This is a genomic window from Bradyrhizobium archetypum (assembly GCF_013114835.1).
In the GTDB taxonomy this organism is placed as follows: Bacteria; Pseudomonadota; Alphaproteobacteria; order Rhizobiales; family Xanthobacteraceae; genus Bradyrhizobium; species Bradyrhizobium archetypum.
The window spans coordinates 444,229-499,196 of the sequence record NZ_JAAVLW010000005.1 but is presented as its reverse complement, the minus strand read 5'-3'; the positions used below and the strand labels follow the sequence as shown (position 1 = coordinate 499,196).

The 54,968-nt window shown below is 62.3% G+C and carries 58 protein-coding genes and 2 pseudogenes (1 of these 60 running past the window's edge); 29 read left to right on the top strand and 31 right to left on the bottom strand.

Translation table 11 applies throughout. From position 1 onward, the window contains the following. Positions 1-190: 190 nt before the first annotated feature. Positions 191-1,087, bottom strand: coding sequence for a prohibitin family protein (locus HCN50_RS18805; RefSeq protein WP_171711139.1), 897 nt, complete (start codon positions 1,085-1,087; stop codon positions 191-193). Between the two features lie 134 nt (positions 1,088-1,221). Then, positions 1,222-1,941 (bottom strand): annotated as a pseudogene (locus HCN50_RS18800) (sulfite exporter TauE/SafE family protein); the annotation flags it as partial. Between the two features lie 88 nt (positions 1,942-2,029). Between HCN50_RS18800 and HCN50_RS18795 the strand changes: the two are divergent. Continuing rightward, positions 2,030-2,398 (top strand): GFA family protein, encoded by a 369-nt coding sequence (locus HCN50_RS18795; RefSeq protein ID WP_171711138.1) that lies wholly within the window; start codon positions 2,030-2,032, stop codon positions 2,396-2,398. A gap of 21 nt (positions 2,399-2,419) precedes the next feature. On the opposite strand, the gene HCN50_RS18790 is transcribed toward HCN50_RS18795, so the two are convergent. Continuing rightward, entirely contained in the window at positions 2,420-3,148 is a 729-nt protein-coding gene (locus HCN50_RS18790) for an adenylate/guanylate cyclase domain-containing protein (protein WP_171711443.1), read from the bottom strand. A gap of 156 nt (positions 3,149-3,304) precedes the next feature. Here HCN50_RS18790 and HCN50_RS18785 point away from each other — a divergent pair, with 156 nt between their 5' ends. Further along, complete coding sequence (locus tag HCN50_RS18785) at positions 3,305-3,754, top strand: cupin domain-containing protein (protein WP_171711137.1); 450 nt, start codon at positions 3,305-3,307, stop codon at positions 3,752-3,754. Positions 3,755-3,889: 135 nt separating this feature from the next. Beyond that, positions 3,890-6,157: a fused MFS/spermidine synthase gene (locus HCN50_RS18780; protein ID WP_171711136.1), complete on the top strand. Its 2,268-nt coding sequence runs from the start codon at positions 3,890-3,892 to the stop codon at positions 6,155-6,157. Positions 6,158-6,174: 17 nt separating this feature from the next. Here HCN50_RS18780 and HCN50_RS18775 read toward each other — a convergent pair whose 3' ends face one another. After that, complete coding sequence (locus tag HCN50_RS18775) at positions 6,175-6,945, bottom strand: exodeoxyribonuclease III (protein WP_171711135.1); 771 nt, start codon at positions 6,943-6,945, stop codon at positions 6,175-6,177. Between the two features lie 46 nt (positions 6,946-6,991). On the opposite strand from HCN50_RS18775, the gene HCN50_RS18770 reads away from it, so the two are divergent. Continuing rightward, entirely contained in the window at positions 6,992-7,213 is a 222-nt protein-coding gene (locus HCN50_RS18770; protein WP_171711134.1) for a cysteine rich repeat-containing protein, read from the top strand. A 132-nt stretch (positions 7,214-7,345) separates the two neighbouring features. Here the strand turns inward: HCN50_RS18770 and alr are convergent, their stop codons facing one another. The 3 genes from alr to HCN50_RS18755 form a co-directional block, all read right to left on the bottom strand. Next, complete coding sequence (alr, locus tag HCN50_RS18765; RefSeq protein WP_171711133.1) at positions 7,346-8,569, bottom strand: alanine racemase; 1,224 nt, start codon at positions 8,567-8,569, stop codon at positions 7,346-7,348. A 48-nt stretch (positions 8,570-8,617) separates the two neighbouring features. Continuing rightward, positions 8,618-10,114 (bottom strand): replicative DNA helicase, encoded by a 1,497-nt coding sequence (locus HCN50_RS18760; protein WP_171711132.1) that lies wholly within the window; start codon positions 10,112-10,114, stop codon positions 8,618-8,620. 336 nt (positions 10,115-10,450) lie between these two features. Next, positions 10,451-10,636, bottom strand: coding sequence for a hypothetical protein (locus HCN50_RS18755; protein WP_171710697.1), 186 nt, complete (start codon positions 10,634-10,636; stop codon positions 10,451-10,453). Between the two features lie 82 nt (positions 10,637-10,718). Between HCN50_RS18755 and HCN50_RS18750 the strand changes: the two genes are divergently transcribed. Then, a complete protein-coding gene (locus tag HCN50_RS18750) occupies positions 10,719-10,925 on the top strand; it encodes a transcriptional regulator (RefSeq protein WP_171711131.1) in 207 nt (68 codons plus the stop codon). Positions 10,926-10,938: 13 nt separating this feature from the next. Here the strand turns inward: HCN50_RS18750 and HCN50_RS18745 are convergent, their stop codons facing one another. Together HCN50_RS18745 and HCN50_RS34805 are read right to left on the bottom strand one after the other, a co-directional pair. Further along, a complete protein-coding gene (locus HCN50_RS18745; RefSeq protein ID WP_171711130.1) occupies positions 10,939-12,189 on the bottom strand; it encodes a cyclopropane fatty acid synthase in 1,251 nt (416 codons plus the stop codon). Between the two features lie 536 nt (positions 12,190-12,725). Continuing rightward, positions 12,726-13,208 (bottom strand): pentapeptide repeat-containing protein, encoded by a 483-nt coding sequence (locus HCN50_RS34805; RefSeq protein ID WP_376700297.1) that lies wholly within the window; start codon positions 13,206-13,208, stop codon positions 12,726-12,728. A gap of 441 nt (positions 13,209-13,649) precedes the next feature. On the opposite strand from HCN50_RS34805, the gene HCN50_RS18735 reads away from it, so the two are divergent. Both HCN50_RS18735 and HCN50_RS18730 read left to right on the top strand, forming a co-directional pair. Further along, complete coding sequence (locus HCN50_RS18735; RefSeq protein ID WP_171711128.1) at positions 13,650-14,255, top strand: TetR/AcrR family transcriptional regulator; 606 nt, start codon at positions 13,650-13,652, stop codon at positions 14,253-14,255. Beyond that, complete coding sequence (locus HCN50_RS18730; protein ID WP_171711127.1) at positions 14,252-14,716, top strand: PaaI family thioesterase; 465 nt, start codon at positions 14,252-14,254, stop codon at positions 14,714-14,716. Before HCN50_RS18735 ends, HCN50_RS18730 begins: the two co-directional genes overlap by 4 nt. 38 nt (positions 14,717-14,754) lie before the next feature. On the opposite strand, the gene rplI is transcribed toward HCN50_RS18730, so the two are convergent. The 4 genes from rplI to rpsF form a co-directional block, all read right to left on the bottom strand. Next, positions 14,755-15,354, bottom strand: a complete 600-nt coding sequence (gene rplI, locus HCN50_RS18725; RefSeq protein WP_171711126.1) for a 50S ribosomal protein L9 — start codon at positions 15,352-15,354, stop codon at positions 14,755-14,757. A gap of 49 nt (positions 15,355-15,403) precedes the next feature. Next, positions 15,404-16,351: a YybS family protein gene (locus HCN50_RS18720; protein WP_171711442.1), complete on the bottom strand. Its 948-nt coding sequence runs from the start codon at positions 16,349-16,351 to the stop codon at positions 15,404-15,406. A gap of 130 nt (positions 16,352-16,481) precedes the next feature. Next, positions 16,482-16,721 carry a 30S ribosomal protein S18 gene (gene rpsR, locus HCN50_RS18715; protein ID WP_011441353.1) on the bottom strand — a complete coding sequence of 80 codons (240 nt, stop codon included), beginning with the start codon at positions 16,719-16,721 and terminating at the stop codon, positions 16,482-16,484. A 5-nt stretch (positions 16,722-16,726) separates the two neighbouring features. Next, a complete protein-coding gene (gene rpsF, locus HCN50_RS18710; protein ID WP_171711125.1) occupies positions 16,727-17,197 on the bottom strand; it encodes a 30S ribosomal protein S6 in 471 nt (156 codons plus the stop codon). Between the two features lie 332 nt (positions 17,198-17,529). Between rpsF and HCN50_RS18705 the strand changes: the two genes are divergently transcribed. From HCN50_RS18705 to gmk, 10 genes are all read left to right on the top strand, one after another. After that, positions 17,530-18,252 carry a TetR/AcrR family transcriptional regulator C-terminal domain-containing protein gene (locus HCN50_RS18705; RefSeq protein ID WP_171711124.1) on the top strand — a complete coding sequence of 241 codons (723 nt, stop codon included), beginning with the start codon at positions 17,530-17,532 and terminating at the stop codon, positions 18,250-18,252. Continuing rightward, positions 18,249-19,274 (top strand): fatty acid desaturase family protein, encoded by a 1,026-nt coding sequence (locus HCN50_RS18700; protein WP_171711123.1) that lies wholly within the window; start codon positions 18,249-18,251, stop codon positions 19,272-19,274. The genes HCN50_RS18705 and HCN50_RS18700 overlap by 4 nt, the downstream gene beginning before the upstream one ends. Positions 19,275-19,350: 76 nt before the next feature. Then, positions 19,351-19,977 carry a LysE family translocator gene (locus tag HCN50_RS18695; RefSeq protein WP_171711122.1) on the top strand — a complete coding sequence of 209 codons (627 nt, stop codon included), beginning with the start codon at positions 19,351-19,353 and terminating at the stop codon, positions 19,975-19,977. A 110-nt stretch (positions 19,978-20,087) separates the two neighbouring features. After that, positions 20,088-21,041, top strand: coding sequence for an ACP S-malonyltransferase (gene fabD, locus HCN50_RS18690; protein WP_171711121.1), 954 nt, complete (start codon positions 20,088-20,090; stop codon positions 21,039-21,041). 21 nt (positions 21,042-21,062) lie between these two features. Continuing rightward, positions 21,063-21,800 (top strand): 3-oxoacyl-[acyl-carrier-protein] reductase, encoded by a 738-nt coding sequence (gene fabG, locus HCN50_RS18685; RefSeq protein WP_171711120.1) that lies wholly within the window; start codon positions 21,063-21,065, stop codon positions 21,798-21,800. A gap of 303 nt (positions 21,801-22,103) precedes the next feature. Further along, positions 22,104-22,343, top strand: a complete 240-nt coding sequence (locus HCN50_RS18680; RefSeq protein ID WP_008969609.1) for an acyl carrier protein — start codon at positions 22,104-22,106, stop codon at positions 22,341-22,343. Positions 22,344-22,439: 96 nt separating this feature from the next. Then, positions 22,440-23,705 carry a beta-ketoacyl-ACP synthase II gene (gene fabF / locus HCN50_RS18675; RefSeq protein ID WP_171711119.1) on the top strand — a complete coding sequence of 422 codons (1,266 nt, stop codon included), beginning with the start codon at positions 22,440-22,442 and terminating at the stop codon, positions 23,703-23,705. Between the two features lie 123 nt (positions 23,706-23,828). Beyond that, a complete protein-coding gene (gene mltG / locus HCN50_RS18670) occupies positions 23,829-25,112 on the top strand; it encodes an endolytic transglycosylase MltG (protein WP_171711118.1) in 1,284 nt (427 codons plus the stop codon). 129 nt (positions 25,113-25,241) lie between these two features. After that, positions 25,242-26,129 carry a YicC/YloC family endoribonuclease gene (locus HCN50_RS18665; protein ID WP_171711117.1) on the top strand — a complete coding sequence of 296 codons (888 nt, stop codon included), beginning with the start codon at positions 25,242-25,244 and terminating at the stop codon, positions 26,127-26,129. Between the two features lie 2 nt (positions 26,130-26,131). Continuing rightward, the gene (gene gmk / locus HCN50_RS18660) at positions 26,132-26,785 is read left to right on the top strand and encodes a guanylate kinase (RefSeq protein ID WP_171711116.1); all 654 of its coding nucleotides are present in this window, start codon (positions 26,132-26,134) and stop codon (positions 26,783-26,785) included. An 18-nt stretch (positions 26,786-26,803) separates the two neighbouring features. Here the strand turns inward: gmk and HCN50_RS18655 are convergent, their stop codons facing one another. The 3 genes from HCN50_RS18655 to HCN50_RS18645 form a co-directional block, all read right to left on the bottom strand. After that, positions 26,804-27,901, bottom strand: a complete 1,098-nt coding sequence (locus tag HCN50_RS18655) for a hypothetical protein (protein ID WP_210264984.1) — start codon at positions 27,899-27,901, stop codon at positions 26,804-26,806. A gap of 210 nt (positions 27,902-28,111) precedes the next feature. Then, a complete protein-coding gene (locus HCN50_RS18650) occupies positions 28,112-28,339 on the bottom strand; it encodes a hypothetical protein (RefSeq protein WP_171711114.1) in 228 nt (75 codons plus the stop codon). An 865-nt stretch (positions 28,340-29,204) separates the two neighbouring features. Next, positions 29,205-29,372, bottom strand: a complete 168-nt coding sequence (locus tag HCN50_RS18645) for a hypothetical protein (protein WP_171711113.1) — start codon at positions 29,370-29,372, stop codon at positions 29,205-29,207. 142 nt (positions 29,373-29,514) lie between these two features. Here HCN50_RS18645 and HCN50_RS18640 point away from each other — a divergent pair, with 142 nt between their 5' ends. The 3 genes from HCN50_RS18640 (at position 29,515) to HCN50_RS18630 (ending at position 31,168) form a co-directional block, all read left to right on the top strand. After that, on the top strand, positions 29,515-29,820 hold the full coding sequence (locus HCN50_RS18640; RefSeq protein WP_171711112.1) for a hypothetical protein: 306 nt from the start codon (positions 29,515-29,517) through the stop codon (positions 29,818-29,820). A 202-nt stretch (positions 29,821-30,022) separates the two neighbouring features. Further along, positions 30,023-30,418, top strand: a complete 396-nt coding sequence (locus HCN50_RS18635) for a hypothetical protein (RefSeq protein ID WP_171711111.1) — start codon at positions 30,023-30,025, stop codon at positions 30,416-30,418. A gap of 351 nt (positions 30,419-30,769) precedes the next feature. Next, positions 30,770-31,168 (top strand): tyrosine-type recombinase/integrase, encoded by a 399-nt coding sequence (locus HCN50_RS18630; RefSeq protein ID WP_235977055.1) that lies wholly within the window; start codon positions 30,770-30,772, stop codon positions 31,166-31,168. Between the two features lie 923 nt (positions 31,169-32,091). On the opposite strand, the gene HCN50_RS18625 is transcribed toward HCN50_RS18630, so the two are convergent. Beyond that, positions 32,092-32,526: a GNAT family N-acetyltransferase gene (locus HCN50_RS18625; RefSeq protein ID WP_171711110.1), complete on the bottom strand. Its 435-nt coding sequence runs from the start codon at positions 32,524-32,526 to the stop codon at positions 32,092-32,094. A gap of 438 nt (positions 32,527-32,964) precedes the next feature. Between HCN50_RS18625 and HCN50_RS18620 the strand changes: the two genes are divergently transcribed. Then, complete coding sequence (locus HCN50_RS18620; RefSeq protein WP_235977054.1) at positions 32,965-33,678, top strand: Crp/Fnr family transcriptional regulator; 714 nt, start codon at positions 32,965-32,967, stop codon at positions 33,676-33,678. A 267-nt stretch (positions 33,679-33,945) separates the two neighbouring features. On the opposite strand, the gene HCN50_RS18615 is transcribed toward HCN50_RS18620, so the two are convergent. The 3 genes from HCN50_RS18615 to HCN50_RS18605 form a co-directional block, all read right to left on the bottom strand. Next, positions 33,946-35,148, bottom strand: a complete 1,203-nt coding sequence (locus tag HCN50_RS18615) for an acetate/propionate family kinase (protein ID WP_171711109.1) — start codon at positions 35,146-35,148, stop codon at positions 33,946-33,948. 31 nt (positions 35,149-35,179) lie between these two features. Further along, positions 35,180-37,585 (bottom strand): phosphoketolase family protein, encoded by a 2,406-nt coding sequence (locus HCN50_RS18610; RefSeq protein WP_171711108.1) that lies wholly within the window; start codon positions 37,583-37,585, stop codon positions 35,180-35,182. A gap of 181 nt (positions 37,586-37,766) precedes the next feature. Further along, on the bottom strand, positions 37,767-37,988 hold the full coding sequence (locus tag HCN50_RS18605) for a hypothetical protein (RefSeq protein WP_171711107.1): 222 nt from the start codon (positions 37,986-37,988) through the stop codon (positions 37,767-37,769). 275 nt (positions 37,989-38,263) lie between these two features. On the opposite strand from HCN50_RS18605, the gene HCN50_RS18600 reads away from it, so the two are divergent. The 4 genes and pseudogenes from HCN50_RS18600 to HCN50_RS18585 all read left to right on the top strand — a co-directional run bounded on the left by HCN50_RS18600 (position 38,264) and on the right by HCN50_RS18585 (position 39,668). Then, entirely contained in the window at positions 38,264-38,440 is a 177-nt protein-coding gene (locus HCN50_RS18600) for a hypothetical protein (RefSeq protein ID WP_171711106.1), read from the top strand. Between the two features lie 27 nt (positions 38,441-38,467). After that, a pseudogene (locus HCN50_RS33685) lies at positions 38,468-38,742 on the top strand (Lrp/AsnC family transcriptional regulator); the annotation flags it as partial. A gap of 167 nt (positions 38,743-38,909) precedes the next feature. Next, entirely contained in the window at positions 38,910-39,122 is a 213-nt protein-coding gene (locus HCN50_RS18590) for a hypothetical protein (protein WP_171711105.1), read from the top strand. 369 nt (positions 39,123-39,491) lie between these two features. Then, positions 39,492-39,668, top strand: coding sequence for a DUF3606 domain-containing protein (locus HCN50_RS18585; RefSeq protein ID WP_171711104.1), 177 nt, complete (start codon positions 39,492-39,494; stop codon positions 39,666-39,668). A 7-nt stretch (positions 39,669-39,675) separates the two neighbouring features. Here HCN50_RS18585 and HCN50_RS18580 read toward each other — a convergent pair whose 3' ends face one another. The 3 genes from HCN50_RS18580 to HCN50_RS18570 all read right to left on the bottom strand — a co-directional run bounded on the left by HCN50_RS18580 (position 39,676) and on the right by HCN50_RS18570 (position 40,857). Next, positions 39,676-39,852, bottom strand: coding sequence for a hypothetical protein (locus HCN50_RS18580; protein ID WP_171711103.1), 177 nt, complete (start codon positions 39,850-39,852; stop codon positions 39,676-39,678). Continuing rightward, positions 39,839-40,099, bottom strand: coding sequence for a hypothetical protein (locus HCN50_RS18575; protein WP_171710696.1), 261 nt, complete (start codon positions 40,097-40,099; stop codon positions 39,839-39,841). The genes HCN50_RS18580 and HCN50_RS18575 overlap by 14 nt, the downstream gene beginning before the upstream one ends. A 158-nt stretch (positions 40,100-40,257) precedes the next feature. Beyond that, entirely contained in the window at positions 40,258-40,857 is a 600-nt protein-coding gene (locus tag HCN50_RS18570) for a TetR/AcrR family transcriptional regulator (protein WP_171711102.1), read from the bottom strand. A 181-nt stretch (positions 40,858-41,038) separates the two neighbouring features. On the opposite strand from HCN50_RS18570, the gene HCN50_RS18565 reads away from it, so the two are divergent. Continuing rightward, positions 41,039-41,416 (top strand): tautomerase family protein, encoded by a 378-nt coding sequence (locus tag HCN50_RS18565; RefSeq protein ID WP_171711101.1) that lies wholly within the window; start codon positions 41,039-41,041, stop codon positions 41,414-41,416. Between the two features lie 69 nt (positions 41,417-41,485). On the opposite strand, the gene HCN50_RS18560 is transcribed toward HCN50_RS18565, so the two are convergent. From HCN50_RS18560 to lptF, 7 genes are all read right to left on the bottom strand, one after another. After that, positions 41,486-42,544, bottom strand: coding sequence for an alcohol dehydrogenase (locus HCN50_RS18560; protein ID WP_171711100.1), 1,059 nt, complete (start codon positions 42,542-42,544; stop codon positions 41,486-41,488). A gap of 12 nt (positions 42,545-42,556) precedes the next feature. Further along, on the bottom strand, positions 42,557-43,423 hold the full coding sequence (rsmA, locus tag HCN50_RS18555; protein ID WP_171711099.1) for a 16S rRNA (adenine(1518)-N(6)/adenine(1519)-N(6))-dimethyltransferase RsmA: 867 nt from the start codon (positions 43,421-43,423) through the stop codon (positions 42,557-42,559). Continuing rightward, positions 43,420-44,466 (bottom strand): 4-hydroxythreonine-4-phosphate dehydrogenase PdxA, encoded by a 1,047-nt coding sequence (pdxA, locus tag HCN50_RS18550; protein WP_171711098.1) that lies wholly within the window; start codon positions 44,464-44,466, stop codon positions 43,420-43,422. Before pdxA ends, rsmA begins: the two co-directional genes overlap by 4 nt. Beyond that, positions 44,466-45,407 (bottom strand): SurA N-terminal domain-containing protein, encoded by a 942-nt coding sequence (locus HCN50_RS18545; RefSeq protein WP_171711440.1) that lies wholly within the window; start codon positions 45,405-45,407, stop codon positions 44,466-44,468. Before HCN50_RS18545 ends, pdxA begins: the two co-directional genes overlap by 1 nt. A 64-nt stretch (positions 45,408-45,471) precedes the next feature. Next, the gene (locus HCN50_RS18540) at positions 45,472-47,868 is read right to left on the bottom strand and encodes an LPS-assembly protein LptD (protein ID WP_171711097.1); all 2,397 of its coding nucleotides are present in this window, start codon (positions 47,866-47,868) and stop codon (positions 45,472-45,474) included. 98 nt (positions 47,869-47,966) lie between these two features. Next, positions 47,967-49,064: an LPS export ABC transporter permease LptG gene (lptG, locus tag HCN50_RS18535; RefSeq protein ID WP_171711096.1), complete on the bottom strand. Its 1,098-nt coding sequence runs from the start codon at positions 49,062-49,064 to the stop codon at positions 47,967-47,969. Next, entirely contained in the window at positions 49,061-50,230 is a 1,170-nt protein-coding gene (lptF, locus tag HCN50_RS18530; protein ID WP_171711439.1) for an LPS export ABC transporter permease LptF, read from the bottom strand. The genes lptG and lptF overlap by 4 nt, the downstream gene beginning before the upstream one ends. 324 nt (positions 50,231-50,554) lie before the next feature. On the opposite strand from lptF, the gene HCN50_RS18525 reads away from it, so the two are divergent. The 3 genes from HCN50_RS18525 to HCN50_RS18515 all read left to right on the top strand — a co-directional run bounded on the left by HCN50_RS18525 (position 50,555) and on the right by HCN50_RS18515 (position 53,226). Further along, complete coding sequence (locus HCN50_RS18525) at positions 50,555-52,057, top strand: leucyl aminopeptidase (protein WP_171711095.1); 1,503 nt, start codon at positions 50,555-50,557, stop codon at positions 52,055-52,057. A 15-nt stretch (positions 52,058-52,072) separates the two neighbouring features. Further along, positions 52,073-52,525 carry a DNA polymerase III subunit chi gene (locus HCN50_RS18520; protein ID WP_171711094.1) on the top strand — a complete coding sequence of 151 codons (453 nt, stop codon included), beginning with the start codon at positions 52,073-52,075 and terminating at the stop codon, positions 52,523-52,525. A gap of 170 nt (positions 52,526-52,695) precedes the next feature. Beyond that, positions 52,696-53,226 (top strand): hypothetical protein, encoded by a 531-nt coding sequence (locus HCN50_RS18515; RefSeq protein ID WP_311968069.1) that lies wholly within the window; start codon positions 52,696-52,698, stop codon positions 53,224-53,226. 16 nt (positions 53,227-53,242) lie between these two features. Here the strand turns inward: HCN50_RS18515 and HCN50_RS18510 are convergent, their stop codons facing one another. After that, positions 53,243-54,968, bottom strand: partial view of an ATP-binding cassette domain-containing protein gene (locus HCN50_RS18510; RefSeq protein WP_171711093.1) — the 3' portion only. 137 nt of this gene lie beyond the right edge of the window; 1,726 of the gene's 1,863 nt are visible here — the last part of the coding sequence; its start codon lies off the right edge, out of view; its stop codon occupies positions 53,243-53,245.

Genomic DNA, 54,968 nt, shown 5'->3' with positions numbered 1-54,968 from the left:
CATGCCGAGAATCAGGCCGTGCAACTTGCGCGGCCCCGTCGATCAGGATGGCACGTCTGAGGAAGTTCGGCCACCGATCGACGGCGTCATATCTGACGAACGCTGCGGCAGTGAGGCTGTCGAGCAAATTTGAGTATCAGTTTCCGGGCCGGCACGATGGCGGCGCCCGAGATCCGGGCGTCGCATGGCTCTATTTCACCGATACGAACGGCACCGATGAGCCCGGCACCATTGTTGTCGGCAGCACGCCATTCCAGCGTTCGGCCTGCACCAGCGTGACGAGGTTCGGATTGGTGCCGAGCGCCTTGGCGCGGGCTTCGATGGCGGCGGCCTCGGCCTCGCCGGTGATCCTGATATTGGTGGCCTTGGCTTCGCCGTTGAGCCGGAGCGCGTCGGCCGCGGCCTGCGCCTCGGCGCGGACGGCGTTGGCCTTGGCGGTCGCTTGTGTCACCGTGATCTGCGCCTGCACCTTCTCGCGCTCGGCGTTCTGCTGCAGCTTCTGCACCTCGACCTCGGCCAGCATGCGCTGCTCGATCGAGTGCAGATAGTTGGCGCTGAACTCGATGTTTTCGAGCTGGACGCTCTCGATCGTGATCATCGGATCGTCCTTCAGCGATGCCGTGATGGCGTCCTTGATCGCGGAGTTCAGCGGCCCGCGCTCCTGGATCGCTTTCACAGCCGTGTAACGGCCGAACACGATCTTGACCTGCTGGTTGACGGCCGGGCTGACCACCTGCTTGACCGCGGTGTCGAGCCCGCCGAACTTGGCATAGAGATCGGCCACCTTCTCCGGCGAGGCGCGCAAGGTGACGCTGATCTTGAGGTCGGCGGGCTGCTGGTCGAAGGAGTAGGAGTTCATCTTGTCCCAGGTGTAGGTGAGGGTCTTGACACTGACCTTCTCGACGGTGTCGATCAGCGGGAGCTTGAAGCCCAAGCCCGGCTGCGCGGTGCCGATCACCGCGCCATAGCGCAGCTTCACGCCGCGCTCGGTCTGATCGACGGTGTACCAGCTTCCCGCGGCGATGATGGCAACGACAATGACGGCGGCGATAGCGCCGATGATTCCGCCGATGTTTCCCTTGGGCATTTCGGTCTCTCCGGACGTGGGTGATGCGAATCCATGTCCGGCATTGATCTGTGGTCACCTGCGGACTGGATGTGACACGCGTCACTTGGTCGGCCATTCCCGGCGAATGGTTCAGGCCCTTTATCTGGGCCTGATGAAAATGCGGTCCACAGCAGGGCGAGACCGGCGGCCAGCATGATGCCGTCCATCAACAGCCGAAACACGTCTGGCGCAAGGCGCAGCACGAAGCGTCTGGCGATGAAGGCGCCGAACACGAGGGAGGAGCCCGCAATCAGGCCCTTCAGCGCGATATCAGGCGTCAGCGCCCCGAAGCGCTCGAACGTGACCGACTTGCTCAGGTAAAGGCCGAGCGAGCTTGCGGCTTCGGTGGCAAGGAAAGGGCCCTTGGTGAGCCCGTAAAACAGAAACAGCGGTACGCTGAGCGGCCCGGTCGAAACCACGATACCCGTGAGGAAGCCGATGATGGCGCCACCCACCGCAAGGTGCCACAGGCGTGCTCTAAGCTGATGTCGGGCCAGCCAATGCCGCACCGGCACCATCGCGATGAGAAACAGGGCGATCGCGATATCGACGGCGTGCGAGGGCAGCGCCAGCAACGTCCGTGCACCAAGCGCGGCGGCCGGAATCCCCGTTGCCGAATAGGCGAGGCAGGCGCGCCAGTCGACCTCGCGCCACCAGGCGAGAATGCGCGACAGGTTGGCCATCACGGCTGCGACCGCCATGATCGGAACGGCTTCCTTCGGCCCGTACTGATAGACCAACACGGGCATCAGCATGATCGACGACCCCGTGCCGACAATGCCTGAGATGGTGCCGGCGAGCAGGCCGACAATGAGGACGAAGATGAAACCCAAATTGCAGTCTTCCGATTCCGGATGCTGACATCATGTTGGCAGCAGGCTTAGGTTACGAGGCCTGAATACCATTGGAAAGGACCAGGTCGTGCCAATCAAGGGAAGCTGCCATTGCGGCAACACGCAATTCGAGGTGAACGAAGCGCCGGCTGGCGTGACACGCTGCACCTGCTCGCTGTGTTCCAAGCGCGGCGCGCTGTGGGCCTACTACACGCCGGCGCAATTTCGCCTGATCTCGCCGCCGGAAAATGTCGCGACCTATTTGTGGGGCAGCCGCACGGTCAAGCATCATTTTTGTGCTCATTGCGGCTGCGGCACCTATTCGGAATCGCCGGATTGGTCGACCGGCAAGCCGGACTTCGACAATCCCAAGGTGGGCGTCAATGCACGGCTGTTCGACCATTTCGACCTCGAACCCGTGCCGGTGACGGTGATCGATGGCAAGAATCTCTGGTGATGCGGCGATAGGCCGATCGCGCTAGGCGGCGTAAAGCTCGATCGGAGTGTCGAATCCCTTGAGCCGGAATGCCTTCGAAGGGCTGTCCTTCAAATCCGGCTGGGTGCGGTCAAACACCGCCTTTGTCACCAGGATCTGGTCGGCTTCGGCCACCGACTGGGCGCGGGAGGCGGTATTGACGACGGGGCCGATCGCCGTCAGGTCGCGGTGCGAGCGACCGAATTCGCCAAAGCTGAGTTCGCCGGTGTGGATGCCGATGCCGATCCCCAACTCGCTGGCGGTGAGGCCGTGCGCTTGGACAAGGCTCTCGCGTCGGTCGCGCCACTTAGCCTGGATGTCGCGTGCGGCGAGCACGGCGTTTCTGGCGTGCGCTTCCCGCTTTAAGGGAAAGTTGAAGACCGCCATCACGGCGTCGCCAATGGTCTTGTTGAGGAGCCCATCGTGCTCCCAGATCGCGCTCGCACATTCATCGTAGAATGCGTCGAGCAGCCCGGAAACTGCATCGGCCGATTGCGACTGCGACAGGCTGGTGTAACCGCGGAGGTCGGCAAACATGATGGTCGCGTCGATGGTGATCTTGCGGGCCCGCATCACCTTCGTGAACATCAGTTCGCAGATGGTGCAGGTATTGGGATTCATCCGGCTTGGACGAATGCCGAACGCGCGAAACGGCGCCGAGACCACGCCGCGAAGCGGCACCGGAACACGCATCTGCTCCCAGCACCCTTTGCAGATCAGCGAATGTTGCAGAGCTGCCATTTTCACTCAGGCTCCACGAGAGCGGCTCCAATCCTATAACCGGCAGCAGGTGCGAGCAAGACGGTGTCCCGCAGCGCACATCTGCCGGCTGGCGGCCCAAGGCAAAGCTGCTAGGATCGCGTCAAAACAGCAGGACGGAGGATCGCCATGGACGCCGCGACGCCGGCAAAGGCGCAGACCGCAGACACGCATTCCCATCTGGTTCGCCCCGACAGCATGGAATGGCAGAAGACCCGTTTCCCCGGTTGCGAAGCCAAGACGCTATTGTTCGATCGCAAGACCGGACTGATGACCGCGCTGATGAAGTTTGCCCCTGGTGCAGTTCTCCCCGACCACGAGCACGTCAACATCGAGCAGACCTATGTGCTCGAAGGCTCGCTCATCGATAAGGAAGGCCCAGCCAAGGGCATCGAATGCAAGGCCGGCGAGTTCATCTGGCGCGAAGAGGGTAGCCGCCATGTCGCCTGGTGCCCGCAAGGCGGGCTGATGCTCGCGATCTTCCAGGTGCCGAACAAGTTCTTCGAGGCCGATGGCCGCGTCATCGATGCCGCGGGCGAAGACTGGGACGCGGCGTGGGGGCACACCCGCAAGAGCTGATCCGTTATTAAGCTGAGGCGGAGATCAAGACAGCGTTTACCATGGCGCATGTCGGCCGTTCCCGACGATAGGATTAAGCCTTGCTTAGGCGTCGCTGGCTACCGTGCAACCCAAATTGACGGTACCGGGACATCAATGTCGCTCTTCAACGCTTCGGATCGGATATCGCCCGCCATCGATCCGCGAGCAGTAGCCGTTCGACTGACGCCATGGCTCTATGCCGCGACCCTGTTTGTTTCGGCGCTGCTTCTGTTCTCGATTCAGCCGATGTTTGCGAAGATGGTGCTTCCCAAACTCGGAGGCGCGCCGGCGGTCTGGTCCGTCGCGATGGTGTTCTTTCAAACCGCATTGCTCGCTGGTTATGTCTACGCCCATCTGTTGAACCGTCTGTTGCGTCCCCGGTGGGCGGTCATGTTCCATCTCCTGCTGGTCGGTGTCACCGCGATGCTGCTGCCGATCGCGATTGCGCCGGGATGGGGCGCCTCGCCACCGGATGGAACAGCGCTTTGGCTGTTCGGCCTGTTCGCGGCTTCCATCGGCCTTCCGTTCTTCACCCTGTCAGCCAGCGCGCCGTTGCTGCAAAGCTGGTTTGCCGTGAGCGGACACAGACAGGCGGGCAATCCGTATGTGCTCTACGCCGCATCCAATCTTGGTTCGTTCGCCGCGCTGTTCACCTATCCGGTCATCATCGAGCCGATCCTGACCCTGAAGACGCAGACGTCGACTTGGTCCGTCGGATTTGCCCTCCTGGCCATTCTGTTGAGCTTCGTCGGATTGTTCGCGGCGCGCGCGCTGCCTGCCGTCGCCGTGCAGACCGAACTTCAGGATGATGTTCGCGCGAACGCCGGTGAGCGGCTGCGATGGATCGCGCTTTCCGCGGTTCCGTCGGGCCTGGTCATCGCGGTAACCGCCTATCTGGCGACGGATGTCGCCGCGGCGCCGTTCCTTTGGGTGGTCCCACTGGCGATTTACCTGCTCACTTTCGTGGCCGTTTTTCGCGAGCGGCCATGGATCGCGCATGCCAATGTGGTTCGGCTTGTCCCGTTTGCGGTCGCGCCGCTCGCGGTGAGTTTGATCGGCGGGGAAAAAGTCTTTTGGCTGACGACGATTGCGCTCAATCTCGTGGCGTTCGCGCTGTTGACGCTGATGTGCCACGGCGAGCTCTATACGCACCGTCCCAGCCCATCGCGGCTGACGGAGTTTTACCTTGGCACCTCGTTTGGCGGGGTGATCGGTGGCGCCTTTGCAGGGCTCATCGCGCCGCAAATATTCAACGGCAATTACGAATATCCGATCCTGATCGTCCTGGCGCTGCTGTGCAGTCCCGGCATCTTCGCCGGAGGCATGCGCAAAGCGTCGATGGCAGTATTGCCGTGGCTCGCGCTCAGCACAGTGCTGGGGCTGATCTGGTACATGACCCGCTTTCAGCCGCCGGCCACACTGGAGCTGCCGTTCCAGGTGCTCTTAGCCCTGATGGCAGCCATGATGTTGTTTCAACGACAGCGGCCGATGCGCTTCTTCGGGCTCGTCGTCCTGAGCTTTACGGTGACGGCCCTGTGGCGACCTGGAATAGCGCCGATCGAAACGGCGCGCAGTTTCTTTGGCGTCCATAAGGTCGCCGAGGTTGCCGAGGGCAAAGCCCGCGTCCTCTATCATGGCACCACGGTTCACGGCGCGCAGCGGCTACGGAACGATGATGGCACGCCGGTCAGTGGTCCGATGCTGCCGCAGACCTACTACTATCCGGGCGGTCCATTCGCGGAAGCCATCGCCGCCGCCCGTGCAGCCCATGGTGGCCGCCTGGATCGCGTCGCCGTCGTCGGGCTTGGTACCGGCACGCTTGCCTGTCATCGCAAAGCCCAGGAGCTGTGGACGTTCTTCGAGATCGACCCGGAAGTAGTCCGCATCGCGCGTGATCCGCATCGCTTCGAATTCCTGTCAAGTTGCGCGCCCGAAGCGCCGGTTGTCGCCGGAGACGCGCGGCTCACCCTGGAAGGCTCACCCGATCGCTACGATCTGATCGTGCTGGATGCTTTTTCGTCCGATAGCATTCCAGTGCATCTGCTCACGCGTGAGGCCTTTGCGGGTTATCTCTCGAAACTTTCGCCGCATGGTGTAATCCTGGCGCACATCTCCAACCGGCACCTCGACCTCGCGCCGGTTGTGGCAAATGTCGCTCAGTCGCAGTCGCTGGTAGCCTTCCTGCGGGAGGACGACAGTGCCGGCGATCTCATGACGACACTCAAGGCCAATGCCCGGCTCGTGGTGCTGGCGCGCGAGCCGGGCGACGCCGGAAGCATCGCGCGCCACTGGACGGCGCTACGCCCGGATTCGAGCGCACCATGGACGGACGACTATTCCAACATTCTGGGTGTCATGCTGCGCAAGAAATTCGGCGGGTAGGTCAAACCTGCGACGCGCTAGCGCAACACGATCCACGCCGGCGCATGATCGCTGGCGCCTTCCTCGCCGCGTACCTTGCGATCGACCCCGGCCATGGTCAGGCGCGGAGCAATTGCCGGGCTCAACAACAGGTGGTCGAGCCGCAATCCGGCGTCGCGAGCCCAGCGGTTGCGCTTGTAGTCCCAGAACGTGAACATCGGCTTTTCCGGGTGCAAGGTTCGGATCGTGTCGGTCCAGCCCTGGTCCACCAGCGCTCTGAACGCGGCGCGGCTCTTTGGCTGGATCAAGGCGTCGTTGTCCCAGGATTTCGTCGGATAGATATCGATCTCGGTCGGCGCGACATTGTAGTCGCCGGCCAGCACCACGGGGACGTCCTGCTTGAGCAGCTTGCCGGCGTGCAACCGCAGTCGTCTGAACCAGTCGAGCTTGTAATCGAATTTCGGCCCCGGCTGCGGGTTGCCGTTCGGCAGGTAGATGCTGGTCACGAGGATGCCGTTGATGGCGGCCTCGATATAGCGTGCCTCCAAATCATCGGGGTTGCCGGGCAGGGCGGTCCGGGTCAATACTGGTTCGGTCTTCCGCGCCAGAATGGCAACGCCGTTCCAGGTCCTCTGCCCGCGCCACACCGCGCCGTAACCGGCTTTCTCGATCGCGGAGGCCGGAAATTCGGCGTCGGTGCATTTCAATTCCTGCAAGGCAACGACGTCGGGTTTCGCCGCGCGCAGCCAGCGCAACAGGTTCGGCAGGCGGCGGTTGACATTGTTAATGTTGAAGGTCGCGATCTTCATGTAGAGCTAGCTGGCATCACTGTGCTTCCTGACATTTGGAGATTCCATGTCGAAACTACGCTTCGCCATTCTCGTGCTCGCCATCGGATGCTCCGGATCCGCAGTTGCTCAAGCCGCCGAGCAGCGCGGCGCCTGCAAGGCCGACTATGACAAATATTGCGCCGGTACGCTGCCCGGCGGCGGCCGTGTCGTGGCATGTCTGAACAAGCAGCATCAGCAACTCAGCGACACCTGCAAGCAAGTATTGGCTAGTCGGAAGAAACAGTAAGACAGGCAACACGCCAGCGTCGGGTTTCGCGATTGTTGCTTTTGATTGTCGCGTTCTTGACAACTCACGGCGCGCAAGCCGGACCTTGGGAAGGGAGGTCGTTCGGCAGCCGGGTGCCGTCTGCCGAACAAACTAGCTGGAAGCGGCAGCCGGCTCCGCTTGAAGCGGAGCAGGGGGCTCCGCTTTGGCAATGCCGCCCTTGTAGACCCGCGCATAACGCTTGCCGAGGCTGGTCAGCACTTCGTAGCCGATGGTGCCGTAATGGTGGGCGAGTTCGTCGACCGTGATGCCTTCGCCGATCAGCGTCACCATATGACCGCGCCGTACGGCGTTCTTGTCGACGTCGGTGACATCGATCGCCATCAGGTCCATCGAAATTCGGCCGGCAACTGGGCAGCGCTTGCTGGCAACCACCACTTCGGCGCCGCGGGTGCCGTCATTGGCGCTGGCAGCGCGGAAATAGCCGTCGGCATAGCCCGCCGAAACGATTGCTATTCTGGTTGGACGCCGCGCCGTCCAGGTGCCGCCATAGCCGACCGTATCGCCGCGCTCGACGTTGCGGATCTGCACGATGCGCGCCTTCAGCTCGACGACTGGCTGCATCGGGTTATCGGCCTCTGGCGTCGGATTGATGCCGTAGATGGCGCAGCCCGGCCGCACCAGGTCGAACTGGAACTGGGCGCCCAGGAAAACGCCGGACGAATTCGCCAGCGAGGCCGGCACGCCGGAAAACAGGCTAGCGATCTCACGGAAGGCCGCGAGCTGCCTGGCATTGGCGGGATTGTGGAGCAGCTCCGCGGAGGCGAGGTGGCTCATCACGAGCGTAATGCCGTGGTCGCCGGCGTTGATGCGCGGGATGATGCCTTGCGCTTCGGTGACGGTGAGCCCGAGCCGGTTCATCCCGGTATCGATGTGAATGGCTGCGCCGCCCGACCAGCCCGAGCGGCGGCAGAACACATCCCATTCGGCGAGTTCGTTGAGGTCGCCGATGACAGGCTTGCAATCGATCTCGGCGTAGGCGGCACCAGTATTCTGGAAAAACCCGTCGAGCACATAGATCGACGCTGCGGCCGGCACTGCGGCGCGGACGATTCGTGCCTCATCGAGGGTGGCGACAAAAAATGTCTTGCAGCCGGCGGCAGAGAGGGCGCGTGCGACCTGTTCGGCGCCGCAGCCATAAGCATCCGCCTTGACGACGCCTGCGCATTCGGCCGGCACCGCCGTCTTCTCGAGCTTGCGCCAGTTGGCGACGATGGCATCGAGATCGACGGTGAGGATGCCGGTGGCGGTCGGATGGGCCGCCAACAGGGTCGCTTCGGGCGAAAGCTGCGATTTGAGGTCGGTTGCGATGTTCATCCCACCGTTGTACGCGCGACGACGGAACCGTTCAACTGCATCACCACATCAGTAGTGGCGGTCGGGAACCTGGCCGTCGTGCACGAGATCGCCGAATCGGGTGACGCTGGCGTCGAAATGCAGTTCGACGGTGCCGGTCGGGCCGTGGCGCTGCTTGCCGATGATCACCTCGGCTTTGCCGAGCGCGCGGTCCATTTCCAGCTGCCATGCGGCGTGTTCTTGCGTTCCTTCGCGCGGCTGCTTCATCGCAAGGTAATATTCCTCGCGATAGACGAACAGCACAACGTCGGCGTCCTGCTCGATCGAGCCGGACTCACGAAGGTCGGAGAGCTGCGGACGCTTGTCGTCGCGGTTTTCGACCTGACGCGAGAGCTGCGACAGCGCGATCACCGGGACGTTCAATTCTTTCGCCAGCGCCTTCAGGCTGGTGGTGATCTCGGTGATTTCCTGCACGCGGTTGTCATTGCCACGCTTGCCCGAGCCCTGCAGCAGTTGGATGTAGTCGATCACGATCAGATCGAGGCCCTTCTGCCGCTTGAGCCGGCGGGCGCGCGCGGTGAGCTGCGAGATCGATAGACCGCCCGTTTCATCGACGTAAAACGGTAACGAATCCAGCTCGATCGAGCAGTCGCGGATCTTGTCGAAATCTGCGTCGGTGATGCCGCCGCGGCGGATCAGGCTGGAGGGGATGCCGGTGCGTTCCGCCAGAATACGGGTGGCAAGCTGCTCGCCGGACATTTCGCAGGAGAAGAAGCCGACCGCGCCGCCATGGGCTGCCTTGATGGTGCCGTCCGGCTGCACCTCCGGTACATAGGCTTTGGCGATGTTGTAGGCGATGTTGGTGGCCAGCGACGTCTTGCCCATGCCGGGCCGGCCGGCGACGATGATGAGGTCGGAAGGCTGCAGCCCGCCCATCTTGCCGTCGAGATCGCGCAGGCCGGTCGAGATACCCGACAGCTTACCGTCGCGCTGGAACGCCTTGGCGGCCATGTCGACGGCCACAGTGAGCGCCTGCGAGAAGCGCTGGAAGCCGCCGTCATAGCGGCCAGTCTCGGCAAGCGCGTAGAGTTGGCGCTCGGCATCCTCAATCTGCGCGCGCGGGGCAAAATCGACCGGTGCGTCGAACGCGACGTTGACGATGTCCTCGCCGATTTTGATCAGGTCACGGCGCAGGCTCAGGTCGTAGATGGTACGGCCGTAGTCCTGGGCGTTAATGATGGTAGTGGCTTCCGCGGCGAGGCGCGCGAGGTACTGGCCTGGTGTCAATCCGAGAATGTCGGTGTCAGCGGGCAGGAATGTCTTGAGCGTGACGGGTGTTGCCACCTTACCCATCCGAATCAGGCTGCCCGCGATCTCATAAATCTGCTGATGGATGGCTTCGAAGAAGTGCTTCGGCTCCAGGAAGTCCGAAACCCGGTAGAACGCGTCGTTGTTGACCAGAATGGCGCCCAGCAGGCTCTGTTCCGCCTCGATATTGTGCGGCGCGCTGCGGTAGACCGGAGTTCCCGCGTCGGGAGCGAGCTTGAGGACGTTCGAATCAGCCATAGGTCGGATTATGCTTTAGATTTTTGGCGTTGTCGGGATTCCGGGAAGGTCGCGATCTCCCGGAAGCGGGGGGCGATAAAGCGCCACTCGCGGGTCCCGTGAAAGTGCGAAGGTTTCTTATGCACGATTCACACATGTGAGGTGTGAATGAATTCCGGTTAGCGGATGTCTTGCTTGACGGGGTTGCGGCCGAAACCGGGGCGCTGCGGCGCGCTTTTCCGCGAAATGCTGAGAAAAATCCTAAGCAAAATCTTAGGAGAACCTGAACCCTGCCGCGACTTGGACAGACACATCCCAACGCGACGGTTGCTTTTGAGCCGTGGTCTTAAGCGTTGATCAAACCAGGATCAGGTAGATGAACGCAAACAGGGCGGCGGCCACGCCGATTGCGATCAAGGCGTAGTCGATCCTGATGTCGGAATCGAACGGTGCTGGGTAGGTCTGCCGGCTCATGCCGGGGATGTACGACGGGCCGGCAAGGCTATCTGTGAAGTAGATCACAGCAGGTGTGATTTTCTTCACAGCAGAATCGATTGGTTAAGAAATCGGGAACGGGTCGGCGATTTTCGAGTTGCCAGTTGCACCGGACCAAAAGGGACAGGCGATGGGTCAGCAAATCCAGGCATGGCGATCGGCAAGCGACCAGCGCTTGTGGCTGTCGATGCTGATCGATGCCATGGAAGGGATTTCGCGTCCGGAACGGCGTGACGAGCCCTGCGATAGTCAGGTGCTTGACGCGTTTCGCGCCCAGCTTGCTCGTCCGGCGCTGGCCCCGATACCTTACGCCTCGGCCTACAGCCTGAGAAATTGACGCTATCGGCTGCCTATTCGCCGGCCAATTGCAGCCGCGGCTGCTTGCCGAGCTCTATCCCGCGCAGCCTCGCTTCTTCCCGTGTGATGTAGTCGCGCGTCATCGGCACGATTCCCTGGCGCTTGGTGAGCTGGATCTGGAAAATCATCAGGTTTTGCTTCCGGAACGACATTTCCGATGCCGCCAGATAGAACTCCCACATGCGGGCAAAACGCTCGTCGTAAAGGCGCACCGCCTCTTCGCGCCGCGCCATGAAACGCTCACGCCAGGCCTTCAGCGTTTCCGCATAATGCAGCCGCAGGATTTCGATGTCGCAGACCAGAAGGCCCGCCTTCTCGATTGCGGGAATGACCTCGGACAGGGCGGGAATATAGCCGCCCGGGAAAATATATTTCGTGATCCATGGGCTTGTCACGTCGGGCCCGGTGGAGCGGCCGATCGAGTGCAGCACCATGACACCGTCGTCGCTGAGAAGCTCGACGCAGCGCCGGAAAAACGTTTCATAGAAGTCGATACCGACATGTTCGAACATGCCGACCGAGACGATCCGGTCGAACGGGCCAGCAACATCGCGGTAATCGCTCAGCAGAAACCTTGCCGATCCCATCAGATTCTTTTCGGCAGCGCGCGCGTTCGAGACCTGTAATTGCTCCGTCGACAGCGTGATGCCGGTGACATCGGCGCCGGTCATTTCGGCCAGATAGAGGCCTAGGCCGCCCCAGCCCGAGCCGATGTCGAGCACGCGGTTGCCGCGGCCGATCAAGAGCTTGGCGGCCAGATGACGCTTCTTGGCGAGTTGGGCGTCGTCGAGTGTCGTATCCGGCGTTTCGAAATAGGCGCAGCTATATTGCTTGTCGGCGTCGAGGAAGAGGGAATAGAGCCGCCCGTCGAGATCGTAGTGATGGGCGACGTTGGTTTTCGCACGGCCGCGCCAATTGAATTGCCTGGCGTGCCGGCCGAAATAGCGCAGCCACCATTGCAACTTGGCCCAGCGCGGCAGCATTTCGGGCTGGCCGAGCAGGATCTCGAGCGCGTCCGCGATCGTGCCGTTCTCGACGACGAATGTGCCGTCCATATAGGCTTCGCCAAGCGCAAGCTCTGGATTGAGGAGAATACGTCGCTGGGTCCGTTCGGTCAGGAACCGCACCGACACCGGAAGGCCGGTTCCGTCTCCGCAGGTAAATCTCGTCCCACTCGCGGTCGTGAACGTCATCGCGCCGCGGCGAATGAACTGGCTAAGGAAATAACGCAACAACCGATCCATCGAAGCACCAATGGAGCGCGACCGTTACACCGACACACCCCCGGAAGGCTCGGTTCCAGGAATGGATCTATTGTATAATAAGTACGATAATGCCGTAGCGCTAGGGCGTTGGAGTCAAAGCGGATATCCCGGATGCGACGATCACGAAGACGAGCAATAAGTGCGCTTCCATTCGCGTGATAATCAGCTAAAAGGTGACCCGCCGCCGGGCCACGTTGTGCGTCGCAGGCAGCAGTTCCACGTCTGGAGAAGCTGGGAATGTTGAGCCGAGCGCTCAGTTTAGCGACGGTGACGCTTCTGATTGGCTGCCTCACAGCAGGGGTGGGGGTGGCCGAAAACCTCGACGCGGGAAAGAGCCCGTCCCAGATATTCTCAAGCACCTGCAGCGCCTGCCACAGGAGCCCGCGGGGCCTGTTGAAGACCACGCCAGCTTCGTCATTGCCGGGCTTCCTGCGCCAGCACTATACGACCGGCACCGAGATGGCCTCGCTGCTCTCTTCCTATCTGATATCCAACGGGGCTGCCGACCCTCGGTATCAGGCTAAGGACGCAAAGCAGAAGGACGCCAAGCAGGACGGCAGGGCGGACCAGCCCGATCGGCTAGGCCGCCGGCAGCCGCCGGCTGCACCTGCTCGGGAGGCCTCCAGGCCGGAGGCCGACGGAACCCAGCCGCAAGGCGAAGGCACGCGTCCGGGCCGGGATGCCAAGCGGTTCTCACGGCGGCATATGGCGCCCGAAACCAAGCCCGCCGATGATGGGCAGACCCCGGCGCAGGCCGCTACCGACAGCAAATCCGGCGCCAGGCAGAAGCAGGGCAGACGTGGCAGGCCCGCCATGGAGGAGCCGCCGAAGCCCGAGCAGGCAGTCCGTGGCGACGCCGCGAAGCAAGACGCCACGAAGGAAGATGCGTCGCGGGACGCTGCCAAGTCCGAGCCTGCCAAATCTGAGCCTGCCAAGTCTGAGCCTGCCAAGTCTGAGCCTGCCAAGTCTGAGCCATCCAAGCCTGAGCCTAGCAGCACTGAGACGGTCTCGACCGATCCTGTCAGGACTGATGGACTCAAGGATGGGGGCGACAAGCCGGCTGCCGAGGCCGCCAAGCGCCCGCGCGACTCGTCGCGCGAGGGCGGCTCCGAGGCGACCAAGGTCGATGCGCCGAAGGAAAGTGCCGGCAGCGGCGAGCCAACGCCGCTCCGACCCGATCCGGTGCCGCCGGCTCCGCCAGTTTCCGCAACGACCGCGCCCGAGCCGCCAGCCGCGTCGTCCGCACCTGAGCCCGCGACGCCGCCGGTGACGGCTGCAGCGCCTCCACCACCGCCCGCAGCGCCCGTCGACCCGCCTACGCCTCCAATCTCACGCTAGCATTCTCAATTCCGTAATCCGGTCCACGGAAGCATGGCGCTTGACCAGCTCTAGAGTAGCACTCTAGAGTAATCATCCAGCGACAACGAAGATGGACGCGGATGACTACGGCGCGCGAGGACTTGCTGGCGGCGGGATTGGCGGTGTTCGACCGCGACGGCTTCGAGGGTGCCACCGTGGCCGCCATTCGAGCCCGCGCGCGGGCGTCCAACGGCAGCTTTTTCCATTTCTTCGATTCGAAGAAGCAACTGGCCGGCACGCTTTTTCTGGAGATCCTCGGGCATTACCACGCCGCCGTCATTGCGGCGGTCGATCAATCCCGCGGGGCGCGGGAAGGCGTGGCGCGGCTGATCCGCGCCCATCTCGAATGGGTCGTGAACTCCAGGCGTGAGGCGCGCTATCTGTTCGAGATTTCCCGCAGTGAATGGACGGAGGAGATCCGTGGCGCGCAGCGGGCACAGAATGCGCGTCTTGCGGAAGCCGTGGAGCGATGGCGCACGCCGCTGGTTGCGCGCGGCGAATTGCTGCCGATGACGTCGTCGGTGTTCTTCAGTCAAATCATCGGACCGGCACAGATTTTCTGCCGCGCATGGCTGTCGGGCCGCGACCGCACCGATCCAAGAGAGCAAGCCGATATTCTGATCGCCTGCGCCATCCGCGCTGTAGTCGCGTCCGAAGCGATCCGACAACCGGGAGAAACCATATGAATGCAGCCAACGATCCGGACTTCGCGCCGATCGCAACTCGCATCCGCGACAATGTCGGCCGCCAGGGCTTCATGAACCATATCGGGGCGGAGCTGTCGGAGTTGACGCGCGGCACGTGCACGCTTGCGGTCGACCGCCGGCCGGAACTGTTGCAGCAACACGGCCTGTTTCACGGCGGCGTCACCGCATTCCTTGTCGACAACGCTACCACGATTGCGGCGGCGACATCGCGCGGCCAGCCGGCGTTGACGGCGGAATACAAGTTGAACCTGCTATCGCCGGCGGTCGGCGAGCGTTTGATTTGCCGGGCGCGTGTGATCAAGCCTGGACGCCAGGTCGCCGTGGTTGCGGCTGATGTGTTCTGCGTGACCGATGGCGTCGAGAAGCACACCGCAACAGCGCTCGCCTCGATTGCGATGCTGGGCGAAAAGGCGGTTGCCAGAATCCCAAGCCCGGCCTGAGGGGCCGGGCTTGAAAGCCATTACCGCGATAAGACGCGTTACTTTTCGGTAGCCGCGGGCGCCGGCGCGATTTCCTCGTGCTGGGCTTCCGGATCGAAGAATTCGCCGGCGGCGGCGATCGCCTCGGCGGCGGCGTCCTGGTCTTCCTGACGGGTCGAGATGTCTTCGCCGCGGTTGATGCGCTCGGCTTCATCGGCGCTGCGCGCCACAGTGACGCTGACGCTGACTTCGACTTCCGGGTGCACGGCGATGGCGATTTCGTGCTTGCCGATGGCCTTGATCGGCGCGTCCAGCATTACCTGGCTGCGGCTGATGATGACGCCGTCGGCTTCGAACGAGGCAATGATATCGCGCACGCTCACCGATCCGAATAGCTGGCCGGATTCGGAGGCCTGACGCAGCACGATCACGTTGCGGCCGTCGATCTTCTCGGCGACCTTGGTCGCTTCGGCCTTGGCCTTGAGGTTGTTGGCCTCGAGCTCGGCCTTCATGCCGTCGAACTTGGCGCGGTTGTCGGCGGTGGCGCGCAGCGCCTTGCCGCGCTTGAGCAGAAAGTTGCGGGCATACCCGTCCCTGACGCGGACGACTTCGCCCATCTGGCCGAGCTTGGCGACGCGTTCCAGCAAGATGACTTCCATTTTCGTTCTCCTTTGATGTTAGTTTAAAGTTCGGGCAAGCGATAGAAATTCAGGATGTGGGAAGCGGCGGCGGTCGCGTCCGCATGAAGCGCTCGCGAAAGCCGAAAACGGTGTCAGCCAAGCCAAGCGCGACCATGCTGAGCAGTGGCCAGACGAACAAGATCATGACTACGTAGGCGCAGGTCAGCCAGAGCCCGCGATTTTTCAGTGCCAATGTCAACGTATGCAGGACGGCAAAGCCTGTGAGTGCATAGGCCGTTAAGAGCGCACCGACGACAATCTTTGCGGCAAGTGCAAGCAGCCCGCCGGTAAAGCCGAACGCGACGGCGACGCAAAGGACGACGAGTGTCATCGGGGGCAGCGTCGTGGCTTTCAGATCGGGCCAGGGACGCTGCAGGCGGCCCGAGGTGGCGGTGATCTTGGCAGCAAGCCACAGATTGATCGTCAGCATAATGAGCGGACCACTTGCGATCATCGCCGGCGCTATTGCTGCTGCCGATCCAATCACTCGGTCGTCGGCCTCCATTTGGTACATTGCAAGAATCCGAGTCACGCTACGCTTCATAGCTGCCACGATTGCCTCTGGATCGGTGCTGACGCTGAAGAGCGTCAGAATCGTAATGAGCACGGCGAATCCTGCGATCCAAAGCAGGAGACGGCCGACCGGATACCATTCAAGCGAGTGGGGTCCTGGTTCGGCGCCATCGCCAACCGGCCTGCCCAGCATTGCGAGGTGCCCAAGCCACCAAGCAGGAAGTGCCACGGTGAGGGCGTAAGCGAGACAATGAGCAAAGCCGAAGATCGCGCCGATGCCGAGCGCGGCTGCGATGCCGCCAACGGTGGCACTCAGAGGACCCCATCCGATCGCCGCGACCATGAGGGGCATCGACGCCAGATAGAGCAAAAGCACCGAGATCAGCGTACGTGAAATGACGGACGCGAACATCAGCGCCGACGCGCAGCCGGCTGCAAGACCAATGAGGATAATCGCGATCATCAGCTGTCCCGCCCCTTTCGAGCGGTTAGAGGTCGTCCCGACCCCAACCATCGGCGACCGGACGACCCGGAAGCCTTATGAATATTTGAATATTGAGGTTCGCGGCGCGAACGCCGCGAACCAAAGTGCCTTAGCGAATGACGTAGGGCAGCAGGCCGAGGAAACGTGCGCGCTTGATGGCGCGCGCAAGCTCGCGCTGCTTCTTGGCGGAGACGGCGGTGATGCGGCTCGGCACGATCTTGCCGCGCTCGGAGACGTAACGCATCAGCAGCTTGGAATCCTTGTAGTCGATCTTCGGCGCGTTCGGACCCGTGAACGGGCAGGTCTTGCGGCGACGGAAAAACGGACGGCGTGCTCCAGCTTCAGCCATGATTCTTACTCCTCTTCCGCCACTTCGACAGCGTCTTCGCGCGGACGGCGCGGGCCGCGGTCGCCGCGGAATCCACCTTCACGATCGCCGCGGAAGCCGCCTTCGCGGTCACCGCGGAAGCCGCCGCCGCGTTCGTCGCGCTCGCGGTCGCGATCGGCCTTGCGCATCATGGCCGACGGACCTTCCTCGTGCTCTTCGACGCGGACGGTGAGGTAGCGGATGACGTCTTCGGAGATCCGCTCCTGACGCTCGATCTCGGAGACCGCAGCGGCGGGCGCATCGATGTTCATCAGCACGAAATGTGCCTTGCGGTTCTTGTTCATGCGGTAGGTGAGGGAGCGCACGCCCCAGTTCTCGGTCTTGGTGACCTTGCCGCCGAGCCCTTCGACGATGCCCGTCATCTGGGTGGTCAGCTCTTCGACCTGCTGGGTGCTCGCGTCCTGACGCGCGAGAAAAACATGCTCGTAAAGAGGCATGGGTGTCCTTTCCTGGTGTTGGCGCATTTCCCGGCGGCAAGCCCTTCGAGGCCTTCGGAAAGGACTCGGAGATAAGCTCAGAAGGCGGAAGCACGGGACGACGGGCCGACTGGCCCTGCCACATCAAAAACGCCCTGGATGAGGAGTGATTGCTGAGACCGTCCGTTCAGCTCCCGGCCGGGATCTGCGGATGCGCGGTTTATAAGGATTTTCGGCGCGCTGGCAAGGCTTGTTACGGTCCGAAGAGGCCTTGGGGCGCTCGCCGATTCAAGCTCGCCAGCCTGTTTGACATTTTTGTTTGTATAGCATACAAGTAGCGGTGGAGAGGTAAAATGGCCCCCAAATCCATTCAGGCCCCGACGCAATCACCGGCCGACGATCCAAGACACGCCGCCCGCGCGACCCGGACGGCAGGCCGCCGGATGCGTTCGCGCCTCCTCGATGCGGCCAGCCGCCTGTTCAGAGAGCGGGGCCTTGCCGGCACCTCGATCTCGGACATTGCCGCGGCAGCCGACGCCTTCCCGAGCCAGATCACCTACTATTTCCGCACCAAGGAGGCCCTGTTCGTCGAGGCTGCCTGCCGCGAGATGCTTTACGTGGCGCGCGCGGCCGAGCAGGCGGCGCTGCAGGCCCATACGCCAGGGGACTACACGCGCGCGCTGGTCGAGACCGTCACGGCGACGGATTCTGTCGCTTTCTTTACCGAGGCGCTGACGCTTACCCGCCGCCGCCAGGATCTCGCCCCGCTGGTGGAACGCACCATCGAGCGGCTGCACAGCGAAGGCATGCGGGCTTATGCAAGCCAAATCGAGCGACACGGCTGGAAGAGCCTGCGCGACGCCGATGCCAGTTCGCGGCGGTTCTGGGCGCTGGCGGTCGGCGTCATGGTCGAGGGTTATGCCATGGGCCGTTCGGCCGAGGACCTGTCCGGGGAGATGCTGCGCGTGCTCGGCGACCAGGCGACGACGCCGGCCGGCGACACGGCGCGACTGCATCTCGTCAGCGATCGCGAAGTTTCCAATTCAGGGCCGGCCGAGGGGGAGAAATCGCCATGACCGCGCTGCGCATTCGTGCCCGCGACTTTCTGAACGAGGATCAACTGATCGCTGTCCGGCAGCGCGTGACGTGGAAAGGCATCGCCCTAATCGCGCATGCATGGACATTAATCCTGGGCTCGATCGCGCTGGTGGCGTGGTGGCCCCATCCGCTGATCTTTCTGCTCGCGGTCGGCGTCATCGGTTCACGCCAGCTCGGGCTTGCCATCCTGATGCATGACGGTGCCCATGGATGCCTATCGGCGGACGAGAAGGTCAATCTGGTGCTCAGCCAGTGGTTCTGTGCCTATCCGGTCTTTGCCGAGACGCGCGCCTATCGCCGTTACCACCTGCAGCACCATGCGCGCACGCAGCAGGAAGACGATCCCGATCTAATTTTGTCGGCGCCATTTCCGATCACCAAGATCAGCTATCGTCGCAAGTTTTTCCGCGACATTACGGGACAGACCGGCTACCAGCAGCGCAAGGCGCAACTCTTGAACGCGCTTGGGCCGAAGCAATGGCCTGTCGCGAAACGTGCCGCGCATTTCTGGGAAAAGCTCGGCCCGCAATTTGCTGTCAATGCCGTGCTGTTCGCTGCTCTTGCCGCCGCCGGCGTGTGGTGGGCCTATCCACTGCTGTGGCTGTTGCCGCTCCTGACCTGGCAGATGGTCATTACGCGGATTCGCAATATTGCCGAGCATGCGGTCGTTCCCGATTCAGATGATCCCTTGCGCAATACGCGCACCACGCGTGCGAATTTTCTCGAGCGGCTGTTCATCGCGCCGTACTATGTCAATTATCACCTCGAGCATCATTTGTTGTTCTACGTGCCCTGCTACAACCTGCCGCGCGTCCACCGCATCCTCTCTGAAAGCCGGTTTGCGGACCGCATGGAGGTGCAGCCAAACTACGCCGCCGTGCTGAGACTGGCGACAGCCAGCCCTGACCACGAAGATCGGCCGGGCAAGCTGGTGAGCAGTGTGCGTCGCGCACGCGCCGGCGCCGAGGTTGGCCGCGATCAGGCGGCAGGCGGATTCTAGACATCTCCTTGCTCGTCTATAAATGACGTCCTTAAATGACGTCCTTGGGCGACAATGGCCGAGGGGGAGCTTGCGAATGATCGATCTGACGACCTTGGTTGCCTATGGGGCGGTTGTGCTCGGCTTTGTATTCATTCCGGGCCCCGCCACGCTCCTCACGGTGGCACGGGCAACGAGTTCAGGCACAAAGGCGGGACTAGCTACCGGCCTCGGCATCGCGGCCGGCGATATGATTCACACGTTCACGGCGATCGTCGGCATCTCAGCCGTCATTGCCACTTCGGCGACGCTGTTCAGCATCATCAAATACATTGGTGCAGCGTATCTCGTTTACCTCGGCGTTCGTGCAATCCTTGAGAGAACGCCGGCAAATCTGACGGCGGGCGCACTGCCGATCTCGGCCGGCAAGGCATTTAGACAGGCTATTTTGGCCGAGGTGCTAAATCCAAAGACGGCGCTTTTCTTCCTCGCGTTCCTCCCCCAGTTCGTGGTGCCCGAAAAGGGGTCGGTCGCGCTTCAACTGACGATCCTGGGGATCCTTTTTGTGCTGTTGGGGCTCGTCAGCACGGTGGTCTTTGCTGTCTGTGCGGGCCGGCTAGGCAACTTTCTTCGTCGAAATCCCACCGTGCTAAAATGGCAGGGCAAGGTCGTCGGCGGCATCTATTGCGCTTTGGGTGCCCGGTTGGCCCTGCAAGAACGCTGAACCAGCCCGCCCGATTCTCACCCCTCCACAGCGTGCGTCATTCCGCAGCGCGGCTTGACATCCCGGCCTTGGTCAGTGTCTTACGGCGCCATTCTAACGAGGGAGCGCCGATGACGGCTGCATTTACGTTTCCGGGGCAGGGTTCCCAGGCGGTCGGTATGGGTAAGGCCCTGGCGGAGGCCTTTCCGGCCGCGCGAGCAGTATTTGACGAGGTTGATTCGGCGCTTGGCGAGAAGCTGACGGCGATCATCTGGGATGGCCCCGCGGAGACCCTCCAACTAACGGAAAATGCCCAGCCGGCGCTGATGGCGGTGTCGATCGCCACGCTGCGCGTACTGGAAAGCGAGGCGGGCTTTTCCGTCGGGCGGAATGCGGCATTCGTCGCCGGCCATTCGCTCGGCGAATATTCCGCGCTGGCTGCGGCCGGTAGCCTTAGCGTCCATGATACCGCGCGCCTGCTGCGTATCCGTGGTCTTGCGATGCAAAAAGCGGTGCCGGTCGGTGTCGGCGCGATGGCGGCGTTGCTCGGGCTCGATTATGAGACGGCGATGGCGGTTGCCAGCGAAGCGGCACAGGGACAGGTTTGCCAGGCCGCCAACGACAATGGCGGCGGGCAGGTTGTGGTGTCAGGTGACAAGGCGGCCGTCGATCGCGCGGTGGAAATCGCCAAGGCCAAAGGCGCCAAGCGTGCGATGCTACTGCCGGTGTCCGCGCCGTTCCACTGCAAGCTGATGCAGCCGGCGGCCGATGCGATGGCGGAAGCGCTGGCCGGTGTGACGATCAAGGCGCCAGCCTCGCCGCTGGTCTCGAACGTGCTGGCTGCGGCGATCACCGATCCCGACGAGATTCGCCGCCGCCTGATCGAGCAGGTCACCGGCACGGTCCGCTGGCGCGAATCGGTGGCCTACATGGCGGCACATGGTGTGACGCGGTTCTTCGAAATCGGCGCCGGCAAGGTGCTGAGCGGGCTGGTCAAGCGTATCGCAGAGGGCGCGGTGGGCCTGTCGGTCGGAGGGCCAAACGATATTGCCGCCGCCAAAGACGCATTGGCGGCTTCGGCCTGAAGCTCCCGGAAGGAGACATAGATGTTCGATTTGACGGGCAGAACGGCGCTGGTCACCGGCGCAACCGGCGGCATTGGCGGGGCGATCGCGCAGGCCTTGCATGCGCAAGGCGCGACGGTGGCGATATCGGGGACGCGCCGCGAGGTGCTGGATTCCTTCGCCGCCAAGCTTGGCGGCCGCGTCCACGTGCTGCCGTGCAATCTCTCCGACAGCGCGGAGGTCGAGGCGCTGGTGCCCGCGGCGGAGGCCGCCATGGGGCAGGTCGATATCCTGATCGCCAATGCCGGCATCACGCGCGACAACCTGTTTGTGCAGTTGCGTGACGAGGATTGGGATGACGTGATCCAGGTCAATCTGACCGCGACGTTCCGTCTCGCCCGCGCCGCAACCAAACTGATGATGCGCAAGCGCTTCGGGCGGATCATTGCGATTACCTCGATCGTCGGCGTGACCGGCAATCCCGGCCAGGCCAACTACACCGCGTCGAAGGCCGGTATCATCGGCCTGATCAAGACGCTGGGAGCGGAATACGCCAGGCGCAACGTGACCGCCAATTGCATCGCACCAGGATTCATCAAGACGCCGATGACCGACGCGCTCAACGACAAGCAGCGCGAGACCATCCTGACGAAGGTTCCTGCGGCGCGGCTGGGGACGCCGGAGGACATCGCTGCCGCGGCCGTCTATCTCGCCTCCAATGAGGCGGCCTATGTCACTGGCCAGACGATTCACGTCAACGGCGGAATGGCCATGATTTGAGCGAGTTATTGCCTCGATCAATGCGGCCAAAGGCCGTTTTCCGGGGCACTTGAGGCTTGTAGTCAAGGCTTGGGAAGTATGGTAACCGAACCCTCGACGGATGGGCAAACAAGGCCATTGCAGGATTTTGAAACCCTGTATATTGGCGTGGCAACGCCTGCCGTTCGCCGGGGCTTTGTCGGCTACCACCGGGCCGAACCAAGACTATGCGCGATAGCGAAGGAAGTTTAACGACCACGATAGCTCGTAGCGTCTCTGTAGCGTCTTGGGGTCGGGTCCAATGGAACAAGCACGAGGTTGATGATGAGTGAGATTGGCGAGCGGGTTAAGAAGATTGTGGTCGAACACCTCGGTGTTGAACCGGATAAGGTTGTCGACAACGCAAGTTTTATCGACGACCTCGGCGCCGACAGTCTCGACACCGTCGAGCTCGTGATGGCATTTGAAGAAGAGTTCGGTTGCGAGATTCCCGATGACGCCGCCGAGACGATTTTGACCGTGGGCGACGCGACTAAGTTTCTCGAGAAGAACGCGAAAAGCTGACGTCCCGGGCGGGTTGAGAAGGAGCCGGACGGGCCGTTGTCGAACGGTCCCCCGGTTTCTTGTTTTAGGCCCCGATTTCGGGCTGGAGTTTTTGACATGAGGCGGGTTGTCGTCACGGGGCTGGGCATGGTTACGCCGCTCGGCTGCGGCGTTGACACAACGTGGACGCGTATCCTCGACGGCCAGAGCGGCGCCAGGAAGATCGATACGTTCGAGGTCGCCGATCTTGCCAGCCAGATCGCCTGTGTGATTCCCCGCGGCGATGGCGGTGACGGCACATTCAATCCCGACCAGTGGATGGAGCCGAAGGAACAGCGCAAGGTCGACGACTTCATCATCTTTGCAATGGCGGCGGCGCGCCAGGCGCTCGACGACGCCAACTGGCATCCCGCGACTGAAGAAGACAAATGCGCCACCGGCACCCTGATCGGGTCGGGAATCGGCGGACTGTCCGGCATCGCCGAGACCTCGCTGCTCTTGAAGGAACGCGGGCCGCGCCGGGTATCGCCGTTCTTTATTCCGGGGCGACTGATCAATCTCGCTTCGGGCTATGTCTCGATCGAGCACGGCCTCAAGGGCCCCAACCATTCCGTCGTGACCGCCTGTTCGACCGGCGCGCATGCGATCGGCGATGGTGCGCGCCTCATTGCGCTCGGCGACGCCGACGTCATGGTGGCCGGCGGTACGGAATCGCCGATCTGCCGGTTGGCGATGGCCGGATTCTGCGCTGCGCGCGCGCTCTCGACCGGCTTCAACGAGACGCCGGAAAAGGCCTCGCGGCCCTATGACAAGGATCGCGATGGATTCGTGATGGGCGAGGGCGCCGGCGTCGTGGTGCTCGAGGAATACGAGCACGCGAAAAAGCGTGGTGCGCGAATCTATTGCGAAGTGGTGGGCTATGGCCTGTCGGGCGACGCCTATCACATCACCTCGCCGTCGCCGGACGGCGATGGTGGCTTCCGCAGCATGAGTGCAGCGATCAAGCGCGCCGGCATTGCGGTATCCGATATCGACTATATCAACGCCCACGGAACCTCGACGCAGATCGGCGACGAGATTGAACTCGGCGCCGTGGAGCGGCTGCTCGGCAACGCCGCCTCCAAGGTATCGATGTCGTCGACGAAATCGTCGACCGGCCACCTGCTTGGTGCGGCCGGTGCGATCGAAGCCATTTTCAGCATCCTTGCGATTCGCGATAATATTGCTCCGCCCACCATCAATTTGGAAAATCCATCGGTAGAAACGGCGATCGATCTGGTGCCGCAGACGGCGCGCAAGCGCGAGATTAACGTCGCGCTGTCGAATTCCTTCGGTTTTGGGGGGACCAACGCCTCCGTAATCGTTCGGCGCGTGACTGACTAACAAGTGTTTAGAACTACTCCACCGTTTTGCCGTATTCGGCGATGACTTCTACATGCGGGCGTATGCTATCGGCTGGGCAGGATGCCGGGCCGCGATTGAACCGGCAGGATTCAGGTTGCATCGATGAGTGAGAGGCCGCCCATTTCACCACGAAGTCCGCGCGCAGCGCTGGAGCCCGAGCAGGTGCCGCCGCCGCCGAAGCGGTCGGAGCGTGCCCGCAATCCATTCGTGGTGGTCGGCAATGCCATCTTCACCATCCTGATCATTCTGATGATCGGCGCGGGAACGACGTATTATTACGGCAGACAGATCCTTGAAACGCCGGGCCCGCTGCAGGAAGACAAGATCGTCAACATTCCCTCGCGCGCCGGCAAGCGCGACATCGCCGATGTGCTGCTGCGCGAAGGCGTGATCAACGTCAATCCCTGGATATTCATCGGCGGCGTGTTTGCACTGAAGGCGAGTTCCGACCTCAAGCCGGGCGAATACTCGTTCCAGAAGAGTGCGAGCCTGCGCGATGTCATCGCCACCATCGTCGAAGGCAAGGTGGTGCAGCATGCTGTCACCGTCCCGGAAGGTCTGACGTCCGAGCAGATCGTGACGCGCCTGCTCGACAACGACATCTTCGCAGGCTCGGTCCGGGAGATACCGCGCGAAGGCACGCTGCTGCCGGAGACCTACAAATTCCCGCGCGGCACCACGCGGGAGCAGGTGATTCAGCGCATGCAGCAGACGCAGAAGCGTGTGCTCGCGGAAATCTGGGAGCGCCGCAACCCGGAGGTCCCGGTCAGGTCGCCGGAGCAGCTCATCACGCTCGCCTCGATCATCGAGAAAGAGACCGGCCGGGCCGACGAGCGCAGCCGCGTGGCGGCGGTATTCGTCAATCGCTTGCGGCAGCGGATCAAGCTGCAGTCCGATCCGACCATCATCTACGGGCTGGTCGGCGGCAAGGGAACGCTGGGCCGGCCGATCAAGCGCTCCGAGATCACGCAGCCGTCGCCTTACAACACCTATGTCATCGAAGGCCTGCCGCCTGGGCCGATCGCCAATCCGGGCCGCGCCTCGCTCGAAGCCGCCGCCAACCCGGCGCGCACGCGCGATCTGTTCTTCGTGGCTGATGGAACGGGTGGGCACGCCTTTACCGAGACCTACGACGCGCACCAGAAAAACGTCGCCAAGCTGCGGGCGCTCGAAAAGCAGATTCAAAACGATACCGTCGAGCCGTCAGAGGATGCGCCGCCGCCGACATCCGCAGGAGCGCCGGCCGATCCCAATCCCACGGCGACGACACCACGGCCGGCGGCGCCGGCGAAAAAGCCGCCCGCCCGTCCGGCTGCGCCGGCGACCGCGCCGGCCCGCCAGGGCGCCGTGCAATCGACCACGACGCCGCCGGTAGTTCAGCGCTGACGCTCCGCCGGTCGAGAATGCGTTCCCGCCACGGCGCGGAACGCAATTCCACTTTGGCGGAAATCGGCTTAAGGTCCCGCCGTTCCTTTCGAGTCTCGAAATCCCTTGTCCTTCGGAGAGTGTTACGCGATGGCGCTATCGAGCATGACCGGTTTTGCCCGGAGTCACGGCGCCAGCGGTCCCTATACGTTCGAGTGGGAGCTGAAGTCGGTCAATGCCAAGGGCTTTGACCTGCGTTTGCGCCTGCCGCCCGGCTGGGACGAACTGGAAGCCTTCGCCAAAAAACGCGCCGCGGAGGTACTGTCGCGGGGCACGGTCTACGCTAACCTCAACGTCAAGCGTGCCAACGCGGTCTCGACGGTGCGGATCAATGAAGACGTGCTGGCTTCGGTCGTGAAGGTCGCGGGCGAACTCGCCGCCAGGATCGATGCGGTCGCGCCGAGCATCGATGGGCTGCTCGGCATCAAGGGCGTCATCGAGGTGGTCGAGCCCGAAAGCGACGAGGCGGAAGACAAGGCGGCGCGCGACGCGGCAGCCGCCGCCTTTGAGCAGGCGCTCGGCCATCTCGTCGAGATGCGCCGCCGCGAGGGCGTGACGCTCGGGCAAGTTCTGATCCAGCGGATGGATGAAATCGAGAGGTTGGCGAAAAAGGCCGAGGCGGCGCCGGGCCGCAAGCCGGAAGCGATCAGGGCGCGGCTGGCCGAGCAGGTGGCGGCGCTGCTGGAGACGTCCGAACGCTTCGATCCCGACCGTCTCAATCAGGAAGCGATCATGATCGCGACCAAAGCCGACATCCGCGAGGAACTCGATCGCATCGCCTCGCATGTCGCGCAGGCGCGCGAGATGATCGGCAAGGGCGGACCGGTCGGGCGGCGGCTCGACTTCCTCGCCCAGGAATTCAACCGCGAGGTCAACACCTGCTGCTCCAAATCGAACGATCTGGAATTGACCCAGACCGGCCTCGAAATGAAAAATGTGGTCGAGCAGTTCCGCGAGCAGGTCCAGAATCTGGAGTGACGATGACGGCTGCTGGTTTCGATGGAGTTGAACGGCGAGGGCTGATGTTCGTGCTGTCGTCGCCTTCAGGCGCCGGCAAGACGACGCTGTCGCGCATGCTGCTTGAGCGCGAGCCGGGCCTGAAGATGTCGGTCTCGGCGACCACACGCGCGATGCGGCCGGGCGAGGTCGAGGGACGTGACTATTACTTTGTCGACAAGCCAAAATTCGAGCAAATGGTGGAGCAGGGCGAACTGCTCGAATGGGCGACCGTGTTCGACAATCTCTATGGTACGCCGCGCGCGCCGGTCGAGGCGGCGTTATCGGCAGGGCAGGATGTCTTGTTCGACATCGACTGGCAGGGCACCCAGCAACTGCATCAAAAGGCAAGCATCGATGTGGTTCGGGTGTTCATCCTGCCGCCCTCGGCCGACGATCTCGAGAAACGGCTGCACACGCGGGCGCAGGATTCGGACGAGGTGATTCGCGGCCGCATGAGCCGCGCCACCCACGAGCTCAGCCATTGGGCGGAATACGACTATATCGTCGTCAACCACAACGTCGATGACGCGTTCGCGGAGGTGCAGTCGATCCTCAAGGCCGAGCGGCTCAAGCGTGAGCGCCGCATCGGCCTGACCGAGTTCGTTCGCAAGCTGCAGCGCCAGCTGGAAAAATAGCCGCCGCTTCCGTTTCGGTTACGTCTGCGCGCTGCGGGCGAGGCGGGACAGCATTTCCGTCACTTGCCGCTCGCGGTCCTGGGGCGCCGCGCGCCGATCTTGGGGGGCGGGTCGCCGATCTTGGGGCGCGTACGACGGGGGCGCGGCGCGGGCCCGTTCTCGGGGCACGCGTGTCCGGTCCTGGGGAGTGGCGCGGAGCTGGGGAGCGGCGCGAAGATTTGGCGCAGCGCCTGCGCGTCGTGGCCGGATGTCCTCGTCATGGAGCACCGGTGAGGGTGAGCGCTTGGTGCGGGTGGAATCCCACATCGCGCGACGCTTGCGGCGCATCGCGCGGCGGGCGCGCATGCGGCCGATCCTGACGATCGCGCTGACCGTGAGGCCGGCCAGCGCGAGCGCGGCGGCCATTACCAACAGCAGCATTTGCAATGATGCCTTCGGCTTTGCCGGTTCGGCCGCGGCAGGCGCAACCTGCTCCGCCGCGGGCTGCTGCACTTCCTCGGCTTGCGGCGGCTGGTCTGCCGGCGTGGCGGTGGCCGCCATCTGCACGGCGGCCGGGTTGGTCGAAGCGCTCGCGGCGGGAGGGTCGTTCCACCGCATCGTCGCCAGCGGCGAAGGTGCGAGCACGTTCGGCATCGCAGCGCGCTGGCCATTCTGCGCCGCCGGCGCAGCCACTGCACCACCCGTTCGGGCATCGACCTTGCCGGCGGCGTTTTGTTCGGCGCGGGATTGCTGCGAGACCCATTCGGCGCGCGCGTCCGCGAACTGTTTGGATGGGGGCGTTTGTGGCGGCGGCGCCGGTGCTTCTGCGGCGGCCGAAACCGGCGCGGACGCCGGCGGTGCGGCGCGCGTAAACTTGTCGTCAGCCCTCTCGCTCTCCTCGCGGAGATACCAGCATTGACGTTTGGTCGCGCGATCGATGCGATAGTACCAATGGCTGCCCGAGGGGGTCGCGCCTTTCGGCGCCGACAGGCAAGCGTCCGCGGCCTGGGCCACCTGGACGCCGGCTTCCACGACCTGTTCCGCCGCCTGTCCAGTCGCTTGGGCCCGGAGATCCGTCACGGTGGCGAGGCTCGTTCCTGCCACAACACCGGCGAACAGAGCCGGGACGAATTTCACGGAACACTTCGACATAGATAACCCCGGCAACGCTACGCTACGCGACGCTTGATGCTCTCAATCTGGTCAGAGACTTGGGTCGCAATGAGCCGCAATTTCGGAGCAGATGCGGTATAATTGGGGCTTGTGCGCTGCCTCAAATGCGGCAGACTAAGTGCTTGGAGAATCAGTGGAAGTTTGTGGCATTTCAGCGCTCGGAAGCGCTATTGTTTAGAAGCCGTCGAGCTTCCGGAACGCCCATCCGATCGCACGAATCAAGCGAGCCACCGCGACGAGGATGGGCGGGGTGATGCCGGTGTTTGGATACGCATCGTCGTCTTTGCGTGCTGCGGCCGGCAGTGGATACGACATGGCGGTCTCGCGGCGCGGCTGCGCCCGAAGTTGTGCATCGACGTTGCCCTCGGAAAATAGAGGGCGCAGGGAAAGCCGGGTGCCCATGACACCCGCAGTCGTGCGCAAGAATGCACACGGTGGACCGCAGGTGCGCCGGAACACCCGGCTTTCCCTGCGCAGTGGTTTTAACGGCTTATGCCGCGTTCTCCCCGGAGCCGAATTCCTCTGGCCTCCGTCGCCGACGGATTGGCGATTGATCGAGGCCCGGTTGGGCCCGACAATCTCCATCGGCTTGACACCAGCAACGGGTGCCAGGACCGTGCGGTTTTGCCGTCCGCAGCTTCCTCGGATCGAAGCCCTTCGGCCGGCCCGTATGCTGCCGGAAGAAGTTTTCGCCGAGGCGTTTAAGCGCCGGTCGTCTGCGCGGCCAATGCTCGCTCACGGAAACACCCGCCCTGCGAGCACATCTCGCGCCTGACGCTGCCGCGTCCACCGCAACCCGTCCCAACGTTAGTGACGCTGGCCAACGCCCCTCTTGGTCGGGACGGGATAGCCGAAGTTGTAGGTTTGATTTGGGTGCCGCGTTAAGCGAAAAATGTTGAGCGGGTGTGAAATAAGTGTCTTGCCAGGTGGGGCAAATCAGTGATTGGGGGCAGTGAAGAAAATGACGCGCGCGCCCAACATAACAAGTTCAGCGGGTGACCCATCGGTCGCTTCACCATTCCAGCGTGGCGAGATAGGCGGCAAGCGGCAAAAAGTCTGCCTCGTTGAGCGCTTTGACCACGTCGACCATCGGCTTGCTTTCCGGTCCAGCGCGGAAGCCGTGTCGGTATTCGTAGAGCTGGCGGAAGATGTAGGTCGGCGAGCGCGCGGCGATGCCCGGTACGACGTCGGTGCCGGTCAGCTTCTCGCGTGGCAGGCGGCGCAGGCGATCTCCGGCCTCGCGGCCATCCCGCGACCGGCAGCGGACCTACCCGGCGGCACGTAGGCGGTAAAGCGGACGCGCGCGTCGCGGGTTGACGAAGCGGCCGACGTCCGCCGGCGTCTCGATGATGCGCATGCCGATGGGCTCGCGTTCATCGCCTTTAGTAACGAAGGACCAGCCGGCGACCGTGGGTTTCAGCACGGTCTCGGCCAACAGGCGATATTCAAGGGTTGGCTGGAGCTACCCCATCCCATTTGAACGCAAGGAAGCACCTTGTGAAAATAGCAATTGGAACTAGGAAACGCTGGTAAGTTTGCGCGTTAGCGGACCGGAGCAACACATTGGAGGAGAGGCTATGCGAACCGCAACTCTCGCGATGATTGTTGTTGCCGGAAGCGCGATTGCCTTCCAGGCAACGGCACAACAGCAACAGGCCGCACCTAGTGAGCTAACCAAGGAGCAGATGGACAAAGGGCTCAAGACTAACGAGCTCAACGAGCAGATGCAGCGTGACGCCGACAAAGGGGTCAAGACACGCAACTCTGGAGAGTCCGGATACGTGGCCGATCAAGACAAGCCGGGCGCTTCTGCGCATGCTCCGGTCCGACCGGGAAGTCAGCAGACTACAGGTTCGGGTAGCCAGACCAGCGCTCCGAAATAGAGGCGTTAGCGCCGGCGGCGAGCCGCGTCAAGGTGAGCCTGAACGGGCGACACTCCGAGTGCCCCCGGCCACGTCGCATTTGGCCTCCGTTGGCCTCTACAGATCAGATCGTAGCCAGATTTGAAGGAACTACCGAACATCTGTGGACGTTTTCCTGCATCCCTCATTCCGAGCGAGAGACAACCTCAAGCGGGAGGTTCAGATGTCCACACGCATAGCAATCACAGCAGCATTCGCCCTTATCCTCGCGGGGCCAGCGTTTGCTGATTGTAACCAAGAACTGAAAGCGCTCGAACAGAATGTCGTTGCCGCCGGGACGGGCGCGAGCACGAGCGAAACGGGAATGCCGGGGACCAAGCACCAAGAGGAGGTTCTGGCCGCCAAGCAAAAGAGCGGTGAGCCTGAAACCACCGGATCAACGGCACCGGCTGTGACTCCCACTTCACCGCATCAGGAGCAAGTTACCAAGCGCAGCACTCAGAGCGCCGAACATGCCAACCAGCTGATTGCCGAAGCCCGCAAGTTGTCCGCGGCTGGCAACGAACAAGAGTGCATGAAGAAAGCGGCAGAGCTCAAGGACGTCCTGGGAATCAAGTGAGCGTTCAAAGGGCGCTACTTCCGCTCTGGTTCAATTCCGTCCTCCGATCGATCGAATTGGACCAAAGTGCGTTTCCAATCGTCTGAAAGCCGACGCAGGCTCAGAACACTATCGCCTTGAGAATGGCCATCCTCGTCAACTGAGGAGGTCACCACGGCCGATACCCCAAACATCAGTGAGAACGTTTCGAAGTACGTCCCTTGGAATAAGGGAAAGATCGTCGGCGCTAAGCCGCCTCTTCCGGCCGAAGCACGTCTGGAGATCTGGCGCTGTTCACCGTTGCCATCGACAGCAAACTTCGTGGCTGTGACGTAGTAGCCCTGAAAGTCGACGACATCGCTCCAGGCGGCTATGCGGCCGACCGTTGCAAGCTTCCGCCAGAAGAAGACGGGGTGGCCGGTAAAATTCGAACTTACAGAGTCAACACGCCAAGCCATCGACGATTTTCTGAGAACGACCGGCAAGAAGCCGGGCGAATGTCTATTCGCCGGCGAGGCCCTGACCGTAGCCGAACCACTTGGCAGTACGCGCGGCTTTTTCCAGGTTGGCTTGGCCGGTACAGGGTTGGATCCAGACCTGTTCGGAACGCGTTCACTGCGTCGAACAAAGGCAACCCTTGTCTATAGGCGCACAGGCAACTTGCGGGCCGTGCAGCTCCTTCTGGGGCACACCAAAATCGAGAGCACTGTTCGATATCTGGGAATTGAGGTCGACGACGCGCTCGCGATAGCAGAACAAGTAGATGTCTGAACTTCCCGGGCAGAGCGGACATGCTCTGCCCACCTATTACCGGCGGCTTGGGGCCAATTGCGGAAGGGGCGCGAGCAAAACGCATTCGCAAAAAGCGACTGCACGCGTCGAAAGAGGCTGTGGGCTAGTTCACATGCTGTTTTATTCTAACGGAGTATCGTCGGAAGAAGCCCGAAAAGAAAAGGGCGTCGCGTCGAACTCGGCGCAGCGCCTGGCTGAAAACTCGGACATAATTCTTACGCAGCACCAATAAGGAAGCCGTCTGGGAAACGCAGATATTCTCCTCCCGTATCTTCCAGACGGAACCAAGGAGAAAGATTATGCGCAACAACATGTGTCTTTGCGTTGCCGCGGTCTTCGTCTTTTCACTCGCTGCGGCGATGCCGGCGTTCGCGACCAAGACGAGCACGGCGCTCGGAATCTGTATCTCTCGCGGAACAGATTGCACCGTCTCGAACAAGGGCGACAACTATGAGATTTGTGTCAAAAACACGAATGGCACCGCATGCGTGAGCTGCGGGAATCTCGCTCAACCAAGCGATAAGCAGACTTGCTCGGTTCAACGAAGCGCAAAACCGGGGGGACACCCGGATGTCGGCCCCGCCGGAACTCTGGCAGACGAGTGAAGTACAGTCTGAGCTTGCCTCTTGCGCCGCGTCGCGAGCGGGACAGCAGCGATCACCCACCATGGCGCGTATCACATCACTCTTTTGAACGCGTTCATGCAGCAGTTGTCAATTCCGGTTTGGTCAAAAGCGTCGGTCGGAAGGTCGGCCGGCAGCTTCCAGTTTACCCCAGCTAGCGGACCACTTCAGAGGCTAACTGGACTTCACGTTAGGGCCATGAGCAGTCAGTTCGCAGCCCTGTCTTTCAGTGCGAACTGCACCTTGCTGCCGGTTGCGCTCGGATGGTTGCACTCGAACTCAAGATCGAAGTTTCTTGCGCATCATCACGTGCGGTATGCCCGCATCGTCGAAGACCGCTCCTTCCTCTATGTATCCAAGTCGTCTGTAAAATTCGCGTGCCGTGAATTGCGCTGCTAGAATGATCTCCTGGGCACCGTCGCGCGAGGCAGCGGCCGCGGCGAACTCCATCAACTCTTTTCCGATCCCCTTTTTCCGTGAATGCGCCGATACCGCCATCCTGCCTATCTTCGCCGTGCGCTCATGGCGCACAATGCGCAGCGTCCCAATGACGTGGCCGTCAGAAAGTGCGGCAAGATGCCCGGCGACGTTGTCGTTCTCATCGACTTCAAGTTCTTCCGGGATACCTTGTTCAATGACGAACACTTCGCGTCGCAAGGCATATACCGCCGACATAAGCGGATCTGTACCCTGGATCTCGACTATCGTAGTCAATTTCCATCTCCTCTTACCCGCCTGCTTTAGCAACCCACCACCGACCACAGCAATTTTTGTGGACACTGTCTCCCTTGCCGGCCTAGCCGGCTGAAGCGAAGCGGATCGGATACAAAGTGGCGGCGGGCATTTCGGCCGCTTCGGGTCAAAAGCGCCGTTTTGGCGGTCGGCAGGACTCTTCTGGTCTTCCCCACTAACCCGACATATTCAGCGCCAGTTGGCACGTCGCAAGCGGGCCAAAAGGCGACTCCCAATTTGACCTACAGCTCGGTGATGAATTGGAGGTACTTGCTTAAATTTCCCGCTTGACAAGGCGGTCTTAGACGGCTTGCACAGCAAGGGGCCCGTCGATAGGGTCCGCGGGAACTTCCTCAATTTCGACCCGTATGGCGTTCTAATCAGCATGATGAAAGTTGAGATATGGGCTCGGCGGCTCGCATGATGGAGCACCCTGCCAGCGTCGGTAATCGTCTCCTAGCTACATTGCCGTCGAAAGACCTCGCATTGCTCGCGCCGCATCTCCAGAAGGTATCGCTTGAACAGGATGCCGTGGTAGCGCGATCGGGAGATCGACGGGACCGTGTTTACTTTCCCCATACCGGCGCCATCTCCTTCATGCTCGGCCTGCCGAACGGGGAAACGATCGCAACCGCCGTGATCGGGCGCGAGGGAGCCCTCGGTGCGCTCTCGGTGCTGGGGGAAAATTCCTCCCTATCGTCCGTGACCGCGGTCGTGCGGGTGGGTGGCACCGCATCGCAAATCTCCGTAGAGCGTTTTCAAGCAGCCTACATGGGAAGCAGCGCCATCAGACATGTGGTCCAGGCGCACACGAGGTCGATACTCATGCAGTTCCAGCACGTCGCAGCCTGCAATGGGCTGCACCCCGTCGAGGCTCGCATGGCTCGGTGGCTGCTTCATCTGCACGATCGGACGGAAGGCAACATCCTATCATTAACTCAGGAGACGCTTTCACAGTTGCTCGGGGTGCGACGAACGACCGTGACACTGGAGATTGCCAAACTCCGCGCCTTGGGTGCCATCAGATCAGATCGGCGGGGCTTGATCGAAATCGATAGGGGACGTCTCAAGCAAGCCTCCTGCGAATGCTACGACATCATGCGCCGTCAAACCGATCAAATCATCCCCGGATGACGCCGCGGAGAGAACTGCTGCGCTACGGGATTTCATTCCGACCGATGTCCGCTTCGGGTTAAGAGCGGCAGTCAGGGCGAGCGCGAGCCTTTGTCCGGTCTGCCCTCGACAGCCGACCTGTCAGCACGCAGCGCATAGTTCGGTTCAAGGCGGGTCCCGCGTTTATCTTGTGGAGTTCGCCCGGTATTCGCAGAGCACGTATTGTAGACACCCACCACCAATCCGCGGCTTGAGCAGGTCGGCTGATTGGTGCAAGCCGCCACTCAGTTACAATCCGCCCCACGCCTGGCACGGCCGCCTGTGTGCTGCGGTCAGGCAATGCCTGGCAATCATGATCTCTTCATCGGTGGCGATGACGCGGACGTCTATTCGGCTTTCCTTGGCGCTGATCCGGCTCTTGGAAAGATCGTTGGCTTTACTGTCGAGCTCGAGGCCCAGCCACCGCAGCCGAGCGCATATTGCTGCGCGAACCGCGCCGGCGTGCTCACCGATCCCGCCAGTGAACACGAGGCGGTCCAGACCACCGAGACTGTTGGTCATCGCGGCTACGTGCCTGCTGACGCTGAACGCAAGGAGGTCGAGCGCCTCGGCGGCGCGGGGATCGTCGCTGGCAAGCAGTGTTCGTACGTCATGCGAGATGCCGGAAACCCCAAGGAGCCCGGATTCCCGATAAAGCAGACGCTCTACGTCGGCGGCCGACATATGCAACGCCTGCTGCAGATAGAGCAACACGCCGGGATCAAGCGCCCCGCAACGGGTGCCCATCACGATGCCATCGAGCGCGGTCAGGCCCATCGTCGTATCGATGCTCCGCCCGTTCCGCATCGCGCAGAGGCTCGCGCCGTTACCAAGATGCGCCACGACCGTACGGCTTGCGGCAAGGGCAGGTGAGAGGGCGGCCAGCCGGTCCGCTATGTATTCGTAGGATAGTCCATGGAAGCCATAACGGCGGATGCCGAGCTCCTCAAACCGTCGCGGAAGGGCGAAACGGCTGACCGGGGGCTCGATTACACAATGGAAGGCGGTGTCAAAACATGCAAATTGCGGAATGTTCGGCCGCAATGAATTGATCTTGCGTATCGGGTTCAGGCATCGGGGCTGATGCAGCGGTGCGAGCGGGGTCAATTGGTCCAATTCTGCGATAACTTGCTGCGAAATTCGAACCGGAGCCACGAACTTCCGGCCGCCATGGACGACACGATGGCCGATGCCGGCAAGCGCCTTGCATTGGCTTTCCACCCAATCGACGACATCACCGAATAACCGGCCTTCGACTGCGTCCGATTGAGTGCTTTGTCTTTCCAGCAAGACATGCCCGCTCGTATCCGTCACGACGAGTCGCGGATCAGCTTGATCTTCGTCGAGAAGACCCCTGCAGGACAATTGCGGTTCGCCCTGATCGGAGGTCTTGAACAGCGCAAACTTGATGCTGGAAGAGCCTGCATTGAAGACCAGAATGGCATCGGACATTATCGTGCCTCCGCTTGGTGAGCCGACGCGGTCAGTCACCGGCTTCGGCGGCAGTCTTGTAGGGCCAGCTCCACTGCTGGATCTCAGGCATGTCCTCACCATGCTCGCGGACGTAGCGCGCGTGCTCGATCAGTTTATCGCGAAACTGCTGACGTATATGTGCGGCCGTTATACTCAATCCCGGCACGCGATCGATGACATTGATGGCGAGATGAAAGCGGTCCAGGCGATTGAGTACGGCCATGTCGAATGGCGTGGTCGTTGTGCCTTCTTCCTCGAAACCGTGAACATGCATGTGATCGTGGTTCGACCGCTTGTAGGTCAGTCGATGGATCAGATAGGGATAGCCGTGATAGGCGAAGATCACTGGCCTATCGCGGGTAAATATGACTTCGTATTCCCGATCATCGAGGCCATGCGGATGTTGGCTTTTTGGCTGCAGGGTCATCAGGTCGACGACGTTGACAACGCGGATCTTCAGTTCGGGCAGCGCCTTCCGCAACAGATCGACCGCGGCCAGCGTCTCCAGCGTTGGAACGTCACCTGCGCAGGCCATGACGACGTCGGGTTCACCTTCCGCGATTCTGCTGCCCGCCCACGTCCAAATACCGATGCCGGCCGCGCAATGTGTCGCAGCCTGCTCGATCGTCAACCATTGCGGTGCCTGCTGCTTGCCGGCCACGATGACGTTGATCCGGTCATAGGTTCGCAGGCAGTGATCGACGACCCATAAAAGCGTGTTCGCATCAGGCGCGAGATAGATTCGGACGATGTGCGCTTTTTTATTCGCCACGAGGTCGACGAAGCCGGGATCTTGATGGCTGAACCCGTTATGGTCCTGCCGCCAGACATGCGAGGTCAGGAGATAGTTGAGCGAAGCGACCGGCCGCCGCCACGGCAGCTCACGCGCGACCTTCAGCCATTTGGCGTGCTGATTGAACATTGAATCCACGATGTGGATGAACGCTTCATAGCAGGAAAACAGGCCGTGCCGGCCGGTAAGCAGATAGCCCTCCAGCCAGCCCTGGCAGAGATGTTCGCTCAAGACTTCCATCACGCGACCATCATTCGCGAGATGGATATCATAGGGCTCGATACTTTCCATCCAGACGCGATCCGTTGCCTCGAACACGGCGTCGAGGCGGTTCGAAGCCGTTTCGTCTGGTCCTACGATGCGGAAATTGCTCGCGTCCCTGTTTAGCCGAACGACGTCTCTCAAGAACTTGCCGGCGTGCCGGGTCGCTTTCGCACGCGAGCCGCCCGGAAACGAAACGTCAATGGCATAGTCGCGGTAGTCAGGCAGCTCGAGTTCGCGTCTCAAAAGCCCGCCATTTGCGTGTGGATTGGCGCCCATACGCCGGTTGCCGGTGGGCGCGAGCGCCTGCAGCTCCGGGTGCAGCCGGCCCTCGGAGTCGAATAACCTTTCAGGCTGGTAGCTGCGCAGCCATTGCTCGAGCAGTTTGCGGTGCTCCGGGCTGCCGCGCGGGTTGGTGATCGGCACCTGATGCGACCGCCAGAAGCCCGCAACCTTCAATCCGTCGACTTCCCTGGGACCGGTCCAGCCTTTTGGGCTTCGCAGCACGATGACGGGCCATTGTGGACGCCGATCCGTCGCGCGGCCTTCGCGCGCCGGCCGTTGGATGTGCCTGATGCGGTCGAGCGCGGTCTCCAGCGTCTCACTCATCATCCGATGCATCGGAGCCGGTTCATCACCCTCGACGAACAACGGCTCGTATCCGTAACCGAGGAAGAGGTTCTTCACTTCCTCGTTGGTCATCCGGCCAAGCACTGTTGGGTTAGCGATCTTGTAGCCATTAAGATGCAGGATGGGTAGCACTGCTCCATCGTGCTGGGGATTCAAGAATTTGTTGGAGTGCCAGGCAGCGGCGAGCGGTCCTGTCTCGGCTTCGCCATCACCAACCACGCAAGCCACGATGAGGTCTGGATTGTCGAGCGCTGCGCCGTAGGCGTGCGCCAGTGCATAGCCGAGTTCGCCACCCTCGTGGATCGAACCGGGCGTCTCCGGCGCAGCGTGGCTCGGAATGCCGCCCGGAAAAGAAAACTGCCGGAACAGTTTTGCAATCCCGTCGCTGTCCCGCGTGATGTCGGGATAGATCTCGCTGTAGCTGCCTTCCAGATAGGTATTTGCAACCATGCCGGGCCCGCCGTGTCCCGGGCCGCAAACGTAGATCACGTTGAGATCGTGGGCTTTGATCAAGCGATTCAGGTGGACATAGATGAAGTTCAGCCCCGGCGTAGTTCCCCAATGGCCGAGAAGGCGCGGCTTGATGTGTTTGGCCTGAAGCGGCTCGCGGAGCAGGGCATTGTCCAGGAGGTAGATTTGTCCAACCGAAAGGTAGTTCGCGGCCTGCCAATATCGATGAATCAAATCCAGTTCTCGGCTGGTCAGCGAAAGTTCAGGTGACGTTTCTCGCATGCCAAACTCCGCGCAAACAAATGGCAGCACCTAAAGAAACGCGAGAAGGGCATCAGCGGTGGCGCTGAGGCCCTTCTGTTGCGGGACCGGTGTCGCGAAACGACATCGTGCCAAATGCTGTATCGGTTCCAGCTTCTTTAGCCGGACCTGATCTGATCGCCGTTAACCGTGGAGCGCGTGCTTAGTCGCAGATGCGCTCGCGGATCCTGACGCGCTCACCAAACCGGTTGGTGCGTTCGCGGATAATGATCCGGCAGTCATCTCTGTAATCACGGTAGTAGTGACGATCATAGCCGGGACCGACGTAGACGCCTCCGGGGCCGACGCCAAACTCGACAGCGTTAGCCGAAGCGATGGTTCCGGCCGTAAGCAATGTCGCAATCGCCAAGACAGATAGTTTCATAGTGACCTCCTCTTGTCGACGAAGATCAAAAGCTTCGGCAGGCATTCGTTCCGCTCGGCTGAGATTTTGATACCGCGTGTATCTTAAGGTTCCGCCAAGGAACATTGCAGCAAGTCTCGGTGCGATCGCCGCTCACCTCATCGCGAGCATCGGCAGAACGCGTTGCTGTCATCGTTATCGATGCAGGGTCACACGGAGGAACCTGATGCCGTTCTGAATGGTTGATCGATTTGTTCGATGCGCCGCTTCCGCATCCGTGCTCGGACGAGGACAGCATGACGTCGCTTGCGAAACTTCTCGCTCAAAAGCAGCAACTGCTCGGCAGGTTGGAGGAGGACCCGGGACCCAACGAGCGTGCCGAACTGGAACGTCTGTTGGAGAGGGTCGACGCAGCGTTGAGCTCACTGGAGCCTGCGCCCGGCGACTTGGCCGAGGATGATGCATCACGCTGACACTGCACTCAATACCGGGCGTCGAGCATCGGCGAATGGTGCACTGTCACCGTCATTCCATTCGTGATGATTTCAGAGCTTGGCCGCAGAATAGGGCTCTCGCAGCCCGCGACCTCGGAAAGGGTCAAGCGGCTGGAGGAGCGCGGAATCGTCACCGGCTATACCGCAAAAATTGATCCGGTCGCGCGCTGGGCTTGCGGATGATGGCCGTCATCCGCCTGCGCACCACCCACGAACATATCCAGTCCTGCCTGAAGCAGTTTGCCAGGATGCCTCACGTCATGGAGGTGCTGCGGCTGACCGCCTTTCAGGGCGCGCTGCGGTGCGGCGGTCGGCCAGGATGCCAGATTTGCCTTTTCGGCGAGGGCGACATCCCGTATTCCGCTTTTTCCCGAAAATGCTATCATTCAATGGTTCCTTGTGCTCGCAAGGGATGTTGTTGGCTTTGAGCACCCGAAGAGGTGGCATCATGGCTAAATTGGATGACCGCACGATTGCAAACATGGAAGTTGCGCTGGAGAAAGCCTGCAGCCGCTTTCCCAATGGCGGCGATCATGAAAGCCGCAAGTACGTCGCACAGAAGCTGATGCTGAGTGCCAAGAAGGGCAACACCACGCTGGGCGGCCTCGACGTTGTCGCGCACCGCGCCGTTCAGGAGCTCTCGAAGAGCAAGTCGGCATAGCATTCGCATTGCGCAAAACGGCTGCCGGCTTACCGCCGTTTGGAACAGATTGACATTCCTGGCGTTCTTGATCTGAGCGGAAAGCTGAGGATCGAGACGTGGTAGCCAAGAAGAAAGCATGGTCGGACGAGGACACCGCGCGTCTAAGGGCGCTCGTTGCGTCGGGGGCGTCGGCGCTGCGGGCGTCGGTTGCCTTGAGGCGCTCGCTGTCGGTTACAAAGAACAAGGCACGCGCGCTAGGCGTCCCGTTTCCGTCGGAGGCGGAACTAAGAGCGAAGCGTCGTCGGATATTCCTAAATTCGACGGATGGACCCTGGGTTGGCGCGCGGTTGCCGATCAACGAAGATATTTAGCCGAAGATATTTGGCCATGGACAATCTGGCGAAGCGAGATTCACCTGACCGCAGCAAGATCAACATGCATGAAAGTTGGGAAGTGAAGTATTGGATCCGCGAGCTGGGGGTATCGAAAGAGGAATTGCAACGGGTCGTCGACAAGGTCGGAAACTCGGCTGCCACGGTTCGCAAGGAGCTTGCCAACCGGTGATCCGCTCCTAGCCTGCCTTTGACGCGCGCACGGCTTGTTCGATTTCATCCGCCAGTTGGTTCAGATGCAGCGCGAGGCGATCAAATATTTCGCGCTTGGCTTTTTCCGTAGCCAGGTCGCGAACGAGGGCGCATTCGGCGGCGTCCTTGCGCAACTTCTCAAGGCGACGTTCATAGTCTTTCATCAGGATGTCCTGCCACTTTCTGCCGACGATGCACGGTCGAACGGTGTTGATGTCTTTGTGTGACGGTCTGTTTGGGCGCCCGTAATCCCGGCGACGAAAGCCACTCGTTCACATGGGATGCCGTTTCGAGCTGACGCGCTTTTTGCAGCACGGGCTGCCGCTCAATGTGCGGCAAGGTTCTCGCTCGCGCCCGAAGCTTCTCGGCTTCGAGCGTGGTGGCGTGTTTGATACGGCAACGCTTCTCCATGCGCGGCTCCATTCGGTCCGGGGAAGGCGGGAGCGCGCTGGCGCGTTCTCATCACCGATAACTGCCAAGATGCCGCGCGGTGACGGCAACCAGCTTCCGCCCCTGGCGCACCGGTTGCCACAACATTGGTTATGCTGCGACGCAGCTCATGGTCGCCATCAGCGGTTCTTCTTGGCGAGCACGAGATCGACGGTGTGGGCGGCGATCTTCCGAAGCTGAACCTCATCACCGAAGGCGCGTTCAAGCACCGCCAATCCTCGCGTCACGGTGACGATGTGGAGTGCCGCGATCGCTGCGTCGCCGCTGAACTGGCCCCGCTCGGCACCCTTCGACAAGGCTTCCCGAACCAAGCCGGTGATGCCGGCCACCAGATCCGCAAATGCCTGGCGCGCGTTGTCATCCAGCCCTTCACCTTCGACTGACGCCAGCTCCATCAGTCCCCGCGTGGTCGGGCATCCGCGGGGCGGCGAACCGGAACAGAAGCTCTTGATGGTCACATCGAAGAACGCCGTAAGGCGCTGTCGCAATGTCCCCGAGCCGAGCGCCTTTTGAACGGAGCTGAGATAGTCGCCGGCATAACGCTGGTAGGCGCTGAGAAACAGCGCTTCCTTGCTGCCAAAGGCGTTATAGAGACTGCCGCGTTGGACGCCCGCCTCACGTGCGATGTCCGAGAGCGAAGTTCCACGGACGCCGTTGCGCCAGAACTGATCGAAAGCGATGCGCAGGACGTGGTCGTGGTCAAACTCGCGCGGCCTCAAAGTCTCTCTCCTGTGTACGCGTTGGCGCCATTCGGGGCTGGGGACGCAGAATAGTATTTGACGCATCGTCAAAAATGTGTTTTTAACATCGTGTCAAAAACTCTAAGCTCATTTCGCCGATGAGGCGAACCACCCTGCGGGAGCCCCCGTACGGCCAGGACCGCCTGCGAAAGGACGCGCGATGCCGTTCATTCACATCTCCCTGCGCGCGGGAAAGCCGGAAAGCTATCGGCAGGCGATCTTCGACAGCCTTTACCGCGCGATGCGCGAAGCACTCGATGTGCCCGAAGGCGATCAGTTTATGACCATTAGCGAGCATGACGCAGCGAACTTCCGCTATGGCAATGCTTTTGGCATCCAGCGCAGCGACGATCTCGTGTACATCCAGATCACCGTGTTCGACACGCGCACGGCCGAACAGAAGAAGGCGCTGTTCCGGCGGATCGCAGAGCTGCTCGGCGAACGCCCTGGCATCCGGCCCGCGGATGTGTTCGTGAACGTTCTCGACTCAGCGAAAGAGAACTGGTCGGTCGGCCACGGCCTCGCGCAATTTGCGTGAGGCGATGTGATCCTTCAAGGGCCACGCAATGCGTGGCCGTCTCAGGGTGACGGATCGCCTTCGTCGCGCTCAGTTCTTCAGCACGATACGTCCGACGACTTTGCCGGCGCGCAGCTCGTCGATCCACTTCTGGACGTCGGCCATCGGCTCTTCTTTCATCGGCGTCGGCTTGATCTTGCCGGCACGCGCGAGCGCCATCAGTTCCTTCGCCTCGGCGAGCGTGCCGACCATGAAGCCTTCGATGGTCATGCGCTTGTAGACCCATTGCACCATCGGCAGGCTGAAATTGCCGCCCATCAGGCCGGAGACGACGATCTTGCCGCCGCGTGCCACCGTCGCTACCGCGAATGCCATCGATTTCTCGTTGCCGGCGAAATCGACGACGCCGTCGAAGCCGCCGTCGGTCTCTTTCAGAATGCGCCTGACAACCTCGGGCTCGGCCGGATCGTAGGCGACTGCGGCGCCGTTCTTGAGCGCGGTCTCGCGCGCGGCAGGGGACAGATCGGCAACTGTGATGTTCTGCTTGAACATTGCCTGCGCAAACGCAAGCCCCATCATACCGACGCCGCCAAGCCCGATCAGCAGCAGATTGCGCTGCCGCGGGCGGTCGACCAGCCGCTTCAGCGCGCCATAGGCAGTTACTCCCGAGCACATCAGCGTCGCCGCCTGGTTGACCGGCAGCGGATCGTAATCGAGCAGATATTTGGCGTCGGGCACCAGCACGTGGGTGGCGAAGCCGCCGTCGATCGAGACGCCGAGGAAGCGCTGTTTGACGCAGAGGTTTTCGTCGCCATTGGCGCAGTCGCGGCATTGGCCGCAGCCGATCCAGGGGAATACCGCCTGCTTCTTGCCGATCAACTCCTTCGGGACATCGGGCCCAACCTCATCGACGACGCCGGCGATCTCATGGCCGAGCGTGAACGGCAGCGTCATGCCGCGCGTGGTGTCGAGCCTCTTGCCGCCGCCGAGATCGGCATAGCCGTCCTGGATGTGCAGGTCGGAATGGCAGAGCCCGCAGCGCTCGACGCGAACCAGGACTTCGCGTCCTTGCGGCTTCGGCGTGTCGACGATGGTTTCGCACAATGGCGCATCGAATTTGACGAGGGACTGGCGGACCATTCGCGCCATGGCGTTCACTCCTTAAACAGCGTTTGATTTTGTGCTGCGTATATCGGTCAATTCGCGGGCCATGGCAACAAAGCCCGAGACCGGAATGGTTTCGGCGCGCCGCGTCGTGTCGATATGCGCGGCTTCCGCCAGCCGCGCCGGATCGACGGAGAGCGATTTCAGGCTCTGCCGCAGCATTTTGCGGCGCTGGCCGAAGGCTGCCGCCGCAACCTGTTCGAGGGCGCGGCGCTCGCACGGTTCGGGTGCGTCGCGCGGCACAAGCCGGACCACCGAGGAGGTGACTTTCGGTTGCGGCACGAAGGCCGCGGGCGAAATGTCGAACAGGATTTTGGTCTCGGTGCGCCAATTGGCGAGCACCGCGAGCCGGCCAAAGGCCTCCTCATTCTCCCTTGCGACGATCCGTTCGGCGACCTCGCGCTGAAACATCAGCACCATCATGTCGTACCAGGGCGGCCACGGCTCGATCGACAGCCAGTCCACCAGAAGCGCGGTTGCGATGTTGTAGGGCAGGTTGGCGACGATCCTGGCCTTTGCACCGCCCAGCATCGGACGAGGATCGAAGCGTTGCGCGTCGGCATGCACGATATCGAGCCGGCCCGGATAACGTTTGGCGATGTAATCGAGCGGGGCCAGCGCACGCTCGTCGCGCTCGACCGCGATGACGCGTTTGGCGCCGAGCGCCAGGAGCGCGCGCGTCAGGCCGCCGGGCCCGGGCCCGACCTCGATGACAACAGCGCCTTCGAGGGGACCCGCGGCACGCGCAATCCGCGCGGTGAGATTGAGGTCGAGCAGAAAATTCTGGCCGAGCGATTTGCGCGCCGACAGGGAGTGTTCGCGAATGACCTCGCGCAGCGGTGGCAGATCGTCGATCGCGCTCATGCAGGTTTGGTCGCCGCCATGCGCGCGGCGAGCCGCAATGCCGCGGCGAGACTCGACGGGTTGGCCTTGCCGCTGCCGGCAATATCGAAGGCCGTGCCATGGTCCGGCGAGGTGCGGATGAACGGCAATCCCAGCGTGACGTTGACGGCATCCTCGAACGCAATCGTCTTGACCGGGATCAGCGCCTGGTCGTGATACATGCAGATGGCGCAGTCGTAGCTGTTGCGCGCCGCGGCGTGGAACATGGTATCCGCGGGCAGAGGGCCTCTGGCGTCGATGCCGTCCTTGCGCAGCGCTTCGACGGCGGGTGCGATGACGTCGATGTCTTCGCTGCCGAGCGAGCCGTCTTCGCCGGCATGCGGATTGAGACCCGACACGGCGAGGCGCGGATGGGCAAGGCCGAAACGGGCCTTCAGATCCGCAGCCGCTATCCCGGCCGTGGCGACGATCAGCCCGGTCGAAAGCTGCTTCAGCGCGTCGCGCAGCGAAAGATGGATGGTCACGGGAACGACGGCGAGCGCCGGCGACCATAACATCATCACCGGCTGCGGCGCGCGTCCGCCATCGGCGGCGAGCTCGGCGAGAAACTCGGTGTGGCCGGGATGGCGAAATCCAGCGCGATACAACACGCTCTTGGCGATCGGGTTGGTGACGACGGCGCCGGCGCGTCCGGTTCTGACATGGTCGACGGCCTGGCGAATCGAGGCCAGCGCCGCGCTCGCGCTGGTATCGTCGGGCTGTCCGGGGCGCGCGGTGGCGGTTTCGCCGGTCGCAACCACCGGCAAGGCTTTCGCAAATGCCGCGCACGCTTGCTCGGGCGTGACATCGGCGAGTTCGACCGGGACGCCCAAAATTTTCGCCCGCGCAGCGAAGAAGGCGCGATCACCGAGCAGATAGAATGGTGGCAGGTCCAGCTCCTTGCGCCGCAGCCATGCGGCGAGGGCAATGTCGGGACCGATGCCCGCCGGCTCGCCGGATGTCAGCGCGAGAGCCTTCGTTGGAGCCTCGGACGTGGGATCCTTCGACGTGTGATCCTTGGCCATCAACGATATTCGATCATCGCGGCTTTGCGGATGTCGGCCAGGTAAGCCTTCGACTTTGCCTCGTATTTCTGGGTGTACATCTTTTCCCGGATTTCGCGCTTCTTCGGCGTGTCGATCTTGGTTGGCTTCCTCTCGCACAACGCCACCATCTCCACACCCTGTTTGGTGATTTCGGGCGGGGTCAGACGGCCGACCGGCGTCTTGTCCAGGAGCTCACGAAGGGGGCCGGGGATGTCGGCAGAGGTCTTGGTGACAGGGTCGCGAATGGCGGCATTCTGCATCGACTTGAAGTAGGAGTTGGCCTGCTCGCAGGTCTGGACGCGCTCGCGCAACGACTCCGCCTCCTTGCGCCGTACGTCGATCGCGCCCTGTGCCGAGCCGCGCGGCACGATCAGCACGATCGGCTGCAGCTTGTATTCGAAGGCCTCGGTCTGGGTCGGCTCGCCGCTTTCCTGGGCGGCGGCGGCAACGTCTCTCTCGCCGACCTGGAGGCTCTCCTTGAAACGGCCCCGCACCAGGCTGCCCCAGACCATTTCGGCCTTGAGGCGGGCCTTGAGCGTTTCCGGCCGCACACCCTGGCTCTCCAGTGATTTGGTCAACTGGTCAGGCGTGAGACGCATCCGCTGGCTCATGCCCGCAAAGGCCTGATCGATGTCGCTCGCGGTGGGATCGACGCCGAACCTCTTGGCTTCCTTGATCTTGACCTTTTCGTTGATCAGCTCCTCGATCACTTCCTGCCGGGGCATCTGCTTGCGCGTGGTCAGGAAGTTGAGCTTGGTGCGCTGCTCTACGTCGAGGCTGGTGATCGGCTCGCCGTTGACCATCACGACCACGGACTGCGCCCGCAGCGGTGAGGGGCTGCCGGCCAGCACGGCAAGCGCTATGGCAAAGCCGGCGGTCAGGGACCAAAGTCGGCGGATAAAGTGCATCATGGTCGTCATGGTCATGTCAGCCGTATCAACCAATTCGTACGGTGCTCTCCGGCAAAGTCGAGCCTCGCATCAACTACTGAATGCCGCTGCTGCCGGCCGATGAGGACGTATTGGCAATGGTCCGCAGGCCGATCTGCACCATGAAAGCGTGGTTGAGCACCGGCGGCGTCGTCCCGGCCGAGTAGGTGTAGGACGTGACGTAGTTGGCGGCCAGCACGAAGCAGTCGTCCACATAACCCGCGCCGATGATGTACTGGTTCAGCTTGTTGGCTTCAAGGTCCCAGCGCGCCGCTCCGGACACGACCCAGTTCGACGCCAGCTTGATCGATGCGCTGCCGAGCAGGCCTTCGCGCCGGGTCAGGTATCCGAGTTCCGGCTGAGCGGCATAATTGCCGTACATCATGCTGACCGACCAGCGGTCGAACGAGGCGCGTCCCTCGGCTTCGAAGCGGTTGACGTTCAGCGTCGCCTCATCGATGCGCGAGCGCACGCTGAACGTATAGGTCCGGTTCGGCGAATAGTTGACGCGGGCGACATAGTCGGACCGGGTGTTCTGCAGGCCGGAATTGAGCGCGGTATTGGTCGCGTCCGCCACCGCGAACGAATTCAGACCGAATAGCTGGTAGGATTGGCCGAACAGCACGTTGACGCTGCCGCCGCGATCGAACTGCGTGGTCGCCTGCACGCCGACATTGGCGCGCCCGCCACCTTCGACACGGTCGTAGCCCGAGAACTTGTCGACCGCAAACAGGTTAGAGGCGTCGAACACCATACTTTGCGCGTCCTCGTTCGGCAGCCTGCCGGCATAGGTCTCGTTGGGACGCGCGATGATCTGCGCGATCGGCTCGATCGTGGTGGTGCCCCAGGGCTGAACGTTGATGAAGGGGTAGCGATATTCGAGGCCGACGGTCGGCATCAGGCGGACCGCCTGCGTGTCGCCGACCGGCAGGAAGTTCGAAACGCCGGGCTGGTTCGAGATCGAGGCGTCGATGGCGTCGGCGCGCATGATCGCAAACGGCGTCCAGATCTGGCCGATCGGATCGGTGTACGAGCGCCGCCACTGCGCTTCAGCCGTCAGCCGTGTATAGGTGCCGGGCATGCCGCGCAGCAGGCACTGCGAGGGGAGGCGGGCCAGCGGGTCGGCCGATGCGGTCAGGCACAGGCCATTGGTGTTGGCCAGCGTCGTGATCGGGTCGAAGGCCGCCGTCGTGCGCGACAGGCTGGTGAAGTTGGTCTTGTAGCTGACTTCGCCGCCGAGGATCGGGTGGTTGATGACGTTGTTGTAGTCGATCACCGGATGGATCACCGGCACCTTGTCCTGGCTTCCGGAGAAGGAGAGGTAATAGATCGTACGCGCGTCGAAGAAGCTGCGGTTGCCGACGCCGGTCAGATAGAGCTGCGAGATCGCTTCCGTCGGCAGGCTCAGGAACGAGCCCAGCGGATCGCGATATTGCGCCAGCCGGTAATCCGAGAAGAAGTAGTAGTCCGATAGCAGAACGCCGTCCCAGCCCCAGACCCATTTGTCGTTCAGGGCGAATTGGCCCTTTGTATCGATGCCGCCGCGGAAGTCGCGGTCACCCGGCTGCCCGGCAAACGCGCCGGGGTCGAGCTGGTTAATGCCGTAGGCGCGGATCTGATACGAGCCGTTGATCAGCCGCTGGCGGAATTCGCCCTGGAACAGCACGCCCTGCCTGGTCGTGAAGCGCGGATTGAAGGTCGCGTCATAGTCTGGCGCGATCGCCCAATAGAATGGAGTCTCGATGGCATAGCCGTAGGTCGAATTGGAGCTGAAGCCGGGCATCAGGAAGCCCGTCTTGCGCTTCACGGTCGGATCGGGCGTCGAGAAGTACGGCAGATACGCCATTGGCACGCCGAAGAATTCGAGCCGCGCGTTCTCGAAGTACAGCATCTTGTCGGTCTGGTCGTGGATGATGCGAGCACCCTTGACCTGCCACAGCGGCGGCTTTTTCGGATTGTCCTTGCACGGGGCGCAGGCGGTATACACGCCGTTCTCGAACACGGTGTAATTGCCGGCGGAACGGTCGGCGCGGGTCGCTGCCATTCGCGTGTCATCCGCCGTATCGACGCGCAGCGAGTCGACGAAGCCGTCTCGGTAGTCGTCGCTCAGGTCCATGATGTTGGCGTAGGTGACTTTGCCTTCCGCATCGGTCAGGCGGATGTTGCCTTCCGCATGCAGCCGCTTGGTCTTCTGGTCGTAAATGACCTTGTCGGCCTCCACGCTGGTGCCGTTGTAGAACATCTGCACGTTGCCGACTGCCGACACGCGCTGGTTGTTGTAGTCGTAGTCCACCTCTACCGCTTGCACGGTCATGCGGCCGTCATTGTTGACGGGCCGCGGCGGCGGCTTGGGCGGACGCGGGTTGTAGGTGAAGCTTTGCGCCGAGGCCGGTACGGTCAGGGCAAGCTCGATCGAGCCAGCCAGGACCAACCCGGCAAGCAGGGCAAACATAGGGACGCCAACGGCAGCCAAGCGGGCTCGATGGCGGCGCACATGGGTGCGCCACCTGAACGCAGGCGACCTCAACTGGCGGGCGGCGACAACGGCCACTACCCGTCCTCCTGGTACAACAAGGCCAAAAAGCCGGTGAGGCCGCCCACACAGACAGGCAACCACGCCGCAGCGATGGGATGCATCAACTCAGCCTTGCTCAAATCCTCAGTAACTTTCGATAGAACGTAGAGCAGAAACCCTGCGCCCACGCCACTTAAAACCATCTTCTGCACGCCGCCCATCCGGAAGAAGCGAAGGCTCACGGAAGCCGCCAACATCACCATTGCAGCCAGCAAAAATGGCTGTGCGATGAGCTTATGGTACTGCAGACGGTAACCGGCAGTCGCGAAGCCCGAACTTTCGGAAGAACGGATATAGCCAGGCAGTTGCCAAAAAGACACGGTTTCTGGGGTGGAGAAGCTGTTGCGGACCTGGGCCGGAGTGAGGGTGGTTGAGAGGTAATAGGTGTTTTGATCAACCGGAGGTTGATCAAGGGAGTACCTTCGTACCGATTTAAACGCCCAACGGCCTTCTTCCAGCGTGGCTTCACGGGCCTCGATTCGCTCCTTGAACTGGAGACCGGTGTCGAAGCGAAATACCGTCAGTCCGGTCAGCCGGACACCCTGCTGTTCGCTGCGCGCCGCGTTGATGATCGACTGGCCGTCGCTGTTGACCTGGTTGAGCCAGAAGCCGGATGCGTCCTGGATACCGCCGCCGGGCGCGGAGCCGAACAACTCCGCCTCCATTCGCTTGGACAGTTCGCGCAAATTCGCCGACATCGGGTTGTAGGCAACCGTTGCCAGGGTGCCGAGGATGATCGAGCTTGCCAGCGCCGGCGAGACGAACTGCCAGGCCGATACGCCGGCGGCACGGGCGACCACCAACTCAAGCCGCCGCGACAGCGCGAGATAGCAGGTCATCGCGCCGATCAGGACGCAGAATGGCATCAGCTTCTCGAGCAGTTGCGGCACCCGGTAGAGCGACGTCTGCGCCACCGTGATCGCCGACGCCGAGACGAGGCCGGAGGTCTTGCGAACCATTTCGATGTAGTCGACCAGCACGAGCAGCACGAAAATGCTCGCAAACACGCCCACCGCCGAGATCAGGAAGCGGCCGGCAAAGTATCGCCCGAGCGTGTTAGTCATCATGCTCATGCGGTGGCGGGCCGTCCAAAGAGCCGCGCAAGGCGCGCGTTCGACCTGTTGATCGCCTCCATCAGCGCGGGCGGCGGCTCCACCACGATGCCACTGATGATCATCCACAGCCCAACGGCGATCGCAGCGAACAGCATCGAATATTGAACGAGCGCCATGGCCGGCGTCTTCACCGTCATGACCGAGCAGGCGAATCCCGCCATGCGCAGCCCGAACACCGCCAGGATCGATCCGCCGATCGAGAAATTGCGGCTTTGGCGCGTGGTGCGCGGCGTGCCAAGGAAGGCGAAGGTCAGGACGGCAAACGCGAAAGGATAGACCGGCGCCAGGAAGCGGTCATGCAGCTCGGCGTTAAACTGCCCGGACAGTTGCTTGAAAACTGGGTCATCGTCCGCGGCGGAGATCAGCTCCCACAGATAGCGTTCGCGAATGCCGAGCGCGACGTCACGACCGCGATTGGAGAATTTCGACATGTCGAAGGCATAACGGCCGAATGCGACCAGCGCCGGATCGCGCTTTCCGGCCTCGAAGCGTTCGAGATTGCCGTCTTCCAGCACCAGATAGGAGCCACTCTCATTCTTCAGCACCGTGCCGTGGTCGGCAATGATGGTGATGCGCTCCTTGGGATCGCGGCGGTCGTCAACGAAAATGCCCTTGAGCACGCCGCCCGGCGCCCGCTCGCGGATCCGAATCGTCAGGTTCTGGTCGAGCTGGGCGAAACGGCCGGGTTGCAGGATGTTGGTCAGCACGTCGGCGGTGATCTCGGCGTCCCACTGCTTGATCCGGCGCATGCCGTCGGGGGCGAGATAGGAGCCGATGAAAGCAACCAGGAGCGCCACCACGCAGGTGGCGTAGAAGAACGGACGAAACAGCCGGAATGGCGAGAAGCCGGCGGCGTTCATCACGATGATTTCAGAATCGGTCGCCAGCTTGTTCAGCGTGTGAGAGACCGCGATCATCAGCGCGATTGGCGCGATGATCAGCACCAGCGCCGGAATCACCAGGCCGGTGATGCCGAGAAAGGTGATGATGGTCTGGCCCTGGCTGGTCATCAGGTCGATGCCGCGCAGCGCCTGCGTAATCCAGATCACGCCGGTGAGGCTGACCAGGACCAGTGCAAACGACGCCAGCGTCGTTCGGAAAATGTACCTGTCGATCGACCCCATCGTTACCGCGCGATCCACCCTTGCACGCCTGAAAGGCGGCTTCCGACCAACCCCTGCTCGGGGTTCCCCTTGGTCGGGCATTCTGACTACCATCCCCTTGATCCGTCAACAAAATGGCTGGGCCGTGGCGTCCCCTCGATACGGTTAATAATTCGTCCCATGTGGCGTTCCAGCCACGGCAGTGCTTGGCAGTGGCGCGGCTGGCAGGCCATAGTGCCGAAAACATCAGGGCCCCGAGCGATTTGGGCCGCGAGCGAAGAGAACATTCCATAATGCGGACCGATTCCGGACCCGCAAAGAGCCCCGAATTCTGGAGGATTACCTATGTCCGACGCCGTCAAGGTCGGCTTTGTCGCTTTTTCCGCAGCACCCCGCGGCGTTCTCGTGGTGTTTTGCGATGACGCATTGAAGTTCGGCGAGGCGACGCGGAAGGTGCTGGGGAAGGCCGCCGATACCGTCAAGCGGGCTGCGGCGGCCAATCAGTTCAAGGGCAAGAGCGGATCGACGCTCGATATTCCGGCGCCGGAGGGAATCAAGGCGGAACGGCTGATCGTGGTCGGCGTCGGCAAGGCGGCCGACATCAAGGAGAAGGATTTTCTAAAGTTCGGCGGCGTGACGGCAGGCAAGCTCAATGCCGCCAGCGAAGTGGTCACCGTCATCGCCGAACTGCCCGAGGCCGCGATGCAACCCGATGCCGCCGCTGCGATCGCCTGCGGCATCCGGCTACGCACCTACAAATTCGACCGCTACAAGACCAAGAAGAAGGACGGCGAGAACGGCGCGCTTCGCGCCGACGTTTCGATCGCCGTCGAGGATGTCGCCGCTGCGCGAAAAGCCTTCGCGCCGGCATCCCATGTCGTGGATGGCGTGATCATCGCGCGCGAACTGGTCAATGAGCCGCCGAATGTATTGTATCCGGTGGAATTCGCGCGCCGCGCGAGCCAGCTCAAGAAGCTCGGTGTCGATGTCGAGGTGCTCGACGTCAAGGCGATGAAGAAGCTCGGCATGGGCGCATTGCTCGGCGTCGCACAGGGCTCCACCCAACCGGGCCGCACCGTGATCATGCGCTGGAACGGCGGCAGGAAGAGCGATCAGCCGGTCGCTTTCGTCGGCAAGGGCGTCTGCTTCGATACCGGCGGCATCTCCATCAAGGGGGCCGCCAGCATGGAAGACATGAAGGGCGACATGGGCGGCGCTGCTTGCGTCGTGGGGCTGATGCACGCGCTGGCGGCGCGCAAAGCCAAGGTCAACGCGGTCGGTGCGATCGGCCTGGTCGAGAACATGCCCGACGGCAACGCGCAGCGGCCCGGCGATATCGTTACGTCGATGTCGGGGCAGACCATCGAGATCATCAACACCGATGCCGAGGGCCGGCTCGTGCTGGCCGACGTGCTCTGGTACGTCGCGAAGAAGTTCAAGCCCAAATTCATGGTCGATCTTGCGACGCTCACCGGCGCGATCATGGTCGCGCTGGGTACGGAATATTCCGGCATGTTTTCCAACAACGACGAACTGGCGGAACGGCTCGGCAAGATCGGAAATGAGACCGGCGAGCGCGTCTGGCGCATGCCGCTCGGTCCCGAATACGACAAGCTGATCGATTCGCAATTTGCCGACATGAAGAACACCGGCGGGCGGCACGGCGGCTCGATCACCGCCGCGCAATTCCTGCAGCGGTTCGTCGACAACACGCCCTGGGCGCATCTCGACGTCGCGGGGACGGCGATGGGCGCACCGAAAACCGACATCAACCAGAGTTGGGGATCAGGCTATGGTGTCCGTCTGCTGGACCGGCTGGTCGCGGAATATTACGAAGCCACGAAGTAAACCGGTTGCAGGCGGATGACGGAAGTCCTGTTCTATCATTTGCAGGGCATGTCGCTCGAAAGCGTATTGCCGTCGCTGTTGGAAAAATCGCTCGAGCGCGGCTGGCGTGTGGTCGTGCAATCGACCTCGCCGGAGCGCGCCGAGGCGCTCGATGCCCATTTGTGGACCTACAGCGACGATTCGTTTCTGCCGCACGCCACATGGCGCGCCGGCGATGCGCAGGACCAACCCATCATTCTCTCGATCGAGGCCGGAAACCCGAATCAGGCCAATGTCAGGTTCCTGATCGACAACGCAGCGTTACCGGCCGATTGCGACAGCTATGAGCGGGTGGTGCTGGTCTTCAACGGAGATGATGATGAGGCACTGACGGCTGCGCGTTGCGCCTGGGCCGATTGCAAGGCGCGGGGATTCGAGGTGACTTATTGGCAGGCCGATGAGCGGGGGCGGTGGCAGCGGCGGCAATAGCGATGCCTGGAAATTAGCGATGCCTGGAAATTAGCGATCCAAATTAGCGATCCCCGGGAATTAATGATAATTAGCGGTTTCTGCGCCGAGTCTTGCGGGCAGCCATGGTGGTGCCGCAAAGTGGTGTTGGGACAAGTGGTTACAGTCAAAAGCGGGAGCGTGGGTTTAGCGTGCGACGCGGAACGATCGATCGAAAGCCACTGCTGACGTTATTGTTGCTCGGGCCTGCGCTGGCGGGCTGTGCGGGCGGGGCGGACCTGCTGTCGAAGGATGCGGACTGGTTTCAGCGCTCGGGCCGCGTCTTTATCCGCAACGTCTCGATCGAAACGCCGCCGCTGACCCCGACTAAACCGGTCACGCCGGATGAACTCGTCGCTGCGGATGGCGCCTGTCCGGGCATGGGCGCGCCTGGTGCCAACGCGCTGGCGGACGGTGCCGCCGGCAGCCCGCCACCCTCGACGACTGGCACAGTGGCCCTTGGCCATACCGAATGCGACGTCGTACGCGGCATCGGCGCGCCCGATAATGTCAGCCTCTCCAACAACCCGCGCGGCGATCGCGTGGCAGTCGTCACCTATTCGCGCGGCCAGCGCGCCGGCATCTACACCTTCACCAGCGGACGCCTGACCTCGATCGAGCGTGGACCGGAGCCGGCGGCGCCGGCCAAGGGCGGCAAGCCGAAGCGGAAGCCGGCGGCGTAGCGCCGCATCGATCGGCTCAGCCCGCCGCTTCGTCAAATTCCGAACTGGCCTCCAGCCAATCTTCCTCCGCGCGCCGCAGCGCGGCTTCTGCGCTGGCGCGCGCTCTGCTGAGCTGGGCGGCCTGCTTGGGATCGCGCGTGAACAGATCGGGCAAAGCGAGGGCGGTGTCGATCTTGGCGATGATGCCGGTGATGCGCTCGACTTCGGCCTCCGCCTCGGCAATGCGCTGCTTGAGCGGCGTTCGCCTTTCGCCCCTCGTTCGCGCCGGCTTGGCGCTTTCCTTGATGCGATCGCCGCCGCGCTCGCGGGTATCGCCGATCGACAGCACCATCCGCCGGTATTCGTCGAGGTCGCCGTCGTAGGTCGTCACCGACTTGTTGGCGACCACCCACAATTGATCGGCACACGATTCGATCAAATAGCGGTCGTGCGAGACCATGATGACGGCGCCGGGAAAATCGTTGATCGCTTCCGCCAGCGCTGCGCGGCTGTCGATGTCGAGATGGTTGGTCGGCTCGTCGAGGATGATCATGTTCGGGCCGAAGAAGGTGGCGAGCCCGAGCAGCAGCCGCGCCTTCTCGCCGCCTGACAGGCTCCTGACCAGGGTGTCGCCGGCCTTGCCGGAAAAGCCGATCGCGCCGACACGGCCGCGCACCTTGGTCTCAGGCGCATCGGGCATCAGCCGGCGGACGTGATCGTAGGGCGACGCGTCGAGGTTGAGTTCGTCGACCTGATGCTGCGCGAAATAGCCGACCGAAAGCTTTTCCGCCCGCGTGATCCTGCCTGAGAATGGCTGCAGCTTGCCCGCCAACAGCTTGACCAGCGTCGACTTGCCGTTGCCGTTGGAGCCGAGCAGGGCGATGCGGTCGTCGGTATCGACACGCAGCGTGATGCGATTGAGCACCGGCTTTTTCGGATCGTAACCGACCGAGACGTCGTCGACGGCGATGATCGGCGGCGACAGCAATTTCTCCGGCGCAGGAAAGGTGATCTCACGCACATCCTGCGTCACCAGCGCGGTGACCGGCTTCATCCGTTCCAGCATCTTGACGCGTGACTGGGCCTGTCGGGCCTTCGAGGCCTTTGCCTTGAAGCGGTCGACGAAGGCCTGCAGCCGCTTGCGCTCGTCGGCCTGGCGCCTGGCGTGCTTGGCGTCCAGCATCTCGCGCATGGCGCGCTGTTCCTCGAACGAGGAGTAGGTTCCCTTGTAGAGCGTCAGCTTGCCGCGATCGAGATGCAGGATCTGGTCGACCGAGGTGTCAAGCAGGTCGCGGTCATGGCTGATGACGATGACGGTGCGTGGATAGTTGGCCAGGTGGTCTTCCAGCCATAGCGTACCTTCGAGGTCGAGATAGTTGGTCGGCTCGTCCAGCAGCAAGAGATCGGGCGCCGAAAACAACGTTGCCGCCAGCGCCACCCGCATGCGCCAGCCGCCGGAAAATTCCGAGCAGGGTCGCGCCTGGTCCGCAGTGGAAAATCCGAGGCCGCTCAGGATGGCGGCGGCGCGCGCCGGCGCCGAATGCGCGTCGATGTCGACCAGCCGGGTCTGGATTTCAGCGATGCGGTGCGGATCGGTGGCGGTTTCGGATTCACGAAGCAGCACGTCGCGCTCGGAATCGGCCTTCAGCACGACATTGATGAGGCTCTCCGGACCGTCCGGCGCCTCCTGCGCCAGACTGCCGATACGCCAGCGCGGCGGTAGCGTAATGCTGCCGGACTCAAGCGGCAGATCGCCCCGGATT

Excerpts from the sequence above, each read along its gene's own strand:
- rplI (WP_171711126.1), bottom strand. The coding sequence starts at position 15,354 with ATGGAAGTCATCTTGCTGGAACGCGTCGCCAAGCTCGGCCAGATGGGC.
- HCN50_RS18635 (WP_171711111.1), top strand. The coding sequence starts at position 30,023 with ATGTCCACACGCATAGCAATCACAGCAGCATTCGCCCTTATCCTCGCG.
- HCN50_RS18610 (WP_171711108.1), bottom strand. The coding sequence starts at position 37,585 with ATGCGAGAAACGTCACCTGAACTTTCGCTGACCAGCCGAGAACTGGAT.
- HCN50_RS18565 (WP_171711101.1), top strand. The coding sequence starts at position 41,039 with ATGCCGTTCATTCACATCTCCCTGCGCGCGGGAAAGCCGGAAAGCTAT.
- HCN50_RS18735 (WP_171711128.1), top strand. The coding sequence starts at position 13,650 with ATGACTACGGCGCGCGAGGACTTGCTGGCGGCGGGATTGGCGGTGTTC.
- HCN50_RS18760 (WP_171711132.1), bottom strand. The coding sequence starts at position 10,114 with ATGGCTGATTCGAACGTCCTCAAGCTCGCTCCCGACGCGGGAACTCCG.
- HCN50_RS18620 (WP_235977054.1), top strand. The coding sequence starts at position 32,965 with ATGATGGAGCACCCTGCCAGCGTCGGTAATCGTCTCCTAGCTACATTG.
- rpsR (WP_011441353.1), bottom strand. The coding sequence starts at position 16,721 with ATGGCTGAAGCTGGAGCACGCCGTCCGTTTTTCCGTCGCCGCAAGACC.
- HCN50_RS18785 (WP_171711137.1), top strand. The coding sequence starts at position 3,305 with ATGGACGCCGCGACGCCGGCAAAGGCGCAGACCGCAGACACGCATTCC.
- HCN50_RS18780 (WP_171711136.1), top strand. The coding sequence starts at position 3,890 with ATGTCGCTCTTCAACGCTTCGGATCGGATATCGCCCGCCATCGATCCG.
- HCN50_RS18580 (WP_171711103.1), bottom strand. The coding sequence starts at position 39,852 with ATGAAAGACTATGAACGTCGCCTTGAGAAGTTGCGCAAGGACGCCGCC.
- rsmA (WP_171711099.1), bottom strand. The coding sequence starts at position 43,423 with ATGAGCGCGATCGACGATCTGCCACCGCTGCGCGAGGTCATTCGCGAA.
- alr (WP_171711133.1), bottom strand. The coding sequence starts at position 8,569 with ATGAACATCGCAACCGACCTCAAATCGCAGCTTTCGCCCGAAGCGACC.
- HCN50_RS18805 (WP_171711139.1), bottom strand. The coding sequence starts at position 1,087 with ATGCCCAAGGGAAACATCGGCGGAATCATCGGCGCTATCGCCGCCGTC.
- lptF (WP_171711439.1), bottom strand. The coding sequence starts at position 50,230 with ATGGGGTCGATCGACAGGTACATTTTCCGAACGACGCTGGCGTCGTTT.
- rpsF (WP_171711125.1), bottom strand. The coding sequence starts at position 17,197 with ATGCCTCTTTACGAGCATGTTTTTCTCGCGCGTCAGGACGCGAGCACC.
- HCN50_RS18545 (WP_171711440.1), bottom strand. The coding sequence starts at position 45,407 with ATGACGACCATGATGCACTTTATCCGCCGACTTTGGTCCCTGACCGCC.
- HCN50_RS18540 (WP_171711097.1), bottom strand. The coding sequence starts at position 47,868 with ATGTTTGCCCTGCTTGCCGGGTTGGTCCTGGCTGGCTCGATCGAGCTT.
- fabD (WP_171711121.1), top strand. The coding sequence starts at position 20,088 with ATGACGGCTGCATTTACGTTTCCGGGGCAGGGTTCCCAGGCGGTCGGT.
- HCN50_RS18750 (WP_171711131.1), top strand. The coding sequence starts at position 10,719 with ATGGGTCAGCAAATCCAGGCATGGCGATCGGCAAGCGACCAGCGCTTG.
- fabF (WP_171711119.1), top strand. The coding sequence starts at position 22,440 with ATGAGGCGGGTTGTCGTCACGGGGCTGGGCATGGTTACGCCGCTCGGC.
- HCN50_RS18600 (WP_171711106.1), top strand. The coding sequence starts at position 38,264 with ATGACGTCGCTTGCGAAACTTCTCGCTCAAAAGCAGCAACTGCTCGGC.
- HCN50_RS18575 (WP_171710696.1), bottom strand. The coding sequence starts at position 40,099 with ATGGAGAAGCGTTGCCGTATCAAACACGCCACCACGCTCGAAGCCGAG.
- HCN50_RS18630 (WP_235977055.1), top strand. The coding sequence starts at position 30,770 with ATGCGGCCGACCGTTGCAAGCTTCCGCCAGAAGAAGACGGGGTGGCCG.
- HCN50_RS18520 (WP_171711094.1), top strand. The coding sequence starts at position 52,073 with ATGACGGAAGTCCTGTTCTATCATTTGCAGGGCATGTCGCTCGAAAGC.
- HCN50_RS18615 (WP_171711109.1), bottom strand. The coding sequence starts at position 35,148 with ATGTCCGATGCCATTCTGGTCTTCAATGCAGGCTCTTCCAGCATCAAG.
- HCN50_RS18700 (WP_171711123.1), top strand. The coding sequence starts at position 18,249 with ATGACCGCGCTGCGCATTCGTGCCCGCGACTTTCTGAACGAGGATCAA.
- HCN50_RS18730 (WP_171711127.1), top strand. The coding sequence starts at position 14,252 with ATGAATGCAGCCAACGATCCGGACTTCGCGCCGATCGCAACTCGCATC.
- HCN50_RS18775 (WP_171711135.1), bottom strand. The coding sequence starts at position 6,945 with ATGAAGATCGCGACCTTCAACATTAACAATGTCAACCGCCGCCTGCCG.
- HCN50_RS18720 (WP_171711442.1), bottom strand. The coding sequence starts at position 16,351 with ATGATCGCGATTATCCTCATTGGTCTTGCAGCCGGCTGCGCGTCGGCG.
- HCN50_RS18560 (WP_171711100.1), bottom strand. The coding sequence starts at position 42,544 with ATGGCGCGAATGGTCCGCCAGTCCCTCGTCAAATTCGATGCGCCATTG.
- HCN50_RS18525 (WP_171711095.1), top strand. The coding sequence starts at position 50,555 with ATGTCCGACGCCGTCAAGGTCGGCTTTGTCGCTTTTTCCGCAGCACCC.
- HCN50_RS18585 (WP_171711104.1), top strand. The coding sequence starts at position 39,492 with ATGGACAATCTGGCGAAGCGAGATTCACCTGACCGCAGCAAGATCAAC.
- HCN50_RS18745 (WP_171711130.1), bottom strand. The coding sequence starts at position 12,189 with ATGGATCGGTTGTTGCGTTATTTCCTTAGCCAGTTCATTCGCCGCGGC.
- lptG (WP_171711096.1), bottom strand. The coding sequence starts at position 49,064 with ATGAGCATGATGACTAACACGCTCGGGCGATACTTTGCCGGCCGCTTC.
- HCN50_RS18640 (WP_171711112.1), top strand. The coding sequence starts at position 29,515 with ATGCGAACCGCAACTCTCGCGATGATTGTTGTTGCCGGAAGCGCGATT.
- pdxA (WP_171711098.1), bottom strand. The coding sequence starts at position 44,466 with ATGGCCAAGGATCACACGTCGAAGGATCCCACGTCCGAGGCTCCAACG.
- HCN50_RS18705 (WP_171711124.1), top strand. The coding sequence starts at position 17,530 with ATGGCCCCCAAATCCATTCAGGCCCCGACGCAATCACCGGCCGACGAT.
- HCN50_RS18770 (WP_171711134.1), top strand. The coding sequence starts at position 6,992 with ATGTCGAAACTACGCTTCGCCATTCTCGTGCTCGCCATCGGATGCTCC.
- HCN50_RS18665 (WP_171711117.1), top strand. The coding sequence starts at position 25,242 with ATGGCGCTATCGAGCATGACCGGTTTTGCCCGGAGTCACGGCGCCAGC.
- HCN50_RS18680 (WP_008969609.1), top strand. The coding sequence starts at position 22,104 with ATGAGTGAGATTGGCGAGCGGGTTAAGAAGATTGTGGTCGAACACCTC.
- fabG (WP_171711120.1), top strand. The coding sequence starts at position 21,063 with ATGTTCGATTTGACGGGCAGAACGGCGCTGGTCACCGGCGCAACCGGC.
- HCN50_RS18590 (WP_171711105.1), top strand. The coding sequence starts at position 38,910 with ATGGCTAAATTGGATGACCGCACGATTGCAAACATGGAAGTTGCGCTG.
- HCN50_RS18605 (WP_171711107.1), bottom strand. The coding sequence starts at position 37,988 with ATGAAACTATCTGTCTTGGCGATTGCGACATTGCTTACGGCCGGAACC.
- HCN50_RS18695 (WP_171711122.1), top strand. The coding sequence starts at position 19,351 with ATGATCGATCTGACGACCTTGGTTGCCTATGGGGCGGTTGTGCTCGGC.
- mltG (WP_171711118.1), top strand. The coding sequence starts at position 23,829 with ATGAGTGAGAGGCCGCCCATTTCACCACGAAGTCCGCGCGCAGCGCTG.
- gmk (WP_171711116.1), top strand. The coding sequence starts at position 26,132 with ATGACGGCTGCTGGTTTCGATGGAGTTGAACGGCGAGGGCTGATGTTC.
- HCN50_RS18650 (WP_171711114.1), bottom strand. The coding sequence starts at position 28,339 with ATGGGCACCCGGCTTTCCCTGCGCCCTCTATTTTCCGAGGGCAACGTC.